This window comes from Pseudomonas asuensis (genome assembly GCF_014646755.1).
GTDB lineage: Bacteria > Pseudomonadota > Gammaproteobacteria > Pseudomonadales > Pseudomonadaceae > Chryseomonas > Chryseomonas asuensis.
Map to the genome: position 1 here is coordinate 365,706 of NZ_BMNW01000002.1, position 56,841 is coordinate 422,546.

The following is a 56,841-nucleotide window of genomic DNA, read 5'->3' on the forward strand; positions in this document are numbered from 1 at the left end:
TGCCCAGCGGCTGCCGCTTTGCCAGCCGTTGCCCTTTTGCCATTCGGGCCTGCCACGAAGATCGTCCGCCGCTGCGCGCGATAACGCCGGGACATCTTGCCGCCTGCATCCGTGCGCCGCTTGAGCAGCACGTGGGAGCCCTCGCATGAATACGCCTGAGCGCCCCATTCTGGAAGGCATCCACCTGAGTAAACATTTCGCCTCCCCGGCAGGCTTTCTCCAACGCAAGAGAGCGCCTGTTCAGGCGGTTAACGATGTGTCGCTTTCGATTAAACGGGGCGAAACACTGGCTCTGGTAGGCGAATCCGGCTCCGGTAAATCAACCCTGGGAAGGCTACTGCTCAATCTACTGGCACCTACCGCAGGGGATGTCATTTATGAAGGGCGAAACCTGGGCAATTTGCCGGCGGACAAATTACGTCAGACGCGACGGGAATTGCAGATCATCTTTCAGGACCCTTTTGCCTCGCTCAATCCACGCATGACTGTTGCGTCCATTGTGGGTGAGCCCATCTGGCTGCATACCCATAGCAGTCGCTCCGATCGCGAGGCTCGTGTAGCTGAGCTGTTGCATACCGTTGGCTTGGCGCCTGAGCATGCTAATCGCTATCCCCATGAGTTTTCGGGCGGACAACGCCAACGTATCGGTATTGCTCGCGCATTGGCATCTGATCCACGACTGATTCTTGGAGACGAGCCGGTCTCGGCACTGGATGTGTCGGTTCAGGCCCAGGTAGTCAACCTGCTGGAAGATCTCAAGCATCAGTTTGGGCTTACGCTACTAATCGTTGCCCATGGTCTGGCTGTGATTCGCCACATGAGTGACAGGGTTGCCGTGATGTACCTGGGCGAGATCGTAGAGCTTGCCAACGTAGATGAGCTCTTCGAAGCACCGCTTCATCCCTATACGCAAGCGCTTATGGCAGCAGTGCCCGTCAGTCATCCCGGCCTACGAAGGGCTCGCCCCATCCTGGGTGGGGATATGCCAAGTCCAGCCAGTCCGCCGTCGGGCTGTCGCTTCCACACCCGCTGTCCCCATGCACGCCCGGCATGCCAAGAGACAAAACCCGCTTTCGAGCCCATCGAAGGTGGACGGCAAGTTGCCTGCCATTTCTGGCAGGAGATCGCCAATGCTGGAGTAGGCAGCCTGATTGCACCGGCTCCCAGCCCTACCTTTTCCAAACGCCTACACCTGTTCAAAAGCCATCAGTCCCCTACTCTGGAGAGCCAGCCTTGAATCCTGTACGCCTGTTGACTGGAGCCCTGTTATTGACGGTCGGCACCACTGCACTTGCTGAAACCACGTTGCGCATCGGAATCCAAGACGATCCGGATGTGCTGGACCCTCACCGCTCACGCACCTACTCGGGGCGTTTGGTCTACACCGCTCTGTGCGACAAGCTGGTGGATGTCGCGCCAGACCTGACCTTCGTACCGCAACTGGCAACCGGCTGGTCCTGGAGCGCAGACAACAAGACGCTAACCATGACGCTACGAGATGGCGTTACCTTTCATGATGGCGAGCCCTTTGATGCCGCCGCGGTGAAATTCAATCTGGACCGTGCCCGCACCTTGCCCGATTCCCTGCGCAAGAGCGAGCTCGCCTCCATCGATCACGTAGCCGTGGTCGATCCTAAAACGGTCGCTATCACCGTCAAGCAACCGGACGCCACCCTTATCGCCCAGCTTTCTGATCGGGCGGGCATGATGCTGGCACCCAAAGCGTCACAGGGCGACGTTGGGTCTAAACCAGTTTGCTCGGGCCCTTATAAGTTCGTACAGCGCGTCCAGCAGGATCGCATCGTGCTTGAGCGGTTCGACCACTACTGGAACAAGCAGGCCTATCACTTCGACAAAGTGATTTTCCTGCCCATTCCAGACACCTCCGTTCGCCTTGCAAACCTGCGCTCTGGTGATCTGGATATCGTCGAGCGTGTTGCCCCAACTGACATCAAGAGCATAAAGGACGATCAGCGTCTCGCGGTCTATAACACCCCGGGCCTGGGGTATATGCAGCTGATGGTCAATGTTGCCAATGGCGACAAGGCCAAAAACCCCGTCGGCAGCGACAAGCGTGTTCGCAAGGCTTTCGAGTTGGCAATAGACCGGGATGCTATCAATCAGGTGGTATTTGAAGGGCTCTACGCACCGGGCAATCAACCCTTTCCACAAAACAGCCCTTATTTTGACAAAGAGCTACCGCCAACCCAGCGCGACGTGGCCAAAAGCCAGGCCCTGCTGGCGGAAGTCGGCGTAAAACCTCCCGTCAACGTCGAGCTTAAAGTGGGCAACACTCCAGTTTCGCAGCAGGTGGGCCAGATTATCCAAGCCATGACAGCCGAAGCAGGCTTTAACGTCAATCTGGTTGCCACAGAATATGCCACGCTTCTCAATGAGCAGCAGTCCGGTAACTTCCAGGTAGGTATGAGCGCCTGGTCTGGTCGTCCAGATCCTGACGGCAACATCCATCAATTCGTAACGTGCAAAGGCAATCAGAACGACGGCCACTACTGCAACCCCAAACTGGACGAGTTGCTTAACAAGGCACGTACGGTCAATGACCAAGCTCAGCGTCAGGACCTCTATCGCCAGGCAATGGCCATTGTTGCGGACGAAACACCCAACATCTACCTCTACTTCGAACCCCGACTCATTGTTGCGAATCGCAAAGTGACAGGCTACGTCCCCAGCCCGGACGGGCTGATTCGCTTGGCCAACGTATCATTCGCGCAGTGATCAAAACGGCCCGTTGCGATAATTCGTACGGGCCGGTTATTCATGAGGGTTATGCATGCTGACGTTTATCCTCCGCCGCCTGCTCAGTGCCATCCCAACACTGATTCTGGTCTCACTTTTTGTCTTCACGCTACAGAAGCTGCTACCCGGTGATCCAGTATTGGCTATGGCGGGTGAGGAACGTGATCCCGCGGTCATTGAGTATTTGAGAGAAAAGTATCGCCTTAATGACCCCGTACCTGTTCAGTACATGAACTGGATGGGCAATGTACTAAAAGGCGATTTTGGCACTTCTCTACGCACCGAGCAGCCAGTTACGACCCTGATCGTGTCAAAACTTCCGGTTACGCTGGAGCTGTCAATCTTTGCCTTGTTGATTGCATTGCTGATTGGCATTCCGACCGGAATCATTTCGGCGGTGCGCAAAGGTAGCGTTGTGGACTACAGCGCCAATATCGTCGCGCTTTCAGGCATCTCCATTCCGCATTTCTGGCTAGGCATTCTGCTTATCATGGTGTTTGCGGTAAAGCTGCGCTGGCTGCCGGCGTCCGGCTTCGTGCCGTTCAGGGAAGATCCGCTGCAAAACCTCAAAACTTTGCTATTGCCGGCGCTTGTGCTGGGTTCCGGACTGTCTGGAACCCTTATGCGCCATACCCGTAGCGCCATGCTTGAAGTGCTGCGAGCCGATTATGTGAGAACAGCGCGAGCCAAGGGACTATTTCCCAAGGCGGTAATCCTGAAACACGCGTTTCGTAACGCACTGATGCCTATCGTGACACTAACCACTCTGCTCTTCGGCGAGCTGCTCGGCGGTGCCGTCCTGACAGAGCAGGTATTCAGTATTCCAGGCTTTGGCAAGATGATTGTCGATGCTGTATTCAACCGCGACTATGCAGTGGTACAGGGCGTGGTGCTATGCGTAGCCATCGGGTTCGTGTTGATGAACCTGCTGGCCGATGTGCTCTACCGCCTGATCAACCCGCGCCTGAGGACTGCCGCATGAATGCCATTGCTACCCCGCTCCCCTCTACCCTGCAGCCTCGGCTACGTTCTCGCTTTCTCACGAAATTCATAAAGAACAAGGGCGCTGTCGTGGGCGCAGTGGTTCTGCTGCTGTTCGTCCTGGCCGCAACTCTGGCGCCCTGGCTTGCGCCTCATGATCCTCTCAAGGCGAACTTTCTGGCGGTTCGTAAAGCGCCCTCTGCGCTTTACTGGCTGGGGACGGATGAGCTAGGTCGCGACCTCTTCTCCCGACTGCTCTGGGGAGCCCGCAGCTCGCTGCTGGCCGGTGGTATGTCGGTTGCCATCGCCATGGCCATCGGCGTACCGCTTGGCCTGATGGCGGGCTACTTTGGCGGTAAGCTGGATGCCCTTGTGTCGCGCATCATGGACGCATTGCTATCCTGTCCTTTTCTAGTCTTGGCGATTGCACTCGGCGCTTTTCTGGGCCCAAGCCTCACTAACGCCATGATTGCCATCGGCTTGTCCGCCATGCCTATCTTCGCGCGGCTGACACGAGGCCAAGTACTTTCGATCAAGCACGAGGACTATCTGGAGGGAGCACGCGCCATCGGCCTGCCGGATCGCTGGATCATCCTGCGCTATGTTCTACCAAACGTGCTTTCGCCCTTAGTCGTGCAGGCCACCCTGACTATTGCCTCAGCCATTCTGGCGGAAGCCAGTCTGTCTTTCCTTGGGCTTGGCCAACAACCACCCAGCCCTTCCTGGGGATCCATGCTCAACACCGCCAAGAACTTCATGGAGCAGGCGCCCTGGATGTCTATTGCCCCAGGGATGGCGATCTATATTACGGTGCTGTGCTTTAACCTCGTGGGCGATGGTTTGCGCGATGCGCTCGACCCCAAAGATTAACCGTCAGACAAGAAGAGAGAGATTCCATGTTCGATGATCTGGACTACCGCCAGCCTTACGCCTCTGCCCGCTCGCCTGTCATGGGGCGGAACATGGTTGCAGCTTCCCAACCGCTAGCCGCGCAGGCGGGCTTGGATATGCTGCGTCGTGGCGGTAATGCCGTAGATGCGGCCATTGCCACTGCGATGGTCCTGACCGTGGTGGAACCCACAGGATGCGGTATTGGCAGCGATGCTTTTGCCATCGTCTGGGACGGCAAGACGTTACAGGGACTGAACGCCTCCGGGCGGGCGCCGTCAGGCTGGACACCCCAGCATTTTGCGGGTCAAAAGCATATGCCCGAGCGGGGCTGGAATGCAGTGACAGTTCCCGGTGCCGTGTCCGCCTGGGTGGCGCTTTCCAAACGTTACGGTAAGCTACCCTTTGCAACAGTAGCCGAACCGGCCATCCGCTATGCACGAGACGGGTATCAGATAACACCTATCATTGCTGAACTCTGGCGGCGCGGAGGTCAACTGCTGAAAGATCAGCCTGGTTTTGCCGAATGCTTTCTGGCAAATGGCGGCGCGCCCAAGGCGGGGCAGAGGATTCAGCTAAAGGATCACGCGAAAACCCTAGAGCTGATTGCTGAAACCGCCGGTGAAGCGTTTTATCGGGGTGTCCTGGCTGAAGCCATGATCGCCCATGCCAAAACCAATGGCAGCGTTATGGATCTGGATGATCTGGGAAGCCATTCAGTGGACTGGATCGAAACCTTAGCCACACCGTTTGCAGGTGCCATGGTTCATGAGCTTCCCCCTAACGGCCAAGGTATTGCAACGCTGAGCGGTCTTGGCATTCTGGAAGCCATCGGTATAGGAGATCACCCTGTCGACAGCCCGGAAACTCTCCATGTAGTACTGGAAGCAATGAAGCTGGCCCTCGCGGACCTGAATCATCACATTACGGACCAGGACCATATGCGCGTCCTGGCTCACCATCTGCTCGACCCAGCCTACCTCAAGACGCGTGCAGGTCTGATCGGTGCGACAGCGGCAGATCCTGGTCATGGCTCGCCCAAGCCCGGCGGCACAGTGTATCTGTCAACCGCAGACGAAAACGGCATGATGGTATCGTTTATCCAGTCCAACTACATGGGATTTGGCTCAGGCGTTGTTGTACCTGGTACAGGGATCAGCCTACAAAACCGTGGCGCCGGATTCTCGCTGGATGTAGAGCACGTCAACGTAGTCGCCCCTCGCAAACGCCCCTTCCATACGATTATTCCCGGCTTTGCAATGAATACAGACGGCACGCCACTGATGTCCTTCGGCCTCATGGGCGGGCCTATGCAGGCTCAGGGACACCTGCAAATGATGCTGCGTATCCTGCGCTACAAACAGAATCCGCAAGCTGCAGCCGATGCACCACGCTGGCGTGTCGAATCCGGCCGCAGAGTTGCTGTTGAGCGGACATTCGACCCGCAAACAGTGGCGGCTTTACGTGCCAAGGGGCACGATATTCAGATAGAGGCACCAAGCGGCGTATTTGCGTTTGGCGGTGCCCAAATCATTCAGAAAACAGCCGATGGTTATGTCGGCGGTTCCGATCCACGTAAAGACGGGCAAGCGGTCGCGTTCTGACTAGTCCATCTGGGAGGCTCGTTGGCAGGGCCTTCTGACTGCCTAATTGTCGCCATGTGATCACTGCGTGCCTGGGACCACGCCTTCGCGTATCAGGTCTTAGTCCTGATAGTTTTCTTCTTCAGCATAAGCGAATTAGATGAATCGTTTGGCCTCACCCAGATCACTGAACCGCTTGATACAGTTCGTACCCATTCGGACTTCATAACAGGTATCGCCGCCCATCGCATCGGGGCATTCGAATACGTAGTAGCCATTAGAGCTGCTGACAACTTTCTCTTGCATGATTGCCTTCTCCCGGAGGGTGTTGAATAGATTAGCGTTGCGCCAAGCCGTACATTTAGCCGGGCGCCCGTTTTTATAGAGACCTGAAGAATCGCAGGCAATTCGCCTGGACAGGATTCAACCTACTTGTACTCAAGCCATATGACGATGCTCACGCTTGGGATCCATGAGCGTAAAAGGCACTATCGTAGCGCCTGGCAAGTCCCTTATTTACCCGTTGCCAGGGTGAAAACGACAATCGCAGCGACCTGACAAGCTACGCTGTCTGGTGCACTTTTTGCGTCTGGACCCGCGTTATCGATTTTGGACATCCACATGACTACTGCAACAAACCCTTTACTGTCCGAGTCACCGCTTCCTTACCACCTTCCGCCGTTTGCAGATATACGGGTAGAGCACTTCGAGCCAGCCTTTGAGGCACTGCTGCTAGATCATCAGGCCAAGCTCTTCAAGATTACCCATGATCCGACTCCTGCCACGTTCAAGAACACGTTTGCCGCGTATGACGCCGCTGGAGGGCGTTTATGGCGAGTACGGCTGCTGTTTCACAACCTGTGTAGTTCCGCCAGTACGCCCGAACTACGACATGTAGAGAGACGTATGGCACCTCGCCTGGCCTCTCATGACAGCGCAGTGGCACAAGACCGTGCATTATTTGCACGACTGGACGAGGTGTACAGACAACGAGAAGCGCTGGGCCTTAACGAAGAAGAGTTGCGCCTGGCAGAACGCATCCATACCTACTTTGTCCGGGCCGGTGCAACGCTTGGTCCAGAAGCCGCAGCTCGCTATGCACAAATCATGGGGCGTCTGGCGGAATTGGGAGCACTCTTCAAGCAGAACGTGCTGGAAGACGAAGCACAGTTCATCACACTTAACGTTCCCAATGATCTGAACGGCATACCACCCTTTCTGCTAGACACGCTGCAGGCTGCAGCTCAAGAACGCGCACTACCCGGTTATATCGTGCCGCTCTCCCGCTCCGTCATCATGCCTTTCCTGACGTTTTCCCCCAACCGTCAGCTGCGCGAAAAGATCTGGCGTGCCTGGACGAGCCGCGGCACCCACCCGGAGCGGGACAATCGCCCAATCATCAAGGAAATCCTGGCGCTGCGCCTGGAGCGTGCCCAACTCATGGGGTTTGCCTCTTTCGCCGAATATGCCCTGATTGATCGCATGGCTGGTACGCCTCAAGCAGTACATGAACTGACCACCATGCTTTGGAAACCGGCACTGGCAGCTGTGGCATGCGAACGGCAGATACTGGTTGAGCTTGCCAGGCAACATAGCGAGCCGACTGATATCAAAGCATGGGACTGGCGTTACCTGAGCGAGAAAGTGCGCGCAGAACGGTTTGCCTTGAGCGATGCGCAGATCAAACCGTATTTCAGTCTGGAGCGCATGATCGAGGCAATGTTTGATTGCGCGAATCGCCTGTTTGGCGTGACATTTTCAGAACGTCAGGACCTTGCGCTCTACCATCCCGACGTACGTCTATGGGAGGTATACAGGGGCGGAAATATTATTGGCCTATTCCTGGGCGACAACTTCTCGCGACCCGGCAAGCGCAGCGGCGCCTGGATGAGCGCTTATCAGATGCAGACTCGTAATGACGGCGTTCGCTGTCCTATTGTCATTAACAATAATAACTTTGCCAAATCGAACAGAGGCCCTGTATTGCTAGGGCTTGACGACGTACGAACGCTGTTCCATGAATTTGGCCATGGCCTGCATGGACTGCTCTCGAATGTTACCTACCAGACGGTAAGTGGCCTCTCCGTACCTCGCGACTATGTAGAGCTGCCTTCGCAACTGTTCGAGCACTGGGCCATGGTGCCCGAGATCCTTGAACGACATGCCCGACATTACGAGACCGATGAGCCTTTACCCGAAACCCTTCGGCAAAACATCGAATACGCCGCTCGGTTTAACCAGGGTTACGAGACTATTCGTCTGACCGGGGCTGCTCTGGTAGACATGGCAGTACATGAGCTGACGGATCTTCAAGACATTGATATCGAAGCCTTTGAACGGGACATACTGACTCGCCTAGAGGTCCCGCCAGAAGTCGATATCAATCATCATTTACCGCATTTTCAGCATCTGTTTACAGGAGATGGTTATTCGGCCGGATATTACGTTTACCAATGGGCACAAGTGCTGGAAGCCGAAGCTTTTGCCGTGTTTGAGGCAAGTGGAGATCCTTTTAACCCAGAGCTTGCGGAGCGGCTGTACCGTAACGTGTATAGCGTTGGCAACAGCCGTGATCCCAACAGGGCCTTCGCCGAGTTTCTTGGCCGGCTACCTACACCCAAAGCGTTGCTGAAAGCTAAAGGATGGAACGCTTGAGTTAATCCAAAGCGACAGGTTCTATTTAAAAACTGTCGTCTCTTTTTTCGCTCAATTTTTGCTCGTTTACAGGCAATATCATTGTGCTACAGCACCAAAACAGAGCATTAATAAGCGACACAGATCACATTCTATGCTCTAATTTTTATTAAATTATATTGATTTTCATTTACATAAGAAGCTAATCTGAATTGGCTTTGCGACGTTAATAAACGTATACATATAGTGCCACCATAATTATTCATTTATAAAAGCTAAGGCCATTTTTATTAATGGCACATGGCTAAGTATTACTCTCAAAATACCGTGAGAGAGCCCGGCGAGGCATATATCCCGAAAATAAATCGGGCTATTGCAAAATTGATTAATCAATTGCCGAGGTTCCATTCGTGAATAACCCACTGCATTCATATGCTGCCATTACTGCATACCCTTCCGCTCGCCTACAGGATGATCAGGCGACTTCGCATCTTTTCAATGAAAAGAACGCGCAAGCCTATGAAAGCCTTATGGCTCAAGGGGCTGAATGTATCAAGAAAACGTTGCTCGGTATCGAGAAGCCCTATACCGGCATCTTGCCGCATGAACTAAAGCGGCAATTTGACGAAGTCAATTTGGATGAAAAACTGGGCAACTTCAATGAAGTATTGGAAGAACTAAAAGCACTTTATTTGAAAGATGCCGTGTACTTTCACCACCCACATTATGTTGCTCACCTTAATTGCCCTATTGTTATTCCGGCTATTCTTGCAGAGTTGGTACTTTCCTCGGTTAATTCCTCACTGGATACATGGGATCAAAGTGCCGGTGGCACTTACATTGAGCAGAAGTTAATTGACTGGACGGCTGAACGTATTGGTCTAGGCAGTGAAGCAGACGGCGTTTTCACCAGTGGGGGAACGCAATCCAACCTGATGGCAATGCTGCTGGCCCGTGATCATGTGTGCAACCGTCAGGCAGGTCACTTAAGCAACAAGACACAAGGCCTGCCAGCCGACTTCAAGCGCCTGCGTATTCTCACCTCGGAAGTTAGCCACTTTAGCGTGCAAAAGTCTGCTGCCATTCTTGGCCTGGGTTATGACGCCGTTATTCCTGTCCGCAGCGACGCACGCAAGAAAATGGATCTGGCAGACCTTCAGCGTGTACTCGACGAGTGTGAGGCGCAAGGACTGATCCCCATGGCAGTAGTCGCAACGGCCGGTACGACAGACTTCGGCAGTATTGATCCGCTGGAAGATATCTCGGCAATCTGCCGTGAAAAGAACCTCTGGATGCACGTGGACGCGGCCTACGGGGGCGGACTGCTGATTTCTCCCAAATACCGCAATCACCTGGCCGGCATCGAACATGCCGACTCAGTCACCATTGACTACCACAAGTCATTCTTCCAACCCGTCAGCTGCAGTGCATTCCTGGTGCGTGATCGCCATGAGCTAGGGCATGTTACCTGCCATGCGGATTACCTGAACCCTAAGAGCCAAACTCAGGAAGGCACGCCGAATCTCGTCAATAAAAGCATTCAGACCACACGCCGCTTTGATGCGCTCAAGCTCTGGATGACCCTGCGCACCATGGGCGCCAATGCGCTTGGCAGCCTGTTCGACCACGTGATTGACCTGACCCGCGCGACGTATCCGCTGATCGAGCGCGACCCCCGTTTCGATATCGCCCATGTTCCCGAGTTAAGCACTTTGGTCTTCCGCTACATCCCTGAGGCGGCGCTGACAGCTGAGCAGATCGACGCTACCAACGTCGCTATCCGCAAAGCGCTGTCGCGCAGCGGACGCGCCGTTGTGGCGGGTACCAAGGTGAGTGGTCGGCAGTATCTCAAGTTTACCCTGCTCAACCCCATGACCACCCTGGATGACCTGCAAGGCATTCTCGAAGCGATCAAGCACGAAGGTGCCCGTTACGTCATTCAACAATCTGCCCTAGCGACTTGCTGATCCGGAGAACTCACCATGACGGCTTCGACCTATGATTTCATCGCGATTGGTGTTGGTCCCTTCAATCTGGGACTGGCCTGCCTGACAGCCCCCATTGACGACCTCAACGGGCTGTTCCTCGACAAGAACGAGTGCTTCGATTGGCATCCAGGCATGATGCTGGAATCTGCAACCTTGCAGACGCCTTTCCTGGCCGACCTGGTTACCTTGGCCGACCCCACCAGCCCGTTCAGCTTTTTGAATTATCTAAAATCCACCGGGCGCATTTACGCCTTTTACATCAAGGAAGACTTCTTCCTGATGCGCCGCGAGTACAACCAGTATTGCCAGTGGGTCATCGACCGCCTGCCCAATATTGAATTTAATCGCTATGTCGAGCGCATCGACCATGATCCGGTGACCGGGCTTTACACGGTGAACTGTACGTGTACCAAGACCGGCCAACGCTTGGCGTATCAGGCGCGCCGCCTGGTGCTGGGAACCGGTACCTCGCCCTATATTCCAGACTGTTGCCAGGAGGCCAGTAGTCATCTGTCCCATACCTCCACGTATCTGACCGACAAGCAGGCGCTGCAAGCAAAGAGCACCATTACCCTCATTGGCAGCGGACAGAGCGCGGCGGAGATCTACTACGATCTGCTGCAGGACATCGATACACGAGATTACACGCTGAACTGGATCACCCGTTCGCCCCGCTTCTTTCCGCTGGAGTACAGCAAGCTGACGCTGGAGATGACCTCCCCCGAGTACATTGACTACTTCCATCAGCTTCCTACGCACAAACGCGACGCGCTGATGCAGAGCCAGAAAGGGCTGTACAAGGGCATCAACAGCGCCCTGATCAACGACGTTTACGATCTGCTTTACAACAAGAGCTTGTCCGGCCCGGTCAAGACCAACTTATTTACCAACACTGAGCTTCAGGGTTGTGACTACGATGAACGTACCAGCACGTTTACGTTGAAACTGTTTCAGGAGGAGCAGGAGAGTTGTTATACCCTGCTTACTAAAGGGCTGGTATTATCTACAGGTTATTGCTATAGAACGCCCCCCTTCCTTCTGGGGCTGCGCTCGCGCCTGCGTTTCGATGAGCGAGGCCGCTTTGCGGTCAATCGTAATTACACGATCGATACTGAAGGACAGGAAATCTTTGTCCAGAATGCCGAGCTTCATACCCACGGTCTGGTAACGCCAGACCTTGGTATGGCGTGCTACCGCAACGCCTATATCATTCGCGAGATGCTGGGTCGTGAGCATTACCCGGTTGAGCGCAAGATTGCCTTTCAGCAGTTTACTGCCCCCGCCTCTACGCTACTTCAGCCGGAGCCGGCCAAGACATGAATCTGCGCACCTCGCTGATCGCCATGACGGCCCTGGCTGTCATCAGCGATACCATGCTGATTCCGTTCTATCCGCAGTACTTTGCCAGTCGTTTTGGCGAAACGCGACCGGAGCATGTGGGGGCCTATCTGGCAGCCATCTGCTTTACCGTTATGCTCGCGTTGCCCGTCTGGGCACGCGTGGCACGACGGGTACACCCGGTCCGGCTGCTCATCTGGACACAGCTCGCCGCCGGGCTCCTATGCCTGTACTGCTACTGGGCATCAACGCTTTTGGAATTCTGGCTCGTCTCGCTGGGCATGATCGTATTCAAGGGCAGCTATCTGCTCATGTACCCCTATGTAATGAGCATGGAGGATGCGAAAAACCATACCCAGACCATTGGCACTCTGTCAGTCGTGGTGCATTTTGGCGCCATTCTTGGCGCCGTAGTGGGTGGATTGGTGCTGCAAGTGCTGGAGCCACGCGATGTGTTTGTGGTGATGGCACTTGGCGACTTCCTGCAAATGACGATCTGCGGACGCTTGCTGCGGCAGTTGCCGCCCCAGGCCAAGCCAGCCAGAGCGCTGGAACAGCGCACTGGCTGCGTCTGGCCAATCTACCGGCTGTGCCTGCTGATGTTGTTGTTTTACTTCAGCGGCTATCTGGTAAAGCCATTTTTCACTGTGTACTGGGAACAGGCCGCGAAAGTAGATCACACGGCATTGACCGGGATGGTTTATGCCATTCCCGGCGGCATGGCCCTGCTCGGCCTGTGGCTGAACCGCCGCACCGGCAGTCGGCAACAGGCACTACCGGGTGCAATGCTCCTCGGCGTGGTCGGCCTGCTACTTCAATCCGGCGGCTATCCCGTGCTGATTGTCATGGGCCAGTGCCTGTATGGCTGGTCCATGTTCCAGGTCACTGTACGGCTCGATGCGCTGCTCTTCGAATTAAGCACGCCCGAGGCTTATGCCGCCGACTACAGCAAGATCAACTTCTTCCAACAATTAGGTGTGGTGGGCTCGTCGTTCGCGGCAGGCTCACTGGTTAGCACGTTTGGATTAGCGATTCCATTTGTGGTTGGTGCCGCCGGCTTTGCACTAACAGCCCTCGCCTACCCACTACTGGTGCATACAACCCAGCCCACTACCTTACCTGCTATCGACAAGGGGGTCTGATATGACTGCCATTGCGCTACAACAACCCATCGATACCCGCCTGTGCTTTAGCAAGCCACAGCCTGAAATCGGGTATTTCAGCCTACGCCCGCTTAATCTGCCAGACGATACGGCGCTGCTGCATGACTGGCTGACCCGCGACTATGCCCGGTTCTGGGGAATGCAGAATGCTACGTTGGCCGAGGTAGAAACCTTCTATAAAGACCTTATGGCATCGTCCTACGCCGATGCCTACCTAGGCCTGCATGATGGCAAGCCAGCGTTCCTGGTTGAGTGTTATATGCCACTGCATGACCCGGTGGGCCAACACTATGACGTGAAGCCCGGCGATCGCGGCATGCACTTTCTCGTCGCCCCCTGCAACAAGCCTGTTTCCGGTTTTACCCTCGCTGTGATGCGCACCATCATGGAATTCATTTTTAGCGATCCCTTTGCCCGCCGCGTGGTCGTCGAGCCGGACGTCCGCAACGACAAAATCCATGTGCTCAACAAGCGCGTCGGCTTCGAGTACGACCGCATCATTCAACTGGGCGAAAAAACTGCCCACCTCGCTTTCTGCACCCGCGAACACTACGCCGCCAGCCTTGAAATGGAGAACCGCCCATGAACCAGATGATTACCGCCCTGCCCGCTGCTACGCCCGGACACGCTGCACTGCATCTCACACCTGAACGCTGGAATAAGGTCAATCGGCTGCTTGTACGTAAAGCGCTGGCGGAATTCGCTCATGAAAAGCTCATTGAGCCGGTGCTGACTACATCCGGAAATGGCTGGGATCACTATCGCCTGGACAACGGACATACGACGCTGGAATACCGCTTTCGCGCTCGCAAGCTCGCGCTGGATCATTGGCTGATCGACACCGCCTCCATCGAGAAGACCAGGGATGGCCAGGCCGTACCGCTGGATGCGCTAGAGTTCATTATTGAATTCAAGGAGCACCTTGGTATTCAGGAAAGCATGATGCCGGTGTACCTGGACGAGATCAGTAGCACCTTATATGGCAGCGCCTACAAGCATGCTAAGCCGGGGCTAACCGCCGAAGAGCTCACCCGTGCCGATTTTCAGGCTGTAGAAACAGGCATGATGGAAGGCCACCCCGGGTTCGTCGCAAATAACGGTCGTATGGGCTTTGACGCCAATGATTACCGGGCCTATGCACCGGAAGCCGCCTCGCCCATCCAGCTGATCTGGCTGGCTGTGCGTAAGACCAAGGCAACCTTCTCGTCACTGTCAGACCTGACCTATGAGCAGCTTCTAGAAGAGGAGCTTGGCACAGCGACAATTACCGATTTCACGGCCCAGCTTACCGAGCAAGGCCTGGATCCGGACGATTATCTCTTCATGCCTGCCCACCCGTGGCAGTGGTTCAACAAGCTTTCCATGGCGTTCTCAGCAGACGTTGCCAATCGGAATATTGTCTGCCTGGGTTACGGAGAGGACAGCTATCTTGCACAGCAATCCATTCGCACCTTCTTCAACACCAGCCACCCTGAAAAGCGCTACGTGAAGACAGCCCTGTCCATTCTTAACATGGGCTTCATGCGGGGTCTGTCGCCCTACTACATGCTGGCGACTCCAGCCATTAACGAATGGCTGAAAGCGCTAATTGACAATGATCCATTCCTGACGGAAAACGGCTTCAGCATCCTGCGCGAAGTCGCCGCGGTAGGCTATCGAAACCACTATTATGAAACAGCGCTGGTTAACGATACGCCCTATAAGAAAATGCTCTCTGCCCTCTGGCGCGAAAGCCCGGTCCCTCAGTTAAAATCGGGGCAGCGCCTGATGACGATGGCCTCGCTGCTGCATCTGGACGCACAGGGCGAATCGCTTCTCACCGCGCTGATTGCCTCCTCCGGTGTTGACACGGACACGTGGCTACGCCGTTATCTCAATGCTTATCTCACCCCGCTGCTGCACTGCTTCTATGCTCATGATCTGGTTTACATGCCCCATGGCGAAAACCTGATCCTGGTGCTGGACAACAACGTACCGTCCCGGGCAATCATGAAGGATATCGCGGAAGAAATTGCCGTATTGAATCCTGATGCCGAACTACCGGAAAAGATCAAGCGCCTGGCCGTCTCGGTGCCTGAGGAGCTTAAGATTCTGTCGCTCTTCACCGATGTGTTCGATTGTTTCTTCCGTTATATGAGCGCCATCCTGGTCGAGAAAGCCGACTACACCGAAGACCGTTTCTGGTCACTGGTAGCCGAGTGCGTCAGCACGTATCAGCAGAGCCAGCCTCAGTATGCCGAGAAGTTTGCCCGGTATGACCTGTTCGCACCTGAGTTCATCCGCTCCTGCCTGAACCGGCTGCAACTGGGTAATAACCAGCAAATGGTCAACTTGGCAGATCCGGCCGGAAACTTGAAGCTTGCCGGAACACTGATCAACCCCATCGCACCCTTCAAGCGATAACGTAAGCAATACCTGATCCGGCTGCAGTCAGCCGGATCGCTCACACAGGATCAATTGAGTACCAGGCTCTGTACGAAAAGCCTTCGAGCGAAGGTCAAGCGAGGCAAAAATTGGTAAGGAAGCGCTCGGCGCTACGCCAGGCTGTAATGCCTTCAGCTCCATAGAAGTACAAGCAGCTGCATTGTCAGTGTCAGGCTTAAAACGGCCCACCCCTCGCCTTTAAAGTGTGTTGTGTTAATTGGATCAAGTAAGTTCTTGCAGTGCGCTCGTCTTTCACTAAGACGGAGTGCCATAAAATCTGAGAAAATGGGCGATTGCGCTTGAAGCGTCTCTCATATGGGCTGGCAAGGCTATGAACAGTGTTATTGAAAAGCCTGAAGCTTTGCTTGAAGGCCATTGGCTTGTCTTGATTGAAGATGACCCGCTTCTACAAAGTATCCTGTCGGGCTTCGTAGAGGAATTAGGCGGTCGTGTCAGCACTTTCGAGACCGCTGACGATGCACTGGTCCACATGCTGAGCGCTGGTGAAAAGCCCTCCCTGATAGTGACCGATCATTTGGTTCCCGGGCAGATTAAAGGTGCTGAACTGGCAACTATGGTGGGCACGCGCTGGCCAGGCATGTCGGTTATCGTTACCACTGGACATGATCTGGAAAGCATTCCTCAACTTCTCGACGGCATGCTTTATCTACAGAAGCCGTGGGATCTTGGCGAGATGAAAAAAGCCATTATTCAGATGCTGAAAAAGGCACCCATCAGCCTTTGACGCTCGCCCTTATGCTCCCTGTAGTGAATGATATAATCTGCTGCCTTATCACTCGTCTTGACCGTTCATAGCGGACAGCAGGCCTTGCGCCCCTCAGGCTACTTAGCCAGAAGATCAGACTTCCCTACAGGTCATGGCCTCCACCTCGGCAGCCGAAATGCCCGCACCAGTGTAGACAAGCCACTGGGCATCCAGTTATTGGCCTGACTCGCGAGCTAAAAGGCTCTTCCAGCATCATGTCGTCCGCTAAACCGTAGGGGTCGGTAGCAGGCCACTTCGCATACCAGACAACCTCTAAAGTCCTGAGCGTTAGCGTTTCATATCGCCACAGGCCACATGCTCTTATTACTCTAATAACCCGTGCGCCTGCCTTTTTCTGCCCGTTGCGAATCCCTTTTCCAGGAGCGTGATCATGACTCAGGCAGCACCCGTTTCCGTCGACAGTCGCACACTACGAAAAGTCATTACCGCCGCCTCTATTGGTAATTTCGTCGAGTGGTTCGACTTTGCCGTCTATGGCTTTCTCGCAACGATTATTGCCGAGCAGTTCTTCCCTAGTGGCGATGCGAAAGTGGCCCTGCTCAAGACTTTTGCCGTGTTCGCAGTGGCTTTTGCCTTTCGACCGCTGGGTGGCATTGTCTTTGGCATGCTGGGTGATCGCATCGGCCGCAAGAAAATACTCGCCCTGACGATTCTGATGATGGCAGGTGCAACAACGCTGATCGGTCTGCTACCTACCTATGCGGCTATCGGTGTAGTGGCTCCGCTCCTGTTAACCCTTATCCGATGCGTTCAAGGGTTTTCGGCTGGAGGCGAGTATGCGGGCGCCTGCGCGTATGTCATGGAACATGCGCCCCACAGTAAGCGCGCGACCTATGGAAGCTTTATCCCGGTCTCGACATTTTCGGCCTTTGCCTGCGCGGCCGTATTGGCCTATGCCCTGGATGCGACACTTACCAAAGAGGCCATGGCCAACTGGGGCTGGCGTATCCCCTTTCTTATTGCAGCACCACTGGGCATCGTTGGGCTGTACTTGAGAATACGGCTAGGAGAGACACCGGCCTTTCAATCTATAGAAGCGGATAACGAGGTCACACACGCCCCATTGCGCGAAACGTTAAAATCCCATGGTGGCACTATTTGTCGGCTGGGCGCGTTCATCTCCGTCACCGCGCTGTCCTTCTACATGTTCACAACGTACTTTGCGACCTACCTTCAAGTAGCAGGCGGGCTTGACCGGGCTTCGGCGCTCCTGGTTACTGTGATTGCCCTGTTATTTGCCGCCGTACTCTGCCCTTTTGCCGGGCGTTTTTCAGACCTGGTTGGACGCAAAGCCACGATTTTCACGACCTGCACGCTACTAATCATTGTGGTCTATCCCTCATTCTGGATGGCAAGCTCAGGCAACATGATGCTTTCGGTTATGGGCGTGCTGCTCCTGGCCATTGGCGCTGTACTGTCTGGCGTGGTAACCGCTGCGCTGTTATCTGAAGTCTTTCCTACCCGAACGCGCTATACCGCATCGGCTATTACTTACAACATGGCTTACACAATCTTTGGCGGCACCGCACCTCTCGTAGCTACTTACTTGATTGGGCAGACAGGCAGTAACCTGGCGCCAGCCTTCTATCTCATCGCGATATCAGTGCTGGGCCTGATTGGCGGAATGCTGCTACCGGAGACATCAAAGGTGGCATTGGACAAGGTTACCGTCCAGGCACCCAAGGCAAAGCCAGCTCCCTTGACGGGCATAACGACATAATGGGGTTAAATCGCAGCCTGTCTCTAGCCTGAACGTTTGTCAGCCTTTGTAACCTTCGGGGAACAGGACGTCTCGCTGAGGAGTCACCTTTAGATACCGATTGGTTCTATATGGAGATGACACACGATGAAAGCCCTGCATGAACCGTTAATGGCCACACGTAAGTCCCAGCAGTCACTGGATGAGCCCAACGTACAGGGAACTGAACGTACCCTGTCACTGGTAGGCGGTGGTTTACTCCTGGCAGGCGGTCTGCGCCGCGGCGGCATTCTGGGGTTGGCACAAATGGCATTAGGTGCGCTGGTCACAGCGCGTGGCGTTACCGGTCGTTGCAAGGCCAAGGCAGCACTTACGCCTACACCCTACGAATCGCTCTTGCAGGAAGAGTACGGCTGGACCAACGCCGAAGCGATTGCGCGCACAATTACCATCGGCAAACCTCGTTCAGAAGTGTATGACTTCGTTCGGAGCATCGAGAATCTACCCCTGTTCATGCGGCGCCTGGAGCGTGTCCAGCAAATGGACGCCACTCACTATCATTGGGTCGCGGTAGGACCTCAGAACCGGACAGTGGAATGGAATGCCTTTATCGAGGAGGACCTCCCTCAGGAACGCATTGTCTGGAGTACTGAATCCACAGCCTATCTTCAGCATAAGGCGACCCTTACATTCAAGGACGCTCCCAATGGCATGGGAACCGAGCTGCAAGTAGTGTTGGCGTGTGAGCCTCCTGCTGGCCGCGTGGGCTACGCTGCTGCCAGCCTGATCAGCCAATTCTCGGGACGCGAATTGAATCTGGACCTGCGTCGCCTGAAACAATTGCTGGAAACCGGCGAGATTACCAATAACCTGATGAGAACAGGTATGGCCGAGCGCGTACCAGCCAGTCAAGTATCAGACGTGATGCCGCTGGAAGGCGAAGTCATTAGCGAGCCGCGTACTGTGGCGCCGCGTACCGATGGGACTCAAGCTGGAGGTGCCTACTAATGCGCGCACTTACTTGGCAAGCCCCTAATGTTCTGCAAGTAGAAACCGTACCGGATCCGGAAATCGTCAATCCAAGAGACGTTATTCTCCGTGTCACCATGTCTTCAGTCTGCGGCTCCGACCTTCACCTGTTAGGCGGTTATGTGCCCGCCATGAAGCCGGGTGACATTATTGGCCATGAGTTCATGGGTGAGATTGTCGAAGTGGGCTCGGGTATTACCAACTTCAAGAAAGGCGACCGCGTTGTCACCATCTCTATTATAGGATGTGGTAATTGCGAGCATTGCCAGCGCAGTGATTTTTCCTGCTGCGACAACTCCAACCCAAATCCGGAAGCAACGGATTTAGCCTATGGCCAGCCCTGCTGCGGCATTATTGGCTACAGCCACGCCTTTGGCGGGTATGCCGGAAGCCATGCAACCTACATTCGCGTCCCCTTTGCTGACGTCAACCTGTTCAAGGTCCCGGACGGCGTAACCAACGAGCAGGCGGTTTTTGTCTCGGATGCTGCCCCAACGGGTTATTTTGCGGCGGATAATGCGGATATCCAGCGAGGCGATACCGTTGCGGTCTGGGGTTGCGGTGGTGTTGGCCAGATGGCTATCCGTATTGCGTATTTGATGGGCGCCGAGCGAGTTATTGCCATTGACCGTTTTGCGTCCCGCCTTGAGTTGGCCGAGAAAAAAGCCGGTGCAATCACCATCAACTATGAAACAACCAACGTTCACGAAGCGCTGCTGGAACTGACCGGGGGACGCGGCCCGGATCGCTGCATTGACTGCGTTGGAATGGAAGCTCATGGTACTGAGCTGGATTACGTATACGACAAGACCAAGCAGATGATGCACCTTCACACAGAGCGCGGGACAGTCCTTCGGCAGGCAATCAGGGCGTGCCGTAAAGGCGGTACGGTGTCGGTTGTAGGGGTATATGGCGGTCTGCTGGACAAATTCCCCATGGGCGCCATTGTCAACAAAGCGCTTACTGTGCGCTCCGGTCAGCAGCCAGGGCAGCGGTATGCCAACAAGCTGTTCGAGCATATTCAGAAAGGTGAGCTTGACCCTTCCTACCTGCTGACGCACCCGATGAGCCTGGAAGACTCACCACGCGGCTATGCGATGTTCAAGGAGAAAACCGAGGACTGCATGCGCGCAGTATTCATGCCGTAACCAAGGAGTCGTGCGTGAGCGACGATAAGGACCGCCAACCACCAGACCCTTCCAAGCTGACCCAGTCAAAAGAGCGCTGGGTCAGTGAAGGTCGTTACCTGACTGGCCGTATTTCAAGGCCTTCAGAAGAGCGCTTGCCGCCCGGCCAGCATTTGGTCAAAAACTGGCCGATTCTTGATTTAGGCGTGAGGCCGGCAGTATCCAAGGAGCGCTGGCAGCTCAATGTTATTGGCGCTGTGAAAAACCCGCAGAGCTGGAACTGGGACACCTTCATGGCACAGCCCCAATCCCGGCTCGTTAGCGACATTCACTGTGTAACCAGCTGGTCCCGCTACGACAATCAATGGCAGGGTGTTACAACCCAGGATCTACTAGATAGCGTGCAACCGCACCCAGATGCTCGCTTTGTACTGCTCTACTCCAATGATGGGTATACCACCAACCTGACGCTGGATGATTTTGCAGCACAAGGTGCCTTGCTTGCTCACTCCTGGGAGGGTAACCCCCTTTCAACTGAGCACGGCGGACCCGTACGCCTGATTGTGCCTCACCTGTACTTCTGGAAAAGCGCCAAGTGGATTCGACGAATCCAGTTTCGGGTCAGCGATGTACCGGGTTACTGGGAGGAACGTGGTTATCACAACCGCGGTGACCCCTGGCAGGAAGAGCGCTACTCAGAGGACGAGTGATGCCCGTAGCATCGCTCGCCTTTCCCATCAGGGAAAATTAGCGTGTAGTGCTTTTTCCAGATCGTCCGGCTTGAATGGCTTTGCCAGGACGGGTCGATTCTTCCACTCGTCCGGCAGCCCATAAGCGCCGTAGCCCGTGGAAAACATAAAGGGAATATCGCGCGCTGCCAGCTGTTCGGCAATCGGAAAGATTTCACGCCCGCCTACATTCACATCCAGAATGGCCAGATCAAAGCTTCCGGAACTGGCCAATCGCATGCCTTCATCAAAATCAGCGGCGCTGCCCGCTACGTCATAGCCAAACTCATCCAGGATATCTTCAAGCAGCATGGCGATGAGTGTTTCGTCTTCGACGAGCAGGACACGCTTACGGGTAGTGGTCAAACGAAGCTTCCTTTGGGCCTGGCCTGCAGGCACAACAGCGGGATGGATAAATGGCATTCGAGCCCGGCCGGCACGAATGTAGTTACGACACGCCCTTTCAGTTCGCGTGTAATGCTGCGATCAATCAGGCGAGAGCCAAAGCCTTTGACTTGGGGAACCTCGACAGTCGGACCTTCGCGCTCTAACCAGTTGAGCTCCAGACAATGATGCCCTGTGTGCTCATCTTTACCGACATACCATGTCAGCTGCAAGCGTCCTTCCGGAACGGAGAGTGCGCCGTATTTAGCGGCATTGGTGATGAGTTCGTGAAAGACCATGGCCAGCGCCAATGCTTCACGGGGTTCAAGCGCATGATCATTGCCAGAGAACTCGATGCGACTTGCCTTTCCCTGTTCGGTATAGGGCGCGACCTCCTGTTCGATAACGGCTCTAAGCCGCGTACCCTGCCACTGCGCCTGAGTGAGCAAGTCGTGCGCCTTACTCAATGCAAGCAAGCGGGCATCGAACATTTCGCGAAACCGGGACTCAGCATTTGCGCTACGCAGGCTATAGGTCGCAATGGACTGTACCGTCATCAAGGTGTTTTTCACCCTGTGATTGAGCTCATTGATAAGTGCACGCTGCTGGGCTTCTGCCGTCTTATGCCGACTGATGTCCACGCACATGTTGACGGCCCCGGTGATCTCACCGTCCTCGTTACGCAAGGGTGAAGGATATGCCGCAAACGGAATACGCGAACCATCCTGTCGCAGAATGTACCCCTCTCCGCCCTGTACGGCCTGACCATCGTCAAGCACAGTGGCCATAAAGCATTCATCATGGGGCAACTCGCGACCATCTGGCCACTGCATTTTCCAGGAGCCACACCACCGGGCCTCCCCCAGCCTGGGTCGATGCCCCCAAAGTGCCACCGCGGCCTCGTTGTAAAAGGTCAGGTAGCCTTTCGCGTCGGTAGTGTAGACCGCGACGGCAAGCCCATCGAGCAGCTCGCTCAAATGCCGCTCGCTCTCACGCACAGCCTGCTCGTCCTTTACCCGCTGGGTAATGTTGTGGGTCACAGCAAGGTGAGCTCTACGACCATCAGGTAGCCGCAAGGGTACGGCATGGGTTTCCAGGTTTACACGTGTACCGGCCAGCCCAATGACATCATAGGTCCAGCTAAGCTGCTCACCTTTGCACACACGTAAATGATTGGTAATCCATACGTCTCGGTGCTCTGGGGCAATAAGATTGAAGATACAAGCCCCTCGAACCCTCTCAAGGCTTTCTGCCTGGATCATGGAAAGACCAGCATCATTCATCTGCATCAGCAAGCCGTCTTCAGTTACAACCTTGATACATTCTGGGGTCGCATCAACGACGGCCTGAAGAAAGGCTTGGCTTTCCTGAAGTTTGCGCTCGCTTTCCTTGCGCTCGGTAATGTCCTGGAAACAATTGATGGCGCCTTTGATCTGCCCTTCGTCATCAAAAATCGGCGAGATATTAACCAGGGTCCAGCGCTGCTGGCCTAGCAGGTTTTGCACGAGCAACTCACGATCGCGCACGGGTAAACCGGAGCGCAACACACTGGCCATGGGCGACTCTTCCGGCAGCATTGCTCGCCCATCCGCATGGAAAATCCGTTCGATGCCAATGTAATACGTCTCGCCGGGAATCAGCTCTCTTCCCCAGAACTCTGCCGCCTTGCGGTTATAACGAACAATGGCTCCTGTTGCGTCACATACGAACGCAGCGGCAGGCAGAAGCTCGAATACCATGTCGTTCAACAGGTCAGAAGACAGAGGCGGAGCCGAAATACGATTAAGAGTAGAGGCTTCCTGCGTGCAGTTCATAATCTTGAGTGTGCCCAACAAGCCGGCCATAAAACGGGCCAACATTCTACAATCTTACGTCTTCGGCGCGTCATGCGTATCACGATAAACGGTACTTAATCGACTAAATGATTGTCGTCTCGTCGGAACAAACGAACCGATTGGCCTTAGCTGCTTCAAAAATGGCGTAATGATGTTGGGGCAGCTATGCAACCTAAGCAATTTTCTCTAGCAGATTGGCATCGCATACTCATCGGTGAAGCGCCTTGGACGTTCTTGATTGAAGTATTCATTCGAGCAGGCCTGACTTACGCACTCATCATGCTGGCGATGCGCTTCCTCGGGCGACGCGTCGCTTCACAGTACACACTGTTCGAACTCTCAGTAGTAGTGACCCTGGCTGGAGCAATTGGCGTGCCGCTCCAGGCTCAGGAACGCGGTATGCTTCCGCCTCTGATTATTATGGCGGCGGTAATTCTCTTCCAGCGGACAGTCGCCAGATTGAGCATGAACCACCACAAGGTGAACGTCGCCGTGGCCGGTGAGGTGCTTAATGTTATTAACAATGGACGGCTTCAACTGGATATCTTGCGTAAGACCGTCCTTTCTCGTGAAAAAATCTTCGCCCTTCTGCGCATGCGTAACATCCAGCATCTCGGTCAGTTAAGCCGAGTTTACATTGAGCCTTCTGGCTCAATTTCAGTGGTCCTCACCGACTGCCCCTGCCCTGGCCTTCCTATTATTCCTGAGATTGATCAGGAGCTGCGTGAGGCTATAGCGAGCCGAACTCATTACTCCTGTATCAGCTGTGGCCATACGGTCAAAAGTGAGGAAGAACCAAGGCAAGCATGCGAATACTGTAAGGCGAAACGCTGGATACCCGCTGCTGAAGAGCTGGAGGATTGACATGCTTAATGTAGCCTCCTGGGATTGGCAGCGTATTCTTCTGGGCGATACCCAATGGCTCTTCATGATTGAGGTATTGCTGCGCACAGGGGTCATTTATCTGCTACTGCTGATGATGATGCGCCTGATGGGCCGCCGTGTAGCAGCACAGCTTAGTATCTCAGAGCTGGCCGTCATGCTTACCCTGGGTGCAGCCATTGGTGTTCCACTGCAAACGCCTGAGAAAGGCATTTTGCCGGCCGCTGTACTTCTTCTGACTGCCTTGATTTTTCAGCGAGGCTTATCGTTTCTTTCATTCAAGAAACGAGCCGTTGAGGTTATTACCCATGGTGATGCCACCATTTTGGTCAAAGACGGCCGTTTGGTATTGGATAACATGGCCAAGGCACGCTTGTCGCCAGAGCGCGTCCACTCAGAATTGAGAGCGCAGAATATTCAGCATCTTGGAGAAGTCCGTCGCGTTTATCTTGAGTCTTCAGGACACTTCAGCCTGATCAAATACCGGACGCCGCACTATGGGCTATGGCTGCTTCCTACACCAGATGAGGAAATGAGCAAGCGTATCCAGGTTAATAATCACTATGCCTGCTCACGCTGTGGTCACGTAACCCAATGCAATCCTGCGCCAAAAGATCAGGAGTGCGATTGCTGCGGCAATAAAGAGTGGTTGCCTGCCGTTAAGCGACTCGGCGTCAAGATGCATGAAGAAGATGAGAAAAAACCTGAATAGTTAACACGCGATGCGTAGCAATGGTCGCTTATTACGAACTTTCAGCCAGCGCGATCATTCTACTTCATATAGCCATCGGCCCCATCGGGGCGCGATTTTCTCTATGCTTGAGCGGGTTAACCGATCATGAAAGATTACGAACAAATATTTGATCAGCCCGAGACGATTTCAGATGTCAGCGAACCTGTGGATCTGGATTGCGTCATTGTTGGCGCAGGCCCTGCCGGATTAACAGCCGCCACTTATCTGGCTCGCTTCCATCGACAGACCCTGGTCATCGACGATGGTGCCAGCCGCGCGGCTCTGATTCCGCTCTCGCATAACTACCCTGGTTTTCCTCCTGGAATTTCCGGTGAAGGCTTATTGGAGCGTTTGCGCGAACAGGCAAAAACCTATGGTGCCCGCTTCGAACAGGCACATGTAGATGATATTCAGCAGCGACCACAAGGTTTCGAAGTATTTTTTAACGGGCGCAGCGTTATAACTCGCCGCGTATTGCTAGCGACCGGTATTGAAGATGAATTGCCCGACATGCCGGGTGTATACGATGCCATCGCAGCTACTTCGATTCGCTTGTGCTCGATTTGTGACGGCTACGAAGTGAATGGCGACAACGTAGCGGTATATGGCGAAGCCGAATGCGCCATTTCACACGCGGTGTTCCTACGAACGTTTACTGATCGGGTCACCGTTGTCGTACACGGTAAGCCCTCAGCCTGTGAAGAAGCCCTGGCACTAGCAGAGCATTATGACATTCAGTTGATCAGCGACCGCGTAGAAGGAATCAGGCTGCTAGAAAACCAGCAAGTTGAGCTTAAAACGTGTAAGGGTGAAACCTATCTGTTCGATATCGTTTACCCCTCGTTAGGCTCTCGGGTTCGTTCAGAATTGGCAAAGCGGCTGGGTGCCGAGACAGATGAATCAGGCATGCTGATCGTAGATGAACATTTGCGCACCTCGATCCCGGGACTTTATGCGGCAGGCGATGTGGTCAAATCACTCAAGCAAATCAGTGTTGCCACAGGACATGCGGCCATGAGTTCGACCGCAATTCACAACAGCCTTGAGATCAACCCCTGGACGAGTAAGTCTCCTGCCGTCGCGCCCTGACTGGTCAGCATAAAAAAGGCCAACTTAAAGTTGGCCTTTTAGACTCTTTATAGAGCGCTTACTTCTTGGCTGTTTCACCGGCTTCGGAGCGTGCCATGAAGGCCATGGTCACTTCCGGGAGGTGATCCTTGACCCACTCAGCCATGGCAATTTCCTGTGGCAGGATCTGCTCACATACACGCTTGGTTTCCAGATCACCTGCAGCCTCAGCCGCAGAGATCAGCACGGTGTACATGGCAATTTCGACATTCTCGAAAACATAACTGGCCATGGAGCCCTTGACCACTTCGTCAGTCATGAACATGCCGCCCATGGCCTGTCCCATGGCCATGAACTTACCGGTAAAGTCTTTCATGGTGGATGGGCTGGTACCCAGACGCGTTAAGCAACTTTCGATTAGTTGAAGCTGAGACTGCGTTTCTTCAATATGCTGCTGAATACGGGCGGAGAGCTTGGGATAATTCTCAAGACGTTCCAACTGACCCTTTAGCATTTTATCCGCTTGCTGCTCCATGCCATGAGCGTCTTTAAGCCAGTCGATCAGATGTTCTTGACGAGTAGTCATGTCTCTTCACCTTTTAGTCAGGGTAGAAGTTGATTAAGCGAAGCGAACTGTTCAGTTGAGACTGTTAAATCTCAACTCATCAACGCCTATAGCCACTTAAACTTTTACAACTCTTGTATTAAGTAACGAGCGGCTTTTTGAGTTCGTCGCTGTCCACCTTTAGTTAGTCAACCGGGTCTTTGGCAAAGTTCTAGCCAACCATCACTTAGTGTCACGCTGGAAAGCACATCGATTCTACGGATCTACTCTGAAAAACCTATTCCAGAGCCTACCAAGCAGATCTCACCCGACCTCATACTCATCGAGACGGCTTAAATTTATACAAATTTTATACAGTGAACACTAAAGACTTATTTAGTCACAGGCAGACTTACCATCCACAAGAAAAGTTTTTGAAAAGCTTATCCGTTGGTCAGTTATTTTTTTAAGGAAGGAATGCTGTGACGACCTTAGAGTCCATTCCCAAGTGCCACTATAGGCATAACCGTGAACAACACTGATGAGGTGTTAAAAGGAATTACCCTCTCCCAAAGCGTTTAAACCTGGGGGGTATAATGGATACATTTGCTGGACTTCTGGATTTGAAGGGCACGCCGCTAGACAAGCAGCGGTTTACTTGGCGTGAAATGGCCACTCGGCCTATCAGCAAGCTGGATGATGATGCCACAACCCGCATCCGCATCATTCTCATGAACGGCATTGAAACCGAGGCACTTCGCCTTAAGCACATTGGCGCTCGATTCCATAAAGAGTTGCAACCTCATCTGGCTCATATTCGCCGCGTAGAGCAGCATCAGGCGACGGCTATCAACTGGCTGATCTCAGGTGATCACTCCCCGCTGGAAACCACTATTGCCTACGAGCAGGTGGCTATTGAAGTCACAGCAGCCGTTGCCCAAAACGAGCCTGACCCTTACCAGGCACAGTCGTACCGCTTTGGCCTTTTAGAAGACTTTGATCACCTGTATCGCTATTCGGCCATGTACGACCGACTCGAAGGCAAAGACCCCAATAATATCCTGCAGGGATATACCGATATTATTCCGGGCCGCGCCACTAGTCAGCATCACCGCAATCCCAGCGATGATGTGCGTGACAGCTACGACAAGAGCACCGCCCAGCTGATTACCAAAATCCATGCGGCGATGATCACCAGCTCTGAATACCAGACGCACGACTATTACATGAATATCGGCAACACGTTTGCCGACCCGGTTGCGCGCGCACTGTATGCGGAAATCGCATCGGTTGAAGAGCAGCATGTGACTCAATACGAGTCTCTCATGGATGCCAGCGAAACCTTCATGGAAAAGTGGCTGATTCATGAAGCCATGGAAGTCTACGCCTATGCCAGCTGTGCCGAACAGGAAGAAAACCCGCGCATCAAGGCCTTGTGGGAGCGCTTCCTGGATTACGAATTGGGTCATCTGGAATTTGCCTGCGACCTATTCAAGAAGTACGAGCGTCGTGATCCGGCGGAAGTGCTGGTTGGCGAGCTGCCCAAAATGCGTCCCTTGAAGCGCAACCGTGATTTTGTACGCGAGACTCTTTCCAAAGAGGTCGATCTGCGTGCCCATGGCATCCATTACGTACCAAAAGAGCAGGAAGACAGGGCTTCTCAGGATTACCGCAACCACCTGAACTCAGAAGGTATCCCTTCGGACATGGCCTCGGCTGGCTATATCTGGACACCCGGAACCGAACTCTTCCGTAAACCTTGAGGACTTGCCATGACTACTTCTGCACCCATGGGTATGAATCGCACCGGCACACAGATGTCCCCCGAGGACACCAAGAGACAAATTGAGGCCACTGAGCAGTTCCGTCACGACATTCCTCCAGGTGACGCCTCACGCATTACCGAAGAACGCATCAAATTCATCCGTGAGCATGAAGCCATTAACGAGCAGGTTGGCTCCGTTCCCCCACCCGGCTCAGTGAAAGGCGTTCTGAAAACGGGTCTGGATAAAATGATGGGCAAAAACCCTGAGCTGCTTATTGATAAGCTGGGCGAGCGCCTGGCCTACGAGCGCACCGGGGTTCGTCTGTATGAGGCCTTCATTGCCAAAGTCGCCGCAGCACCAGATGCCCGCCCTGAGCTTCTGGAAACACTCAGGACTATCCAGCAGCAGGAAGCCGAACACATGCAACTGCTGCGTGAGTCCATCGAAACACTGGGCGCAGATCCTACCGCTATGACGCCCTGTGCTCACGTTTCTGGCACCATGGCTCAGGGGATTATCCAGGTACTAACCGATCCCAGAACCAACATGGCGCAATGCCTCAATGCCATGTTGACCATCGAGCTGACAGACAATGCGGCATGGGAGCTGTTGATCGAGCTGGCTCGTCAGGCCAACCACCCCAACATTGCCTCCAGCTTCGAAGTGCCTATGCGCCATGAGGAAGAGCACTTGGTCAAGATCAAGGCCATGTTGCGCGACGAACTCAAAGTTCAGCTCAGCTGATTGCATGTTGCATGAAAAAGGCCCGCATAATGCGGGCCTTTGCTTACTCTCAGGAATAAGGCGTTACTGGCAGAGCACGCTTGTGATGCGACCCGCTGTAGTATTTGAAAATGACCTGATAGGCATTGTCGCTAACCTTTTTGCCTTCGAGAAAGTCATCAATCTCGGCATAGCTGATACCAAATGCCTCTTCGTCCGGCTTACCAGGAGATAGCGACTCCAGATCGGCCGTAGGAACCTTGTGAACCAGATTATCCGGCGCACCCAGATGCTCACAGAGCATGCGTACACGACGCTTGTTCAAGCCATGTAGTGGCGTCAGGTCACAGGCACCATCACCAAACTTGGTGTAGAACCCCATTAGTGCTTCAGCGCCATGGTCGGTCCCAATGACCAGCCCTTTGCGCGCTCCGGCCACCGCATACTGCGCAATCATCCGCTGACGCGCCTTGACGTTGCCCATGACGAAATCCTGCTGCCCTTCATCACGAAAGGCCAGCTTGCTCTCCTGTAAACCTTGCAGCATGCCATCGGTAGCCGGTTTGATATTTACGGTTAGCACTTCGTCTGGCTGGATGAATTCCAATGCTCGCTGGGCGTCCTCTTCGTCTTTCTGCACCCCATACGGCAGGCGCATGGCAATAAAGCGTGCGTTGTGGCCCTCGCTACGGGCCTGCTCAACCGCCAATTGGGCAAGGCGGCCAGCGGTTGAGGAATCCACACCACCGCTGATACCCAACACATAGGTCTCCATGCCGGTTTTTATCAAATAATCCTTGAGAAACCTGATACGCAACTCGGCCTCGCGCTGGGCATCGAATTCGGTTTGTATTTCGAGCGCCTTGATAATGTCACGCTGAATGGATTCGTAATCGTCTGACATGCGCTTAGCCTCTCTCTCCGCGTAGTAATCGTGCATGGAATAATGGAATGTTCGTCAAACTGTAGACGGCAGCTGCCAGTTGCACATCTTCCCGACCACCAAAGAACCGTTCGGTCCGGGAGAAAATGACCAGCTCGCCCTGATAACGAAAGCCCCAGCCAAAGCATACGGTGCCAGCGGGTATTCCATCTACTCCATCCGGGCCTGCAAGCCCCGTGTTAGAGATGGCGACCGCTGCATCACTGTCATGTAATGCCCCGATCGCCATCTCACGTGCAACCTCTTCACTCGTCAGGTTGAACGTATCAATAGTGTACTCGTGCACCCCCAGCAGGCGTTGCTTAGCAGCAGGAGAATAAACAACATAACCGGCATCAAGACACGATCCGCTGCCTGGGATTTCCGACAGCAAATGAATCACCCGACCTGCTGTACAGGACTCGGCCGTAACCAGCAGCATGTCGTACTCTTTCAAATAATCGAGAACCGGTTGGATATCTGACCTCATGGATACTCCCACGAAACGAAGTGCGCTTTTGCGTTATGAAAGGCAGCCGTCGTGCAAGTTCGATTCGAAGGCTCATACGTAGCATCACAAAGGCTTCAAATCGTCAGGAATATCTACATCACGATAAATTCCGGGGTCATTGCACGCTATCCAGCGTAGCTCACCCTGCCTAAACAGGACGCGCCCACCACGATCTCCCGTAAGCGCACACAATGCCTCAAAGTAACGGCGGCCAAACGCCACCGGATTACCGGCCACCGGGTTGCCAGCCACTGGGTTGCCAGCCACTGGATTGCAAGGCTTTTGTGGGTAGCTATCGCGTTGAGGCGAGAACGGTACGGCAATGACCTCCTCTGTCACTGCTTCTGCTATCCGGCGGAACGTCTCTGGCTGTACAAATGGCATATCACCCAGGGCGATTAACCAGCCCCGGTGATGAGGTTCGGCAGCAATGGCTTGTGCCAATGTGTCACCCATACCGTGTGTTGGTACGACCAGTACATCAAAGCCTTCATTCCTGGCCAGCGCTGCTACGCCTGGATTATCGGGACGGGTAACAACAACCCGTCGCTGACCGATTCCTTTCAGGTTAAGCAAGATCTGCTGTAGTACCACCGCGGCTTGGCCCGCCTCGGTTTGATAACCTGCCAGCAGCTTGTCGGCACCTCCCTGAGCGCGAAAACGACTGCTCTGCCCAGCGGCCATCACGATTACACAGAGCGTATCCGCCATATCAGGCCACTTGATTGACGGCAGGCTTAGCCTGTTTCTTTTGCATCAAGGCGACACCGTTTTTCACGGACACTATCTCAGCAAGCAGCGAAATAGCGATTTCAGCCGGTGTGTGGCTACCGATGTGCAGGCCGATAGGGCCATGCAAACGGTCGATTTCCTCCTCGCTCAAGTCAAATAAAGCCAAGCGCTCTCGGCGCTTGCGGCTATTGCCCATCGAGCCTAACGCACCCACATAGAACGCCGAGGATTTAAGCGCAGTCAGAAGCGCCATGTCGTCCAGACGCGGATCATGGGTTAACGCCACAATCGCTGTTCGCTCATCAGGCACGATGGACAGCACCGCATCGTCAGGCATGCCCGGAACGAAACGTGCTTTTGAGGTTTCCCAGCCATGATTGAATTCTTGCCGCGGATCGCAAATCAGCACATCGAAATCCAGCATATGGGCCATTTCGGACACATAGCGGGACAGCTGCCCAGCACCAATCAACAACAGACGCCAGCGTGGGCCGTAGACAACGCGCAAAGTCTGTCCATCCAGGTGTAACGCCTCGTCTGCCTGCGCCGAAAACAGCTTTACAGTACCCGTGCCTAATTCGAGCTGCCTGGCCACAAGCTCATGATTATCACAGCGGCTTAGCATGTCAGCGATCCATTGTGGATTGCCAACAGGCTCCTGTACCAGACGCAGCGTCCCTCCACACGGAAGCCCAAAGCGTGCCGCCTCTTCCTGCGTTACGCCATACGTGATGAGTTCGATACCTTGCTCAGGAATTCGGCCCTCGTTCATCCGCGCAATCAGATCATCTTCGATGCAACCGCCAGAAACCGAGCCGGCAACGCGGCCATCCTCCCGCAGGGCCAGCATTGCGCCCGGTGGACGCGGTGAGCTTCCCCATGTCTGCACCACCGTAAACAGCACAACGCGATGTCCTTCTTGCCGCCAAGCCAAGGCGCTACGCAATACGCTCGAATCCACACTATCCATTCAGTTCACTCGATCGATAAGCCAGGAGGCTAAACGCTACCAGTGTATAGCAGGCGCGTTTTGCCTCGACAGTCACGGATAGAACCTCTGAACAGCATCTGGTTCCCCGTCTGTCATGGCGCTTTGGAACCTCATGCGCAGCGGCGAACTCAAAACTAAAATGCCCACACTCAGAGGTAACCGGTATGCCACGCTCAATTTGGAAAGGCGCTGTCAGTTTCGGCCTGGTCAATATTCCGGTTTCCCTGGTGTCCGCTACCTCCAGCCATGGAATCGATTTTGACTGGCTGGACAAACGCAGCATGGACCCGGTGGGCTACAAGCGTGTTAACAAGAATACGGGCAAGGAGGTCTCCCGGGAAAACATCGTCAAAGGTATCGAACACGAAAAAGGCGAGTATGTCGTGCTCAGCGACGAGGAGATTCACAACGCCCTGCCGGAGGCCACCCAGACGGTCGACATTCTGGCATTTGTCGAAGCCAGCGAGATTTCCATCCTGCATTTCGAAAAGCCCTACTTTCTGACCCCTGAAAAGCACAGCGAGAAGGTGTATATCCTCCTGCGGGAAACACTCAGACGCACCGGCAAAGTAGGCGTCGCTAACGTTGTCATGCATACCAAGCAACACCTTGCCGTCATTATGCCGTTGGGCGATACGCTTGTGCTCAACACCTTGCGCTGGGCTAACGAAGTTCGCTCTGCCGAAGAAGTAGGCCTGGACGATTTGGATGCCAAGGTTTCCAAGCGCGAGATCGAAATGGCCGAACGCCTCGTAGAGGACATGACTGAATCCTGGGACCCGGAGCAGTATCACGACACCTTCGAAGAGAACGTCATGAAGCTGGTTGAGCGCAAGGTGCGTGAAGGCAAACTTGAAACGCTCGAAGCTCCAGAACAGGAAGAGCCCAAGCGCACCGCTGATGTCATTGACCTTACGGAACTGCTCAAGCGGAGCCTGAGCGGAAAACACAAGTCGGTCGAAAGTGAGGGTAAGAAAACTGACGCAGCACAAGCCAAGCCCAAGCGCGCCAGCGCTACTCGGCGAGCGCCAGGCTCGGCCTCAACCAAGGCCCGTAAGGCTGCTAAATAAGGAGCCCGGTCATGGCAAACCCGCTAAGCGAGTACACTCGCAAGCGAAACTTCAAGGTTACTGCAGAGCCTGAAGGTGGCTCAGCCCATGGCCGCACATCGCCCGAGACGCTGCAATTCGTCATCCAGAAGCATGACGCGCGTCGGCTTCATTACGACTTTCGCCTGGAGCTGGACGGCACCTTGAAAAGTTGGGCAGTCCCCAAGGGGCCAAGCTACGATCCCAAAGAAAAACGTCTCGCCGTTCATGTTGAAGACCATCCTATTGAATACGGCACCTTTGAAGGCAGCATTCCAGAAGGTGAATATGGTGGTGGTGACGTTATTGTCTGGGACCGTGGCGTTTGGATTCCCCATGGCGATGCTGCTAAAGACTATGCCGCCGGCAAGCTCAAATTCGAGCTACAGGGTGAAAAGCTCAACGGCAGCTGGACCTTGGTGCGTACGCGCCTGCATGGTAATGGCAATAAGGAGCAGTGGCTGCTGATCAAGGAAAAGGACGACACAGCCCGCCCGCATGACACCTATGACGTGACAGACGCGCTGCCTGACAGTGTGTTAAGCGAGAAGACGCTACCGCAATTGGGCAAGGCACGCGCTAAACCTGACAAACCGGTTAATGCCGCGAAAACCAAACAAACACGCACGCCAAAACTCAAAACAGCAAAGCCTTCACCCAAGCCGTCCGCGCTACCCGATATGATCGAAGCTGAACTGGCTACGCTGGTTGATGCACCTCCAGCAGGCGATTGGCTGTATGAAATCAAATTTGATGGCTATCGCCTGCTGACGCGGATTGACGAGGGCAAGGTCAGCTTTATTACACGCAACGGCAAGGATTGGACTCATCGTTTGCCGGAGCAAGCCAAGGCTATTTCAGCACTTAGTCTGGAGAATGGCTGGCTGGATGGCGAAATCATTGTATTGGATGAAAAAGGGGTTTCTGACTTCCAGGCCCTGCAAAACGCCTTTGATAGCGGTCGAAACACCACCATTCTCTACTATCTGTTCGACATGCCGTTCTGCAATGGTATGGACCTGCGTGCTTACCCTCTTGAGGAGCGCCGCCGAGCGTTAAAGGCTGTACTAGATAAAATCGATTCGGAGGTCATCCGCTACTCAGAGGCATTTGATGTGCCTGCTGATAGGATTCTTGAAAGCGCCTGCAGCATTGGTCTGGAAGGAGTGATTGGTAAGCGTGCCGGCAGTCCATATCAGTCCAAGCGCAGCAATGACTGGATCAAACTTAAATGTAAGCGTCGACAGGAATTTGTAATTGGCGGTTACACCTCCCCTCAGGGGGCTAGAAGCCATTTCGGTGCACTTCTGATCGGCCTGCATGATGAAAAGGGATCGCTGCGCTTTGCGGGCAAAATCGGGACGGGGTTTTCGCGGGAAAGCCTGGCTGCCCTTCATGAACAAATGCAGCCTTATGTGACTGAAAAGCCTGCGTTTACCAACCTTCCACGCGGCGCTCAGGCCCGTGGCGTCACTTGGCTCAAGCCAGAACTGTTGTGTGAGGTGGCATTCGCATCCATCACCAATGATGGAGTCGTGCGCCAAGGTGTTTTCTATGGCTTGCGGCAAGACAAGTCCGCTCATGATATCGAACTTGAACACGCGCAAACCGTACCAGACAAAGACTCTGCTATCGTGCCCAAGAAAGCATCGCCGCAGAAGGCAAAGGATGGTATTGAAATCGCGGGAGTACGTATCAGCCACCCTGAGCGCGTTATAGACCCTCATTCTAAAACCACTAAACGCGGCATTGCAGAGTATTATGAGCGTATCGCTCCCTGGATATTGCCACACCTGAAAAACCGGCCGGTTGCCTTGGTTCGTACCCCTGAAGGTATCAAAGGCGAGCAGATTTTTCAGAAGCATAAGCAGACTCTGGCTATTCCACATATCCGCGAGTTGGATGCAAGCCTTGATCCAGGCCATGCGCCTCTTATGGTGATTGATAATCTGGAAGCGCTTCTGGGCGCTGCTCAGATGGGCACAGTAGAACTGCATACCTGGAACGCCAAAGCTGATCACATCGATAAACCGGACCGAATGATCTTTGATCTGGACCCTGATCCAAAACTGCCGTGGAAAAGCATGCTGGAGGCTACTGAGCTCTTACTGACCCTGTTGGACGAGCTGGGCTTCAAAGCGTTTATCAAAACCAGTGGTGGCAAGGGCCTACATATTGTTGTCCCACTGGAGCGTAGGCACGACTGGGACAACGTGAAAGATGTTGCACAGGCCATTGCCCAGCATATGGCCAGCGTTATTCCAGAGCGTTTCTCCGCCAAGATGGGAGCGCAGAATAGAGTCGGCAAGGTATTTATTGACTACCTGCGTAACCGTGAAGGCGCTACTACGGTTTCGGCTTATTCTCTGCGGGCTCGTCCGGGATTGGGTGTCTCAGTGCCAATTGATCGGAGCGAGCTAAAAACCCTTAAGCAAGGTGACCAGTGGACCGTTGAGACGCTGTTCGAGCGGCTGGATGATCCGTGGGCAGGTTACAACACTGTGCGGCAGCGGATCACCGCTGCACAGCGGAAAAAGCTAGGTATGGAGTAAATGGTTCGCCTGTACTGTTGACGTGCCTCAAAAGCGCCCAATATCAGTTCGGCATTATGCGAGGGATACCCTCGCAAGAGGAACAGCGATATGACGACGCTAAACACCCGTACGTTAGAGGAAAAAAGCGCTTCGGCGCAGGAATGGGCCGCCTGGCCCAGATTTGCTGGAATCCAGGAGGTAGACGCTAATCAATTAGTGCCTCCAGGTCGACGCGCCGTTATCATCGCGCCGCACTCGGATGACGAAATACTGGGCTGCGGCGGGCTTCTTGCCCAACTGGCCGAGCTGGGCCGCAAGGTTTTGCTGATTAGTGTAACCCGGGGCGAATACAAGCAGGGCTTCGGTAACCAACCGGTTTTTCATGTCCCTACCCTGCCTGAAAGCCGCGAGGCCAGTCGACGGCTGTGCCTGGAGTGCGTAGATATCTGTCGGCTGGACTTTTCTGACGGCGTTGTAAGCAATGAAGAGCAGCGACTTAGCGAGCAATTGGCCGCGCTGATCAAATCGACCGACACGGTCTTCACTGCCTGGCGAGAAGATGGTCACTCCGATCATGAAGCCACAGGCCGAGCAGCAAGCTTTGCCTGTGTTGTAACAGGCGCACGCTGTATTGAAGTACCTCTCTGGGCATGGCAGTGGTTGCGCCCGGGGGATAATCGCTTTCCCTGGGAGCGAGCCCGGCGGCTACCGCTGGATGAGTCCAGTCTGGCGGTCAAGCGCTATGCCGTCGAAGCATTCAATACGGCTACCGGCCCGGCACCTGAGCCCATTCTGCCCCAGCATGTGCTGTCTCGCCTGTTTCGCCCTTGGGAAATTTTCTTGGTTTGAGTGCTATCGGTTTCGGTCAAGCAGCTGCATGCGAGGCAACGCGAAATGCCAGCGGATTGCGGCAAGTCGAATCAAAAGCACAACCAGCATGGCTGTACCAGTAACCAGCTCTGGCGCAAGCTCCAGGCGATTCAGCCCAAGGTAGGTCAGCGAGCCGAGAATGCAGGGCGTGGCGTAGATTTCCTTGTGGAAGATCAATGGAATGTCATTACAGATGATATCCCGGATCACACCACCGGCTACACCGGTCATGACTCCCATAATAACGGCTGTACTCAGCGGCACCTGCTGGCGCAAGGTAACCTCGGTGCCAATCACGGTAAAGACAGCCAAACCAAACGCATCGGCAATCAAGAGCGCCTTTTCCGGTATCGGCCGAGTCAGTCGTACCCACAGTACCGTACCCAAGGTGGCAAAGACCACCACGGCAATATAGGTATCATCCCGTATCCAACTCACTGGATGTAGTCCCAGGATTACGTCGCGCAGGGTTCCGCCTCCTAACGCTGTTACCAGGGCTACAACCAGAACACCAAAGAGGTCCATTGCCTTACGTCCGGCCATAAGGGCTCCGGTAATGGCAAAAACGGCGACGCCAAACAGATCGCACAGATAAAACAGCGAAACCATCGAGGGCTCCATCAGGGACTAAAGAAATCGCCAGGGGTTGTTCCGAACTGAGTTCGAAACGCAGCGATAAAGGCTGAGGGCGAATCATAGCCGCAACTCAACGCAACAGTGGTCACACTCTCCCCCCGCTCAAGCAAGGTCAGTGCGCTTAGCAGCCGCAGCTTTTGTCGCCACGCCCTGAACGTAAGACCGGTCTCTCGCTGAAAGTGTCGGCTCAGGGTTTTTTCTGAAGCACCCAGTAACAGGGCCCACTCGGCCAGGGTACGTTGATCATCCGGCGTTTCCTGCAAGTACCCACACAAGCGGCGCAGCCGTGCGTCCGCAGGTAATGGCAAAGACAGCTCCATATGAGGAGCAATTGCCAGCTGATCAAGCAGTACACCGACCAGGCGCCCTTCACTGCCCGCCTCATCATATTCGACGGGAAACGTTGTAAAAGCTCGGATCAGCTCGCGCAATAACAAGCTGACACTGAGCACGCGACACTCAGCGCCTTGGTCAGACAATAGGTTGGGCTCAAGATAAAGACTACGCATCTCAGCTTCGGCTGAGGAGCGTACTTCATGCTCCAGCCCTGCTGGAATCCATACGGCCCGCTGGGGCGGCGCCACAAAACTACCCGCGCGCGTATGAACCGAGAGCACCCCTTTGATGGCATAAGAAAGCTGAGCCCAAGGATGACTATGCCAAGGCGTCCAAGACCCACGCGCCAACGACTCGGCGCGCGCATATACCGGTCGAGGCAGTACCTTGAGCGAGGGAATCTGCCTGCGCAACTCAGCGGATTGTCCGTTAGGCGACATTGAAAGCCTTTTTGGCGTTAGTCGGAATGCTCAAGCCACATTAAACTGCAAAGCCAGACTCAACAACTGTTCGAGAGATGTGAATGGCTCGTCCACGCTTTTTACCTGACAATTTCACGCTGTACCTGATCGCAACCGTGGCATTGGCCAGCATTTTTCCTTGTAGCGGAACGGCAGCGGGCGTACTCAACGTCATAACCAACGTTGCCATTGGCCTGCTCTTCTTCCTCCATGGCGCCAAGTTGTCCCGTGAGGCCATCGTTGCGGGTGTTACTCACTGGCGTCTGCATCTTCTTATTTTCTGCTGCACTTTCCTATTGTTCCCCCTGCTAGGCTGGGCACTTAAACCCTTGCTTTCGCCTCTCGTCACACCTGAGCTGTACATGGGTGTGTTGTATATGTGCGCTCTGCCTGCAACCGTACAGTCGTCTATTGCCTTTGTTTCCATGGGCCGCGGCAATATTCCGGCTGCGGTATGCAGCGCCTCGGCCTCCAGCCTGATCGGTGTGTTCCTGACGCCACTTCTGGTCAGCTTATTACTCGACACCCAAAGCAGTGGCGATACCAATGGCATGTCGACCATCGATGCCATTACCAAAATATTCCTGCAACTTCTGGTTCCCTTCGTTGCTGGCCAAATCTTGCGCCGTTGGATTGGTGGCTGGGTTGACAAGCATAAGTCCAGCCTCAAGTTTGTAGATCAAGGCTCCATTCTGCTGGTGGTCTATACGGCTTTCAGTGCGGCCATTCTTGAAGGCCTCTGGTCATCCATTCCGCTGATGGCTTTACTGGGCCTGGCGGTAGTCTGCTCGGTTATCCTTACGCTGGCGCTGCTGATCACGCGCTATGCAGCGCGGCTCCTAGGCTTTAACAAAGAGGATGAAATTGCAGTGGTGTTCTGCGGCTCCAAGAAAAGCCTGGCTACGGGCGTCCCAATGGCCAAGGTCTTGTTTGCCGGCAGCAGCATGGGGGCTATCCTGCTACCCATCATGCTGTTCCATCAGATCCAGTTGATGGTGTGCGCGGTGCTGGCCCAACGTTATGGGCGGCGCGAAGATACGAACGTCAGCGAAGCTAAAGCAACCAACGTGCATTAATAGGGTTTAGCTAAAATAAAAAGGCCGGTGTAAACCGGCCTTTTTTATGTATTACGTAAATCAGTCTTCACGTACCGGGGAGCGCATGGTGACCCACTCCTCCGCAGCCGTCGGATGGATTCCGATCGTGTCATCAAAGCAGCTTTTGGTGGCACCAGCCTTGAGCGCAATGGCCAGGCACTGGATCTGCTCAGGTGCATCAGGACCTACCATATGGCAGCCCAGTACCTTGTCAGTCTCGGCGTCAACAACCAGCTTCATGAGTGTACGTTCTGTCTCATTGGTCAGGCTGAGCTTGGTAGGCCTGAATGTAGTCTGGAAGATCTTGAGCTTGTAACCCTTCTCGCGTGCCAGCTCTTCGCTCAATCCTACCGATCCGACATTGGGCAAACTGTAGACTGCACTGGCAATAAGGTTGTAGTCAAGCGGCTTGTAACTCTCGGGCTTGTACAGGCTACGGGCCAATGTCATGGCTTCGGCCAGGGCAACCGGGGTTAACTGCACACGGCCAATTATATCGCCAATCGCATAAACCGAAGGCTCTGTAGTCTGGAAGGTCTCATCAACTTTTATAAAGCCACGCTCGTCGAGTTCAACACCGACATTTTCCAGGCCTAGGTTATCGAACATGGGACGACGGCCTGTTGCATAAAATACGCAGTCGGTTTCCTGAACACGCCCGTCGTTAAGGGTTACCTTCAGGCTCCCATCGCTCTGCTTATCAATACGGGCAATTTCCGTATTGAATTGCAGGTCATGGCCTCGCTTGAGCATCTGGTCTCGCAGATGAGTCCGTACGCAGTCATCGAATCCACGCAGGAAGAGGTCCTTGCGGTACATGAGGGTCGCCTTTACGCCCAAACCATGAAAGATCGACGCAAATTCAATAGCGATATACCCGCCACCCACGATAATCATCCGCTCAGGCAGCTTGTCCAGATAGAACGCCTCGTTGGACGTAATGATATGCTCGCGACCGGGCAGATCCGGCACTGAAGGCCAGCCACCTGTAGCCACCAGAATGCGCTCAGTGGTATAGCGCTTGCCAGTTACTTCAACAGTGTGCGCATCAATAATTCGAGCATGGTCTTCAAGCAGCGTCACGCCACTGTTGATAAGCAGTGCGCGGTAAATGCTGTTCAGTCGGCGAATCTCATGGTCTTTGTTGGCAAGCAGGTTCTGCCAATCAAATCCCTGCTCTTCAACTTTCCAGCCATAGCTACGCGACTGACGAAACTCGTCGTGAAACGAAGCTCCATAGACGAAGTATTTTTTCGGCATGCAGCCGACGTTTACGCAGGTACCGCCCAGGTAACGGCTTTCCGCTACAGCCACGCGTGCACCAAAATCGGCGGAAAAACGCGCTGCACGAACACCGCCCGAACCCGCACCGATGATAAAAAGGTCAAAATCGTATGTCATGACGAATCCTGATCGGCTCAACTGCACACCAGCTTAACGCACCTGTGCTGCCACTGACGAAAATACTGTTGCCTTAAACGACAGAAGCCACCCGAAGGTGGCTCCTGTCAAACACAAGGTACAGAGGAAATCAGAGTTCCTTGTACACGTTCTCAAAGCAGAAGTTGGTGGCTTCAACGAAGCCTTCCGCGCTACCGCAGTCAAAACGCTGACCCTTGAATTTGTAAGCCAGAACGCAACCGTCCTGAGCTTGCTTCATCAGTGCGTCAGTGATCTGGATTTCACCGCCCTTGCCTGGCTCGGTCTGCTCGATCAGATCGAAAATATCGGGCGTCAGGATGTAACGGCCAATGATCGCCAGGTTGGAAGGAGCATCTTCCGGCTTTGGCTTTTCAACCATGTGGCTTACGCGGTAGATGTCTTCACGGATCATCTCGCCTGCGATCACGCCATACTTGTGCGTTTCGTTCGCTGGCACTTCCTGAATGGCTACGATGGAGCAGCGGAACTGGTTGTACAGCTTGACCATCTGCTTCAGAACGCCGTCGCCTTCGAGGTTCAGGCACAGGTCGTCCGCCAGGACTACTGCGAACGGCTCGTCACCGATCAGAGGACGGCCTGTCAGAATGGCATGGCCCAAACCTTTCATCTCGATCTGACGGGTGTAAGAGAAGGAACACTCGTCGATCAGGCGGCGAATCCCGGTCAGGTATTTTTCCTTGGCGGTATTCTTGATCTGGCTTTCCAGCTCGTAGCTGATGTCGAAATGGTCTTCCAAAGAGCGCTTGCCACGCCCGGTGACCATAGCAATTTGCTTGAGCCCTGCGTCGAGCGCCTCTTCAACGGCATACTGGACAAGGGGCTTGTTCACGATAGGCAGCATTTCCTTCGGCATCGCTTTGGTTGCTGGAAGAAAGCGAGTGCCGTAGCCGGCGGCCGGGAACAGACATTTGGTGATCATGGGCGTCCTTTGATCTGTGGGAGCGATACTATGGCAGTCTAAACAGCCGTTCATCGGGTTACAATGCTCAGCATGAGGCTCTCAGTGACCGATTAAATGGACGTCTAAAAGCGCTCGACCCTGAGCGTTGGGAGATCCGACCACGAAAGCGCACAGCGGTTCGATCATAACGCGCTTTTCCGCAAACGAGATATGATGAGTAGTGAACTCGTTGGCACCACCACCGTCGAAGACAAGCTGCTTCAGATGGCTAGACAAGGGATCAAACGATCTATTATGAAAAAATGGATTCCTCTTTTCGCTACCGCACTGCTGGTAGGCTGCGCCAGTAAATCTCCTCAACTTACTCAGGATGAGCAACATTTGCTTATCCAAAATGACCTCCTCCAGGCCAAGATATTGGTGGTGTCCGGCGGGGAGGATGATCTGAAACTTGCCGACGCCTTACTCAATCGTGCATCGATATATGCTGACAAAGCTAAAGGCACTGGGGAGATCGAATTCTACAAAGCGCTTGTGATGATCAAGCAGGGGCCGCAAGCGGATGATGTCTTGCCTTTGCTGGAAGCATCCGCCGGGAAGGAGTATCCGCTAGCCTATGCGATGCTCTATCAGATTTACTCCAAGCCCTATCTGGTTGCTGAAGTAGATCCTATTCGGGCTGAGACCTATAAGAACAGCTACAGTGATCTTGACGTTGCCAAGAGCGGTTATCCCTCTTTCGAGAAAGCACTGACCTTGGTCGAACGTCTCAGCAGTGACAAACCTGCCGATGCAGCTGCCATGAGTCACTAACGGCGTTCAACCCGGTTAGTTGTACTTCCCGGCGTCCGCTCGATTTCGATTCCGCCAGGGTATTCTGTGCTCTGGCGAATCGTGCCTCGCTGCTCATAGCGCCCACTTGACTGAGAGCGGTATTCCCGAACCGTTCCACGCGGGACTGCCTGCCCTCCATATATATCGTACTGCTGACTACGCTGCTGCGTCTCAATACTCCCGGATGCACCAGGGCTTACGTAGGTACGCGGGATAGCACGTGAGGCCGAATCGTCAGCCATGCTTATAGGGGCTATCAGTATTAACACCAGTCCAAGTGCGCATGACCCTGCCTTGATTGCTCTCATTTCTGTCTTCCTCTGTGCTCTTCAAGATGAGACCTCTCCTGCCCGACCTGTCACTGACCATTGGTCTTATGTGCTCTTTTAGTCATGTATAAATCTCTAACCAAGCCTTTATCTCAGGTCTTATAACCTATGCATTCAAAGGCTAAAAAAGAGAAATTGCGAGAGGCTTTCCAGTCAGGCTATGGCTAGGCCACTTTGCTGAAGAAGTAAAAACCCACGTATGTGAGTTCCAGCGAAAAGCGCGTGAATAAGGTGCAAATTTAGAGATGGGCGATGCTGGCTAGAGAGAAATTTCGCAAGGAGCCTGCTAAGACCATAAAGGTGAGCAGCCCCTGAAAATTCTAGCGGCCTACTGAGCGCAGGCCGCTAGCGGAAGAACATCACTACATGGAACGAGAGGCGCGTTGCGGCTCCTGGCGCTCAGAAGAAACCATATGATCGGCCTCTTCATTGACACGATTAGCTGCTTGATCAGCCAGCTCCTGTCCCATTTCAGTCGCCTTGGAATAGCCCTGCTCAGCTTTCATCTTCACTTTGTCGGTGAGTCGATCACTGGTTTTGCCCAACAGACGATTCTCGCGCTCAGTAGCTGGCAGTGTCGCACCTAACAACGCGCCTACTGCTATACCGATTGCACCAAGGGCCAATGGCTGCTCTTCCAGCATGTACTGGAAACCGCTTTTTGCCTTAGTCGTCTGATTACGCAGTGTTTCAGACGCATTCTGTGCTTTTTCACTCACAGATTGGCGAGCGGAATTCATGGAGTCAGACGCATTACTGCGCATATCCGCGGCTTTGTCCTTAAGGCCCTGGGCCTGCATCCGCATGCTGTCTGTTTTGTCATGCACAGCACTAGACATGCTGGCAGTCTTGTCATGCAAAGCATCGCTCATGCTGGACGATTTGTCCCGTAGGGCATCGGTCATACCGCCAGTAGAAGACATACTGCCACTGGTGTAAGACTGGTTACGATTCTGGCCCATCATCATCCACATAAGCCCAACAGATGTGAGCAGTGTGGGCACAGGATTAGCCTTGATGGTCGAACCTAGATTATTAATAAACTCGCCGCCGTTACCTTTAGCGTAGGTCATTGCCTTATCCAGCAATTCGCCGGGGGAAAGGCGACTCTCCAAGGCGTTGACGATATCGTTGATACTGTCACGCTGCTGATCGATTTCGCGCTCCAGAGTCGCTGGATCTTTTTGCGACTCAAGGTCAATTCGGCTATGGGTATCGGTGCTCATGCTACTTTCCCCTTCACGGCTTCTTTATCTTTTTGCATGCTATTGATGGTGCGCTCTGGTTTGAACGCAGCTGGGTCAAGCTTCTTCTTGCCTGCCGAGACCATGATCATCCCTACAACGCAGACCACGCCGCCCACTATCAGGGCAGCCAGCCAAGGCGCTACAACATTGCTCAGGCCTAGAACAGCTGAGAGCAGTAGCATGATGAAGCCACCTAACAGAACGATACCGCCAGAGGCCATGCCAATCGTAGCGGCCTTGGTAGTATTCAGAGCCTCGGTAATTTCAGCCTTGGCTAGCGCCAGTTCCTTGGTAAACAAGGAAGGCACTTCGCGAGTCAGCTGACGAACCAGGCCTGCAATCGATGTTGAGTTCGAGTCGATGGCAGCTTCTTCTTGATACGTGGCATCACGTAGATTCGGTTGCTCTTTCATGATTACAGACCTCCGTTAGTATCCTTCTTGGTGTTACCTAGCGCCGTGGTTGATGCACGATCAGGATCAAGCGCTGGAGAACCATAAGAAGGGGTATCGCCCAAGTCGGATGTAGGCACTGGACGGACAACTGAAGTGGTAGCAGTAGTGTCGCCTTTTGATACGTGGGAGGTACTGCCTTGATAGGTACTTTCTTTTTCAGCAATGACAGGCGTACTGGTCTGCGAAGCTGGGTCTATGGTGCGAGTACCATCTGCGCCTTCAAAGGCGCCCATACCGGCGTGGTTAACGGAAGAAGTTGTTCCCATGGCCGCGCTGGACCCCATGACGTGGCATGAAGCTTCTTTATCGCTCTCGTTCAAAGTCGAGGGCGTGCCGGTAGTTTCACCGGTTGCACCCGCTCGAGCAGTATAGGAAGAGCCGGAGGACAGCTCCGAATCCATCCCTGCGCCTGACGTAGACATGCCCGAATCAGTGCTAGTGGATTTACGGCTGCTCGCCTTGGCAAAACGGGACAGGCCAAAGCCGATAGCAATGCTGCTGGTAAGGAAAAGCGCTGGGTTTTCGCGAGCCAGTCGGCCTGCTTCCTGAATTAACTCATCAGCACTCTTGCCTCGTAGCGTGTCAGCCAGGCCAGCCATACTTTGAGCAATGTCGGAGACATAACCTGAGAGACCAGCACGATCCTGGTCGCTTAACTCAGATGCTGCCGCCTTAAAACTATTGGCAACGGTTTCGATCTCATTGGCGGCTTTGTCGCTGTAGCGATCAATCTGACCTTTACCTTGCACCATCGCATTGTCCGCCACGTTCCTGGCCTTGTCTTTCAAGGCTTCGGCCTGCTCTTGGGCAGACGGCATGCTCCGTTGCTGGCTTTCTCGAGTATTACTCTCGTAGGGTGATGTCATAGCTTGGTCCCACCATTTTTACGTTTTTCCGCACAAGAGCGGTCGGTAAGCGCAGCGGTGACTTAAAACACACAAAACTGCGCGTTAATAAGGTGACTTCAGCGGCATGGAGGAGTTCGTTTCGATTTTGTCAAGTAGCCATATTCACGATAACCGGCATCGGAATCGGCCATTTCCAGAGGACTTCCACCGAGGCGGTACGAAAAAAACGATTACCTGAAGTTTTTGCATCAATCCCCGGGGACGCAATTGCACACAGCTCTGGTCAGCCTCCGGCAAAGTGCGGAAAATGAGACATTCTCAACCTGTACAAGGACGTTTAATGCTTACCTCTCGTCTACAAATTGCCGCTATCTGCCTGCTTAACCGTGCCGGCGAATTGCTTGTTGTACGCAAACGGCATACGCAGCGTTTCATGCTGCCTGGCGGCAAAATTGAAATGGGAGAAAGCAGTCTTGAGGCGCTGATACGAGAGCTCAAGGAAGAGTTAAGCCTTTCGCTAGACCCCAAGGCCTGCGAGCAGCTCGGCCTCTTTCTAGCACCTGCTGCAAACGAGCCAGATACCGTCATTGAAGCAGAGCTTTTCATGGCTGAACTGGATAACCCCACACTGACCGTCGCGGCAGAGCTTGAGACTCTAGCCTGGCTGCCGCTAAAGCCGCCATACGAAATTGCTCTGGCGCCTTTGCTCTCTGAGCACGTTTTGCCTCTTTTGAATCAAAGAGCAGAACATCTTTCTAAGTATTCATAAACGTAGCCAGAGTCTACGCCGTGTCGTTCCTGCAAAGGAGAATCCCATGAGCGCAACGCCTATCCATATCGATATCTGGAGCGATTACGTCTGTCCGTTCTGTTATCTGGAGCTGCCGCTGCTTGATCAATTAAAGGCGCATTATGGCGAAAGGCTCATTGTTACCTGGCATGCCTTTGAATTAAGGCCAGACCCGGTTCCAACGCTTATCCCGGATAGTCACTACCTGCGCAGCACGTGGGCACGCGCGGTGTACCCCATGGCAGAGGAGCGTGGATTAACGCTTCGACTTCCGCCCGTCCAGCCCCGAAGTCGCAGAGCCCTGGAGGCCGTTGAGCACGCTCGGCAAGTCGGGCAATTTGAAGCGATGCATCGTGGGCTTTTCAAGGCTTTTTTTGAAGAGGGTCGTGACATTGGTCGTGATGACATCCTGCTGGATATTGCAAATCTGCAAGGGATAGACACGGTCGAACTTGAGGCGGCGCTTGAGGAAAATCGCTACACCCAGCCAGTACTCGATGATGAAAGACTGGCACAAGCGCTTGGAATCACAGCAGTACCAACGCTGTTGCTCCGTGCACAGGACGAGCCCTACGAAGATGCCATCCAGCTCAGCGGCGCAGTTGATTATGAGCGCCTGACATCTGCTATCGAGACGCTCATGGCTCAACGCTGAGCGCTCTAGCGCTGGGCTGCTGGTGAGGTTTCCGGAAAGAGCACGTCCGTGAATCCAAACCGTGAAAAATCGGTAATGCGGGAAGGATAGAGTCGACCGATCAAGTGATCGTACTCGTGCTGCACAACGCGCGCATGAAAGCCCTCAGCGACCCGATCAATCGTTTCGCCTTGAGGGTCTACCGCCTCGTAACGGATGCGAGCATAACGATCAACAACCCCGCGCAGCCCCGGAATGGAAAGACAGCCTTCCCACCCCTCCTCCACATCCTGCGACAGCGGTGTGATGACTGGATTGATTACAGCGGTTCGAGGCACTGCCGGCGCTTCAGGGTAACGCTCACTGCTATCGAAGCCGATCACGAATACCTGCAGATCCACACCGATTTGCGGAGCGGCCAACCCAACACCACCGGCATGTTCCATAGTCTCGAACATATCCGCGACCAGAGCCTCCAACTCCTGACTACCGATCATGGATGCCGGCACAGGCTTGGCAATACGCAGTAAACGCTCATCACCCATTCTCACCAGTTCACGAATCATCTCTGCCTCCGTTAGCCCCTAGGAAAGGCGAATATCAGTCATCCGCCTCAGGTAGTTCGATCCTGTCGTCATATATAACGATCAGTCCTTGCTTGTATAAACCGCCAATAGCCTTTTTGAACGTGCCCTTGCTGACACCAAATAGCTTGCTGATCAATTCAGGGGAGCTCTTGTCGCTTACCTCCAGAACGCCATTCCGCACCTTGGCTAGTCCAAGTATCTGCTGGCCCAGCGCATCGACCGCCTGACGCCCCAACGGCTGCAATGAAAGACTGATCTTGCCATCAGGCCGTACTTCCTTGATAAAGCCTTTTTCCTGCATGCCACTGCGCAGAAATTTGAAGACTTCATTGTGGTGAATAAGCCCCCAATGCTTCCCCTCAATGATGGCCTTAAAGCCCATAGGAGTCTGTTCAGCGACTAACAGATCGACTGCCTGGCCACTCTTGTAGGGTGCCGGCGTAGTATCCAGGTAGCGATCCAGCCGGGCTGTTGCAGTAATTCGGTGTGTACGCTGATCAATATAGACATACACCACGCAGTAATCCCCTACCTGCAGAGGACGCTTCTCCTCTGAGTGAGGTAGCAGCAGATCCTTGGGTAAGCCCCAATCCAGAAAAATCCCGATATGGTTGATTTCTACCACCTTCAGGCTGGCAAACTGACCCACCTGGACTTTGGGTTTCTGAGTCGTGGCAATGAGCCGGTCTTCGCTGTCGAGATAAACGAATACGTTGATCCAATCACCCGCCTCGGTAGGCTCATCCTTCGGGATATAACGGTTCGGAAGCAGGATTTCACCGTCCTGCTCTGCGTCCAGATATAAGCCGAAATCTGTCCGCTTGATAATCTGCAGACTGTTAAAACGCCCAATCAAAGCCATGCTAATACCTCATTAATAAGCCGCTATCATACCTGACATATTCTGCTCAACCGATAAACCATGAAATGCCTAGGCAAAAGGGCTAGACAAAATCTTCGAAAGCGTTACAGTTCCTACACTGTGTTGCACGTGTACCGTTTATCGGCGAGGCTATGGCCACGCTTAGCAGTGGTGACTCTTTGCACTCAGTCGCAGCCTGGGCAGTTCCAGTGCTGTCTAAAATCTTTGTTCAGGGAGCAATCCATGTCTACTCGCCAGACCGGTACCGTCAAGTGGTTCAACGATGAAAAAGGCTTCGGCTTCATCACTCCGCAGAGCGGTCCGGACGTCTTCGTACACTACCGTGCCATTCAGAGCGCTGGCTTCAAGAGCCTAAAGGAAGGTCAAGCTGTTTCCTTCCTGGTAGTGCAAGGCCAGAAAGGCCTGCAGGCTGATGAGGTTCAGGTGGTTTAATCACCCTGACTTATCGAAAAAGCCCCGCTGTAAAGCTGGGCTTTTTTTATGCCTGATGAAAAAGGATGGCCTATGCTCCGTGGATTAGCACTTGTTCTGCTTCTGACCCTATCAGGGTGCGCTGTGTTTCCCAGTGATCAGGTTGCCAGTACCCCTGTTCCCATCACCGCACTGCACTCGGTGCGCCCTGGACTGCATGTGGAATTCAACTTCTACCGTGGCAAGCCGGGTGATGCAGACGCACGATCGATACCCGTCGCCCGTGAGGGCCTTAAGCCGACGCTAATCGAGGCACTGGATGCCTCAGGCCTGTTCAGCCATTACAGCCTGGCACCTGACCGTGCAGAACCAGGCGACTATATACTCAAACTAAAACTATACAATCACAGTCCCATGGTGGCCTCTGTGGCCAGTGGCATGGTTACCGGCGCAACGCTATTTATCGTGCCTGGGGTAGCGAAGGATAACTTCACATTAACAGGCGAATTGCTCGATCCTGCACTGCGGCCCGTTGCGCAGCATCGTAACGTGGATTCCATCAAGACCTGGATGGGTATCTGGTTCCTACCGTTCATGGGGCACACAACTGGCGAGGCTATCAACGATACCTTTACCCGCCAGATCAATGAACTGTTGAGAATACTGGTAGCCGAGCAGCCAGCGCTCCAAGTACCCGGATGACCGTTGGCCGAAAACATTGAACGGGGCTGTATAAGTTTAGTCACACCTTATGAGCCATTCATAACCACGCAATGCGAGGTGAGCCATGACTGAACAAACACGAAATGCCGAAAACGAAAAAAGAGACGAATCGGAAAAGCCACGCCGTACCGAGCATGCACAGGTGGATTCGGAGCGTAACCCTCCCTCCCCTAATAGCCCTGACCGTATGAAAGACGGCACGGGATACAACTAAGAAAGGGCGCGTAAGCGCCCTTCTTTATTCGGGATTATCCCTTACTCAAGTCCTACCTTCAGCACTTCACCTTCTGACGAATCCGTCAACACATACAGGTAGCCGTCTGGCCCCTGGCGGACGTCCCGAATACGTGCTCCTTTCTGCTCTAACAGACGCTCCTCATGCACAACCTTATCGCCCTCTAGTTGCAGGCGAATCAAGTTTTCCTGTGCAAGCGCACCAATGAACACACTCTTTTTCCACGCGGGGAAACGGTCTGCCGAATAAAAGGCCATACCACTAATACCCGGTGATTTTTCCCAAACATATAAGGGCTGCTCAGTACCCTGTACGTCCTTGCCCTTTGCTTCAGGAATCGGTGCATAGGAATAATTGATGCCGTGGGTTGCGATAGGCCAGCCATAGTTCTTACCCGCTAACGGAATGTTGACCTCGTCTCCCCCGCGGGGTCCATGCTCATTAGTCCAGACCTGCCCCGTCCAGGGATTTAACGCTGCGCCTTGCTGGTTGCGATGCCCATAGGACCAGATCTCCGGTCGAGCGCCAGACGTGCCTATGAAGGGATTATCGTTTGGAATGGTGCCGTCGGCATTGATACGAACAAGCTTGCCTTGAAGCTTATCGAGTTCTTGTGCGGTCATGCGCTGGTTATTCTCGCCAAGCGCAATAAAGAGATGCCCCTCTCGATCAAATACTAGCCGCGAGCCAAAGTGTGCGCCGGTAGAAAGCTTAGGCTCTTGCCGGAAAATCACGGTAAAACCTTCTACACGAGTCATATCTGTAGAGAGTTTGCCTCGCCCAACAGCAGTACCAGCCTTGTCGCCGTCCCCACCGCCCTCTGAGTAACTTAGATAAACGAAGCGATCCTCAGTAAAGGAAGGCGATAACGCTACATCCATCAAGCCACCCTGACTTCGGTTATAAACGTCAGGCAAGCCTGCAAGAGGATCGGACAATGAACCGTCTAACTTAAGCACACGTAGGCGGCCTGGCCGTTCAGTGACCAGCATGCTCTGCGCATCAGGCAAGAACGTCAGAGCCCAGGGATGGTCAAGCCCCTTGCTGACTACCTCAACGCTAATAGTGCCTTTCTCGCTTGGATACGTAGTGACCTCTGCCTGCGCAACAACTGTACCGCCTAACAATAGCGCCCCTGCGGCTAACGCCCACTTAAACATAGTGTTCCCCCCTTTAATCGGAGAGTTGACTGTAGCGCTTTAGCCCCATTAAAAAGGCCTACTCACATAGACAGTTACAATAAGCAGCTCTAACGCGCACACTTGGCGCGAAGTAGGCTTTATCACCCCGAAGCTTAGTGGCTGGTATTACAGGCGATAGGGATAGGAGGATGGAGAGGGATATAACCAAGTGGAACACACTGACAATGAAAACTCATTCCAACTCCTGCATTGGACGTTGCCGTTACCGAGCCGGCTGTACGCCACGACAAAGACAATCGTTCAATGCAAAGAATCTGGAATGGATTAGCGACGACGTGCGCGGCGACGCTGCTCTTCTGCCAAGCGTTCCCGCTCGCGACTGCGCACAGGAATAGGCTGAAGACGTGGCTGATCAGCCAGGCCTAGCGCCTCGATCAATTTGGACGCCAGTTCTTGAATACGTTCTTTCATCACCGATCTCCTGAGATCTACTACCCGTATTACAAAGACTACAAGCTTGCCGGAAAATTGCCTGAGCAAGTTTTTCAAATTATCTATCGGCAAGCTCACAATAATATTGAGCTAATTTTGCCGTATTCAATTCCAGAACTATTGTTTCAGGCGTAACACTATATTTCGCTTAACCCAAGCGGCCTGTGCACTGCATTGCAAACAGACAAGAATGCAACCAGAGATCCTTTTGAAAGGACTAACGCATATTGCTCTGGAAGAGGCAGCACTTCATGCGCATTCCGCTCTCCCCCTGGCTTGTTCTGTTCGCAATTGCTTTGAGCATCGGAGCCTGCACCCGTGTCGGCTTTGCCTATAAGCATCTCAATACGCTTATACCGTGGTCGATAAGCGATTACCTCGACATGAACTCCGAACAGCGCCGATGGTTCGATGATCGATTGGCTGAGCATTTACGTTGGCATTGCAGTCACGAACTGCCCCGCTATCTGGATTGGATGGATGGCATCAAAACTATGGTTCGTGACCAGCAGGTTTCACCGCTCACCATCAAGACCCGCATGGATGAACTCAAGGAGGCCGTCGATACGTTAGCCGTTGAGATTACCCCGACCAGTACCGACCTTCTAAGAAAACTGTCCGACCAACAAGTAGCAGAGCTAAAGGAAGAGCTGGATCGTGACATCAAGGATCGCCGTAAAAAGTACCTTGACCCCTCTCGCGGCGAGCAGATTCGAGAGCGAGCGGCTCGAATGGAGGAGCGGGTAAACTTTTGGACCGGCCCACTTAACCAGGCTCAGAAAGACAGGATCATGCAATGGTCGGTACAGCTAGGCGACCAAAACCAGGCTTGGGTCGGAAACCGAATCCAGTGGCAGCGCGAATTACTCGATGCCTTGCAACATCGTGCTGAACCAGACTTCCCACAACGGGTTAAACAGCTGCTGCAGGACCGGGAAAGCCTGTGGGCGCCTGCTTATCGGGAAAGCTTTTCCAAGACTCAGGATGCAGCCGTTTCGCTTATCAATGATCTGTATACAACCACAAGCGAAACTCAACGAAATCAGATTATCAGTCGATTAGCGGATATCCAGAAAGACCTTGCACCTCAACGATGTGATAAAGCGAAAAATTAGGATGATCAGTGGAACTGTTAAGTAACTTCCTGAGGTCTTTATTATAAGTTTGTAATATTGATCAAAATTTAACCGACGAATGACCTTTTCCAATTCGGTCAGATCGATATCATTCCCCTGAGCCTGCTTTATGCGCCTGAGGGCCTGGCTCCTCCTGTCATAACAAGAACGTAGTGTGCTCCGCATAACCGGACTTTTTACATTTAACTACCTGATCAACCACGGACGAACGTTGACGTCAGGCATTGCTTTGGCCTCTGGCTGTTTGCCTGCTAATGCAGGCTGCTGAGCAATCGCCGCTCCTGTTTAACCTAGGGGAGTGAAACCCATGCCAAACCTTTCATGGCTTGCTTTTTTTGTGGCAGCCTTTACCACTGGCGCTGCCACAGCCCAGACGCTTTTACAGCGTGACCTGGGTGGCTTTGATATGACACTGGGTACTACCCAGACGCGTACCATGGCCCAAGGACTGGTTAAGCCTTCCAACGGCGCAGTAAACGGTGGCCTAGACTTTACCCATGATACTGGCCTGTATTTTGGCCAGTGGACCGCTAACAGCGGTTCATCCGCTGACAACCTGTCCATTGAGATGGACACTTATGCTGGCTACAAACACCGCTTTGCCAGTAGTGGATATGGCTATGAATTCGGGCTGATCAACTACGACCATGTTACACAGGACGTAGACCCCAGCCGGGAGATTTATTCAGGAGTCAGTATATTTGGCAGTCGCTTTGGAGCAGCTTTTGCCAATAACCCTGATCGTAGCAACACTTCTCTTTATGCAGACCTTGGCACCACTCCGGTTCTTGGAATGGGGCTTTCGATGCGTTACGGAAATTACATGCTGAATTCGCCCGTTACGCTGGCAAGTGGCGATATGGTCCGCTCGTATAACGACTGGTCGGTAAACCTGACCCGTAAGTGGGCAGATACCCAATTCAATTTCTCGTATACAGGAACCAGCCTGCGTGGCCAGGATTGCTCATCCTACTCTGGACACAATGCCTATTGCGATAACGCCCTACTGCTCAGGGCATCGCATCCACTTTTTTAAGAATGGGTATCCAGCCGCCCGGCAGTCATGTGACCGCCGGGCGCAACACCTCTAAACACTCGTTTTGAAAACACTGCTCAATTGATGGAATTGCTCTGAGAGCCCCTTCAATCGCTGGCTTTCCACCTCAAGCCCTTCCGCTTCTGAAGCATTTTGCTCAGTGATGACTCGCACAGAACCAAGATGCTTACTGACCTCCGAAGTCACTTCGACCTGATGACAGGACGTGGCGACCACCAGAGCATTGATATCGTTAATGGCACGGATATCATCAGAGATCAACTGCAACGACTCGGCACTCCGGTGCACATCACCAGCACAGCGAATGGCCCGCTCTCGGCTTTCCTGCATAGCTTCTACTGCATTCTTGCTGCCCATCTGCAGTGAGCTGATGATGCTCTCGATCTCAGAGGTCGACGCTGCTGTTTTCTGCGCCAATGCCCTGACCTCATCTGCCACTACAGCAAACCCTCGGCCTTGTTCACCCGCACGCGCCGCTTCAATGGCTGCGTTAAGCGCCAGAAGATTGGTTTGTTCAGCAATCGTCTTGATGACGTCCAGTACTCGTCCGATCTGTTGCGAATGGGCTGCCAACGCACGCATCTCTTCATCGGTTCCTTCAAGATGCTCAGCCAGCAGGCTGAACTCTTTTCGCATGGCGCTCAGATCCGCACTGCCTTTATAAGCGCGTTCAGTGGCTTGACCGGCTACCTGAGCAGCCTGTTGCGCCTGTTCTGCAGCCTCGCTGATCGTAGCGCCCATCTGATCGATAGCAGACGACACCCTGGCAATCTGCTCATGCTGAATCCGCGAGCCCTCTCGCATATGCGAGGTAGCCTTAGCCATACTTTCGCCTGAGATGGCTAATCCATGACTGTTGGAAACGACACTTCCTACCGTGTGGTCAAGCGAATCAAGAAAGCCATTAAACCGGTCTGTCAGCTCATTTTTCAAGGAAATGCGATAGCCAAGATCAACAGCCTGACCCTGGCGCGTCAGGTGGTTAACCGCTAATAGCAGGGACTCACTCACTATCGCCTGTTTATGGGTGTGAAGAGACAGGTAGATAAGAATGGCGCTTTCCAGCACTACGTAAAACGCGTGCAGGAAGATAACGCCCCAGCTTTCACCGTGGTGAACAACCTGTATATCCCACCCTGCCAACTGAACTGCGTAAAACCCCACGTGGTGGACAGCAATAACGCCAGCCCCGACAAGAATGGGCAGCCAGTCACGGTAATACACTAGAAACGCCAGTAGAACAAAGACGCCAAAGTGCATTTCCTCCATGCCTTGCAACAAATGGATCTGTAATGCTGCAAAGCCCATAAAGGCTACAGCAACAGTGCATCGCATGAGCCGTGAACCTGGCGCTGCAACATAAAGAGCAGTAGGAATAACTGACAGGGCTCCGCCCACCAGAAGCGCTTCTATCCAGCTTCCGCCCCAAAACGTCAGGCAGAGTGAATAAGCAAACATCACCCAAACCACCGCCAACATAAGCTTGTCGGCTTTGCGGTAATAGGCACTTAATGAGTAAACGGACTCGGACACAGGCATGCCTCCCCGAGAAAGCGTGGCTTAATTGGTTGATACAGTATTGCTATGAGAGGTATCGCCTGTTACGCCGCTTTATTAAGGGAAAGTCTGGTTGGACTTATCTAATCACGACAAATGGCGAAACAGTGAGCAGGCTACTCATAAACCTTGCTCATGCGTGTATCCAGAGAGGATTCGCCCCGAATCAGGATCAGGCGAGCCTTCTGTTCCTCCTCCGGCTCCAGAGGTAACAAGCACTTGAACTTGCCGGCTACCCAGGCAGCAATGGGTAGTCCCTCCTTGAATAGCACCCGATTGCCTATCACAGCAGGGACCTTGGCTCCAGGCAGTAGTGTGCCTACAAGGTTGAGAGGGTCGACCGCGGCAAGACGAATATAGCGTTCAGCCGCCGGGCGGGCTCGCACTGCGCGTAACAAGGTAACCGCTTCCGGCAAGGCAAACTGCTCCCCGGAAAGCCCTGCTATGAAACGGCCTCCTCGTATTTCTCCTCGCGCTTCGAGGCGATGATAGATGCGCAGCAAATCACGCCAGGATGGCAGGGCATCTGCCTCACGCTCAAGCAGGCGCCAGCTGATCACGCCATAACGTCGTAGCAGCACCCAAGCAATGTGCTCTACGACCTTATCATCCCATTGGGGTTGTCTGGATACCCGAGGTGATACCTCCTCTACAGGCCGACGAATCAATGCCCAGCGCCCTGCATCATCCATTCCGCCATATAAAGGCACCCTGCTACGTCGGCTGCTTGTGTGGCTGCCTCGCTTGGCAGCGGGTAACAACAGCGCCCTTAATCCAGCAAAGCTGTCTGCGTTAACCATTCCAACATTAACCAGCTCGCCCAGCGCGTGCTCCAGTTCGGTACGCAGCAAACGGGCCTTACTCATCAGCTCATCAAAAAACAATGCGCCATGATGGGATAATGCCTCTACAACCTTTTGGGCTCTTGGCGAGAGTTCTGGCTCGGCTAAAGAAACCGAAAGCGCACTCCAGGTAGCCAATTCATGTCTAGGCAATAGGACAATGGGGGAAGCGCGTACGAAGCCGCCTGATGCCTTGTTCAGGGTATCCAGACGCGCCCATACGATACGCCCGCTGCGGCATAGATCATCCAGCCAGTGAAAACCATAATCCGGCAGACGAGCAGGCAGCACCTCGCTCTCCCAACCTGCCGCAGCCACGTGATACCCCTCAAGCTGAGTCAGTATTGCTGACAACGCCTCAATTCCTCTAGCCTGAGTATCGGGTGTGAGATGTTGCCACTCGAACAGAAATCGCATGAAGTCCGCAGGACTGACCGGCTCGATTTCACGGCGCAGTTGATTGACGGTATAGCGATGGATACGTGCCAACAGATGACGCTCACACCACTCCTCACCAGCGCCTCCCGGCGTAAAACACCCCCGCAAGACATAACCTTGCCGTTCAAGCGCAAGGAGCGACAGCATGATATCTGACTCCGGCAGCCCCATCTGCTGGCTCAGCGCATCCACAGTCACAGGACCGAACCCCGTCAACCGGGCCCGAACAAGCTCCACCAGAGCGTCTTCTGCCGAGCCGGCGTCATTGAGTTCGTCAAGCCATACATTGTCGGGCTCACAGGTTATTGAGGGATAAACCTGCTTTAGTAACCCCACCCGCTCCGTAGGAACCCAGAAAATCCGCTGCGAGGTGCTGACACGGTATACCCTTCCCGCCTTGATCAGCTTGGTTAGAAGAGGCTTCCAACTTTTTTCGGCAGCCACCTCTGTTTCCGTCATGCATGAAAGCCCCATTAACGCCTCGTGCAGCTCATCGGCGTCCCGTGCCTGAGGCCAAGCCTCCTCTCGTACCGAATCGATCGCCTTGATATCCAATGCACCCAGATCATCGCCAGAGACAGAGTCAGCCCAGCGACGGTTCATGACGGCCAGCGTGCG

Annotated in this window: 55 protein-coding genes and 1 pseudogene (2 of these 56 running past the window's edge); 34 read left to right on the top strand and 22 right to left on the bottom strand. The window is 53.8% G+C overall.

From position 1 onward, the window contains the following. The 6 genes in view from IEX86_RS05475 to IEX86_RS05500 are tightly spaced (at most 55 nt apart) and all read left to right on the top strand, a layout consistent with a single transcriptional unit that may run on beyond the window. Positions 1-149 carry the 3' end of an ABC transporter ATP-binding protein gene (locus tag IEX86_RS05475; RefSeq protein WP_188865106.1) on the top strand. It extends 847 nt beyond the left edge of the window, so the window shows 149 of its 996 coding nt (coding positions 848-996); the start codon falls outside the window, past its left edge; its stop codon occupies positions 147-149. Next, complete coding sequence (locus IEX86_RS05480; RefSeq protein WP_188865107.1) at positions 146-1,237, top strand: ABC transporter ATP-binding protein; 1,092 nt, start codon at positions 146-148, stop codon at positions 1,235-1,237. The genes IEX86_RS05475 and IEX86_RS05480 overlap by 4 nt, the downstream gene beginning before the upstream one ends. Then, on the top strand, positions 1,234-2,736 hold the full coding sequence (locus IEX86_RS05485) for an ABC transporter substrate-binding protein (RefSeq protein WP_188865108.1): 1,503 nt from the start codon (positions 1,234-1,236) through the stop codon (positions 2,734-2,736). Before IEX86_RS05480 ends, IEX86_RS05485 begins: the two co-directional genes overlap by 4 nt. A 55-nt stretch (positions 2,737-2,791) precedes the next feature. Then, positions 2,792-3,739 (top strand): ABC transporter permease, encoded by a 948-nt coding sequence (locus IEX86_RS05490; RefSeq protein WP_188865109.1) that lies wholly within the window; start codon positions 2,792-2,794, stop codon positions 3,737-3,739. Beyond that, a complete protein-coding gene (locus IEX86_RS05495) occupies positions 3,736-4,608 on the top strand; it encodes an ABC transporter permease (RefSeq protein ID WP_188865110.1) in 873 nt (290 codons plus the stop codon). The genes IEX86_RS05490 and IEX86_RS05495 overlap by 4 nt, the downstream gene beginning before the upstream one ends. Positions 4,609-4,634: 26 nt before the next feature. After that, the gene (locus IEX86_RS05500; RefSeq protein WP_188865111.1) at positions 4,635-6,230 is read left to right on the top strand and encodes a gamma-glutamyltransferase family protein; all 1,596 of its coding nucleotides are present in this window, start codon (positions 4,635-4,637) and stop codon (positions 6,228-6,230) included. A 135-nt stretch (positions 6,231-6,365) separates the two neighbouring features. Here IEX86_RS05500 and IEX86_RS05505 read toward each other — a convergent pair whose 3' ends face one another. Next, positions 6,366-6,515: a hypothetical protein gene (locus tag IEX86_RS05505; protein WP_188865112.1), complete on the bottom strand. Its 150-nt coding sequence runs from the start codon at positions 6,513-6,515 to the stop codon at positions 6,366-6,368. A gap of 315 nt (positions 6,516-6,830) precedes the next feature. On the opposite strand from IEX86_RS05505, the gene IEX86_RS05510 reads away from it, so the two are divergent. From IEX86_RS05510 to IEX86_RS05560, 11 genes are all read left to right on the top strand, one after another. Continuing rightward, positions 6,831-8,864, top strand: coding sequence for a M3 family metallopeptidase (locus IEX86_RS05510; protein WP_188865113.1), 2,034 nt, complete (start codon positions 6,831-6,833; stop codon positions 8,862-8,864). Positions 8,865-9,283: 419 nt separating this feature from the next. After that, on the top strand, positions 9,284-10,810 hold the full coding sequence (locus IEX86_RS05515) for a pyridoxal phosphate-dependent decarboxylase family protein (RefSeq protein ID WP_373290404.1): 1,527 nt from the start codon (positions 9,284-9,286) through the stop codon (positions 10,808-10,810). Positions 10,811-10,825: 15 nt separating this feature from the next. Beyond that, a complete protein-coding gene (locus IEX86_RS05520; RefSeq protein WP_188865115.1) occupies positions 10,826-12,151 on the top strand; it encodes a lysine N(6)-hydroxylase/L-ornithine N(5)-oxygenase family protein in 1,326 nt (441 codons plus the stop codon). Next, on the top strand, positions 12,148-13,311 hold the full coding sequence (locus IEX86_RS05525) for an MFS transporter (RefSeq protein ID WP_188865116.1): 1,164 nt from the start codon (positions 12,148-12,150) through the stop codon (positions 13,309-13,311). Before IEX86_RS05520 ends, IEX86_RS05525 begins: the two co-directional genes overlap by 4 nt. A 1-nt stretch (position 13,312) precedes the next feature. After that, a complete protein-coding gene (locus IEX86_RS05530; protein ID WP_188865117.1) occupies positions 13,313-13,918 on the top strand; it encodes a GNAT family N-acetyltransferase in 606 nt (201 codons plus the stop codon). After that, complete coding sequence (locus IEX86_RS05535; protein WP_188865118.1) at positions 13,915-15,735, top strand: IucA/IucC family protein; 1,821 nt, start codon at positions 13,915-13,917, stop codon at positions 15,733-15,735. Before IEX86_RS05530 ends, IEX86_RS05535 begins: the two co-directional genes overlap by 4 nt. A gap of 352 nt (positions 15,736-16,087) precedes the next feature. Next, the gene (locus tag IEX86_RS05540) at positions 16,088-16,501 is read left to right on the top strand and encodes a response regulator (protein ID WP_188865119.1); all 414 of its coding nucleotides are present in this window, start codon (positions 16,088-16,090) and stop codon (positions 16,499-16,501) included. A gap of 412 nt (positions 16,502-16,913) precedes the next feature. Further along, positions 16,914-18,263 (top strand): MFS transporter, encoded by a 1,350-nt coding sequence (locus IEX86_RS05545; RefSeq protein WP_188865120.1) that lies wholly within the window; start codon positions 16,914-16,916, stop codon positions 18,261-18,263. A 126-nt stretch (positions 18,264-18,389) separates the two neighbouring features. Further along, positions 18,390-19,250, top strand: coding sequence for an SRPBCC family protein (locus IEX86_RS05550; protein WP_188865121.1), 861 nt, complete (start codon positions 18,390-18,392; stop codon positions 19,248-19,250). Beyond that, positions 19,250-20,419, top strand: a complete 1,170-nt coding sequence (locus IEX86_RS05555) for a zinc-dependent alcohol dehydrogenase (RefSeq protein WP_188865122.1) — start codon at positions 19,250-19,252, stop codon at positions 20,417-20,419. Before IEX86_RS05550 ends, IEX86_RS05555 begins: the two co-directional genes overlap by 1 nt. A gap of 14 nt (positions 20,420-20,433) precedes the next feature. Then, a complete protein-coding gene (locus tag IEX86_RS05560; RefSeq protein ID WP_188865123.1) occupies positions 20,434-21,108 on the top strand; it encodes a sulfite oxidase-like oxidoreductase in 675 nt (224 codons plus the stop codon). A 27-nt stretch (positions 21,109-21,135) separates the two neighbouring features. Here the strand turns inward: IEX86_RS05560 and IEX86_RS05565 are convergent, their stop codons facing one another. Then, on the bottom strand, positions 21,136-21,492 hold the full coding sequence (locus IEX86_RS05565; RefSeq protein ID WP_188865124.1) for a response regulator: 357 nt from the start codon (positions 21,490-21,492) through the stop codon (positions 21,136-21,138). Next, the gene (locus IEX86_RS05570) at positions 21,489-23,369 is read right to left on the bottom strand and encodes a PAS domain-containing sensor histidine kinase (protein ID WP_188865125.1); all 1,881 of its coding nucleotides are present in this window, start codon (positions 23,367-23,369) and stop codon (positions 21,489-21,491) included. The genes IEX86_RS05565 and IEX86_RS05570 overlap by 4 nt, the downstream gene beginning before the upstream one ends. Positions 23,370-23,510: 141 nt before the next feature. On the opposite strand from IEX86_RS05570, the gene IEX86_RS05575 reads away from it, so the two are divergent. The 3 genes from IEX86_RS05575 (at position 23,511) to IEX86_RS05585 (ending at position 26,049) form a co-directional block, all read left to right on the top strand. Further along, positions 23,511-24,209, top strand: a complete 699-nt coding sequence (locus IEX86_RS05575; protein WP_188865126.1) for a DUF421 domain-containing protein — start codon at positions 23,511-23,513, stop codon at positions 24,207-24,209. Between the two features lies 1 nt (position 24,210). Further along, positions 24,211-24,939: a DUF421 domain-containing protein gene (locus tag IEX86_RS05580; RefSeq protein ID WP_188865127.1), complete on the top strand. Its 729-nt coding sequence runs from the start codon at positions 24,211-24,213 to the stop codon at positions 24,937-24,939. A 126-nt stretch (positions 24,940-25,065) separates the two neighbouring features. Further along, entirely contained in the window at positions 25,066-26,049 is a 984-nt protein-coding gene (locus tag IEX86_RS05585; protein WP_188865128.1) for an NAD(P)/FAD-dependent oxidoreductase, read from the top strand. Between the two features lie 58 nt (positions 26,050-26,107). Here the strand turns inward: IEX86_RS05585 and IEX86_RS05590 are convergent, their stop codons facing one another. Further along, positions 26,108-26,614, bottom strand: coding sequence for a ferritin-like domain-containing protein (locus IEX86_RS05590; protein ID WP_188865129.1), 507 nt, complete (start codon positions 26,612-26,614; stop codon positions 26,108-26,110). 554 nt (positions 26,615-27,168) lie between these two features. On the opposite strand from IEX86_RS05590, the gene IEX86_RS05595 reads away from it, so the two are divergent. Beyond that, positions 27,169-28,335 (top strand): hypothetical protein, encoded by a 1,167-nt coding sequence (locus IEX86_RS05595; protein ID WP_188865130.1) that lies wholly within the window; start codon positions 27,169-27,171, stop codon positions 28,333-28,335. Between the two features lie 9 nt (positions 28,336-28,344). Further along, positions 28,345-29,082 carry a ferritin-like domain-containing protein gene (locus IEX86_RS05600; RefSeq protein WP_188865131.1) on the top strand — a complete coding sequence of 246 codons (738 nt, stop codon included), beginning with the start codon at positions 28,345-28,347 and terminating at the stop codon, positions 29,080-29,082. Positions 29,083-29,131: 49 nt separating this feature from the next. Here the strand turns inward: IEX86_RS05600 and nadE are convergent, their stop codons facing one another. The 4 genes from nadE to IEX86_RS05620 form a co-directional block, all read right to left on the bottom strand. Further along, on the bottom strand, positions 29,132-29,965 hold the full coding sequence (gene nadE, locus IEX86_RS05605) for an NAD(+) synthase (RefSeq protein ID WP_188865132.1): 834 nt from the start codon (positions 29,963-29,965) through the stop codon (positions 29,132-29,134). Positions 29,966-29,969: 4 nt separating this feature from the next. Next, on the bottom strand, positions 29,970-30,473 hold the full coding sequence (locus IEX86_RS05610; RefSeq protein WP_188865133.1) for a CinA family protein: 504 nt from the start codon (positions 30,471-30,473) through the stop codon (positions 29,970-29,972). Positions 30,474-30,557: 84 nt separating this feature from the next. Further along, complete coding sequence (locus tag IEX86_RS05615) at positions 30,558-31,205, bottom strand: nucleotidyltransferase family protein (protein ID WP_188865134.1); 648 nt, start codon at positions 31,203-31,205, stop codon at positions 30,558-30,560. A 1-nt stretch (position 31,206) separates the two neighbouring features. Then, positions 31,207-32,196, bottom strand: a complete 990-nt coding sequence (locus IEX86_RS05620) for an XdhC family protein (protein ID WP_188865135.1) — start codon at positions 32,194-32,196, stop codon at positions 31,207-31,209. Between the two features lie 185 nt (positions 32,197-32,381). On the opposite strand from IEX86_RS05620, the gene ku reads away from it, so the two are divergent. From ku to IEX86_RS05635, 3 genes are all read left to right on the top strand, one after another. Continuing rightward, positions 32,382-33,287 (top strand): non-homologous end joining protein Ku, encoded by a 906-nt coding sequence (ku, locus tag IEX86_RS05625; protein WP_188865136.1) that lies wholly within the window; start codon positions 32,382-32,384, stop codon positions 33,285-33,287. 11 nt (positions 33,288-33,298) lie between these two features. Next, entirely contained in the window at positions 33,299-35,857 is a 2,559-nt protein-coding gene (ligD, locus tag IEX86_RS05630) for a DNA ligase D (RefSeq protein WP_188865137.1), read from the top strand. A 90-nt stretch (positions 35,858-35,947) separates the two neighbouring features. Then, positions 35,948-36,688, top strand: a complete 741-nt coding sequence (locus IEX86_RS05635) for a PIG-L deacetylase family protein (protein WP_188865138.1) — start codon at positions 35,948-35,950, stop codon at positions 36,686-36,688. A gap of 3 nt (positions 36,689-36,691) precedes the next feature. Here the strand turns inward: IEX86_RS05635 and IEX86_RS05640 are convergent, their stop codons facing one another. Together IEX86_RS05640 and IEX86_RS05645 are read right to left on the bottom strand one after the other, a co-directional pair. Then, the gene (locus IEX86_RS05640) at positions 36,692-37,318 is read right to left on the bottom strand and encodes a trimeric intracellular cation channel family protein (protein ID WP_188865139.1); all 627 of its coding nucleotides are present in this window, start codon (positions 37,316-37,318) and stop codon (positions 36,692-36,694) included. Positions 37,319-37,329: 11 nt separating this feature from the next. Next, positions 37,330-38,121: an AraC family transcriptional regulator gene (locus IEX86_RS05645; protein WP_188865140.1), complete on the bottom strand. Its 792-nt coding sequence runs from the start codon at positions 38,119-38,121 to the stop codon at positions 37,330-37,332. An 83-nt stretch (positions 38,122-38,204) separates the two neighbouring features. Here IEX86_RS05645 and IEX86_RS05650 point away from each other — a divergent pair, with 83 nt between their 5' ends. Beyond that, positions 38,205-39,218: a bile acid:sodium symporter family protein gene (locus IEX86_RS05650; RefSeq protein ID WP_188865141.1), complete on the top strand. Its 1,014-nt coding sequence runs from the start codon at positions 38,205-38,207 to the stop codon at positions 39,216-39,218. A gap of 60 nt (positions 39,219-39,278) precedes the next feature. On the opposite strand, the gene gorA is transcribed toward IEX86_RS05650, so the two are convergent. Both gorA and galU read right to left on the bottom strand, forming a co-directional pair. After that, on the bottom strand, positions 39,279-40,640 hold the full coding sequence (gorA, locus tag IEX86_RS05655) for a glutathione-disulfide reductase (protein ID WP_188865142.1): 1,362 nt from the start codon (positions 40,638-40,640) through the stop codon (positions 39,279-39,281). 130 nt (positions 40,641-40,770) lie between these two features. Continuing rightward, the gene (gene galU / locus IEX86_RS05660; protein WP_188865143.1) at positions 40,771-41,601 is read right to left on the bottom strand and encodes a UTP--glucose-1-phosphate uridylyltransferase GalU; all 831 of its coding nucleotides are present in this window, start codon (positions 41,599-41,601) and stop codon (positions 40,771-40,773) included. A gap of 195 nt (positions 41,602-41,796) precedes the next feature. Between galU and IEX86_RS05665 the strand changes: the two genes are divergently transcribed. Further along, entirely contained in the window at positions 41,797-42,396 is a 600-nt protein-coding gene (locus IEX86_RS05665) for a putative periplasmic lipoprotein (protein ID WP_188865144.1), read from the top strand. Here IEX86_RS05665 and IEX86_RS05670 read toward each other — a convergent pair. From IEX86_RS05670 to IEX86_RS05685, 4 genes are all read right to left on the bottom strand, one after another. Further along, positions 42,393-42,725, bottom strand: a complete 333-nt coding sequence (locus IEX86_RS05670; protein ID WP_188865145.1) for a hypothetical protein — start codon at positions 42,723-42,725, stop codon at positions 42,393-42,395. The two genes, IEX86_RS05665 and IEX86_RS05670, sit on opposite strands and share 4 nt — an antisense overlap. 383 nt (positions 42,726-43,108) lie before the next feature. Then, on the bottom strand, positions 43,109-43,972 hold the full coding sequence (locus tag IEX86_RS05675; protein WP_188865146.1) for a DUF3618 domain-containing protein: 864 nt from the start codon (positions 43,970-43,972) through the stop codon (positions 43,109-43,111). Further along, the gene (locus IEX86_RS05680; RefSeq protein ID WP_188865147.1) at positions 43,969-44,406 is read right to left on the bottom strand and encodes a phage holin family protein; all 438 of its coding nucleotides are present in this window, start codon (positions 44,404-44,406) and stop codon (positions 43,969-43,971) included. The genes IEX86_RS05675 and IEX86_RS05680 overlap by 4 nt, the downstream gene beginning before the upstream one ends. A 2-nt stretch (positions 44,407-44,408) precedes the next feature. Beyond that, complete coding sequence (locus IEX86_RS05685) at positions 44,409-45,314, bottom strand: hypothetical protein (protein WP_188865148.1); 906 nt, start codon at positions 45,312-45,314, stop codon at positions 44,409-44,411. A gap of 322 nt (positions 45,315-45,636) precedes the next feature. Between IEX86_RS05685 and IEX86_RS05690 the strand changes: the two genes are divergently transcribed. Both IEX86_RS05690 and IEX86_RS05695 read left to right on the top strand, forming a co-directional pair. Then, positions 45,637-46,065 carry an NUDIX hydrolase gene (locus IEX86_RS05690; RefSeq protein WP_188865149.1) on the top strand — a complete coding sequence of 143 codons (429 nt, stop codon included), beginning with the start codon at positions 45,637-45,639 and terminating at the stop codon, positions 46,063-46,065. Between the two features lie 46 nt (positions 46,066-46,111). Further along, a complete protein-coding gene (locus tag IEX86_RS05695) occupies positions 46,112-46,741 on the top strand; it encodes a DsbA family oxidoreductase (RefSeq protein WP_188865150.1) in 630 nt (209 codons plus the stop codon). A gap of 5 nt (positions 46,742-46,746) precedes the next feature. Here the strand turns inward: IEX86_RS05695 and def are convergent, their stop codons facing one another. Then, positions 46,747-47,286 (bottom strand): peptide deformylase, encoded by a 540-nt coding sequence (gene def, locus IEX86_RS05700; RefSeq protein WP_188865151.1) that lies wholly within the window; start codon positions 47,284-47,286, stop codon positions 46,747-46,749. A gap of 34 nt (positions 47,287-47,320) precedes the next feature. Beyond that, complete coding sequence (locus IEX86_RS05705; protein WP_188865152.1) at positions 47,321-48,169, bottom strand: CvfB family protein; 849 nt, start codon at positions 48,167-48,169, stop codon at positions 47,321-47,323. 243 nt (positions 48,170-48,412) lie between these two features. Between IEX86_RS05705 and IEX86_RS05710 the strand changes: the two genes are divergently transcribed. The 3 genes from IEX86_RS05710 to IEX86_RS05720 all read left to right on the top strand — a co-directional run bounded on the left by IEX86_RS05710 (position 48,413) and on the right by IEX86_RS05720 (position 49,538). Continuing rightward, on the top strand, positions 48,413-48,622 hold the full coding sequence (locus IEX86_RS05710) for a cold-shock protein (RefSeq protein ID WP_188865153.1): 210 nt from the start codon (positions 48,413-48,415) through the stop codon (positions 48,620-48,622). A 72-nt stretch (positions 48,623-48,694) separates the two neighbouring features. Next, positions 48,695-49,303 (top strand): hypothetical protein, encoded by a 609-nt coding sequence (locus IEX86_RS05715; protein WP_188865154.1) that lies wholly within the window; start codon positions 48,695-48,697, stop codon positions 49,301-49,303. A gap of 85 nt (positions 49,304-49,388) precedes the next feature. Beyond that, a complete protein-coding gene (locus IEX86_RS05720) occupies positions 49,389-49,538 on the top strand; it encodes a hypothetical protein (protein WP_188865155.1) in 150 nt (49 codons plus the stop codon). Positions 49,539-49,579: 41 nt separating this feature from the next. On the opposite strand, the gene IEX86_RS05725 is transcribed toward IEX86_RS05720, so the two are convergent. After that, positions 49,580-50,719: a PQQ-dependent sugar dehydrogenase gene (locus IEX86_RS05725; protein ID WP_188865156.1), complete on the bottom strand. Its 1,140-nt coding sequence runs from the start codon at positions 50,717-50,719 to the stop codon at positions 49,580-49,582. 306 nt (positions 50,720-51,025) lie between these two features. Next, positions 51,026-51,172: a PA1414 family protein gene (locus tag IEX86_RS05730; RefSeq protein WP_010798068.1), complete on the bottom strand. Its 147-nt coding sequence runs from the start codon at positions 51,170-51,172 to the stop codon at positions 51,026-51,028. Between the two features lie 272 nt (positions 51,173-51,444). Between IEX86_RS05730 and IEX86_RS05735 the strand changes: the two genes are divergently transcribed. Further along, positions 51,445-52,308, top strand: a complete 864-nt coding sequence (locus IEX86_RS05735; RefSeq protein ID WP_188865157.1) for a DUF6279 family lipoprotein — start codon at positions 51,445-51,447, stop codon at positions 52,306-52,308. Between the two features lie 328 nt (positions 52,309-52,636). Beyond that, positions 52,637-53,365 carry a TorF family putative porin gene (locus IEX86_RS05740; protein ID WP_188865158.1) on the top strand — a complete coding sequence of 243 codons (729 nt, stop codon included), beginning with the start codon at positions 52,637-52,639 and terminating at the stop codon, positions 53,363-53,365. Positions 53,366-53,416: 51 nt separating this feature from the next. Here IEX86_RS05740 and IEX86_RS25615 read toward each other — a convergent pair. After that, positions 53,417-53,941: pseudogene (locus IEX86_RS25615) on the bottom strand (methyl-accepting chemotaxis protein); the annotation flags it as partial. Between the two features lie 1,118 nt (positions 53,942-55,059). Beyond that, a protein-coding gene (locus IEX86_RS05750) for a DEAD/DEAH box helicase (protein WP_188865340.1) crosses the window boundary here: on the bottom strand, positions 55,060-56,841 show its final stretch. Its footprint extends 2,571 nt past the window's final position; only the last 1,782 of its 4,353 coding nucleotides appear in the window; its start codon lies beyond the right edge, outside the window; its stop codon occupies positions 55,060-55,062.

What these genes read in the sequence shown, in the direction of transcription:
- IEX86_RS05480 (WP_188865107.1), top strand. Translation starts at nt 146, where the DNA reads ATGAATACGCCTGAGCGCCCCATTCTGGAAGGCATCCACCTGAGTAAA.
- IEX86_RS05490 (WP_188865109.1), top strand. Translation starts at nt 2,792, where the DNA reads ATGCTGACGTTTATCCTCCGCCGCCTGCTCAGTGCCATCCCAACACTG.
- IEX86_RS05495 (WP_188865110.1), top strand. Translation starts at nt 3,736, where the DNA reads ATGAATGCCATTGCTACCCCGCTCCCCTCTACCCTGCAGCCTCGGCTA.
- IEX86_RS05500 (WP_188865111.1), top strand. Translation starts at nt 4,635, where the DNA reads ATGTTCGATGATCTGGACTACCGCCAGCCTTACGCCTCTGCCCGCTCG.
- IEX86_RS05505 (WP_188865112.1), bottom strand. Translation starts at nt 6,515, where the DNA reads ATGCAAGAGAAAGTTGTCAGCAGCTCTAATGGCTACTACGTATTCGAA.
- IEX86_RS05510 (WP_188865113.1), top strand. Translation starts at nt 6,831, where the DNA reads ATGACTACTGCAACAAACCCTTTACTGTCCGAGTCACCGCTTCCTTAC.
- IEX86_RS05520 (WP_188865115.1), top strand. Translation starts at nt 10,826, where the DNA reads ATGACGGCTTCGACCTATGATTTCATCGCGATTGGTGTTGGTCCCTTC.
- IEX86_RS05525 (WP_188865116.1), top strand. Translation starts at nt 12,148, where the DNA reads ATGAATCTGCGCACCTCGCTGATCGCCATGACGGCCCTGGCTGTCATC.
- IEX86_RS05530 (WP_188865117.1), top strand. Translation starts at nt 13,313, where the DNA reads ATGACTGCCATTGCGCTACAACAACCCATCGATACCCGCCTGTGCTTT.
- IEX86_RS05535 (WP_188865118.1), top strand. Translation starts at nt 13,915, where the DNA reads ATGAACCAGATGATTACCGCCCTGCCCGCTGCTACGCCCGGACACGCT.
- IEX86_RS05540 (WP_188865119.1), top strand. Translation starts at nt 16,088, where the DNA reads ATGAACAGTGTTATTGAAAAGCCTGAAGCTTTGCTTGAAGGCCATTGG.
- IEX86_RS05545 (WP_188865120.1), top strand. Translation starts at nt 16,914, where the DNA reads ATGACTCAGGCAGCACCCGTTTCCGTCGACAGTCGCACACTACGAAAA.
- IEX86_RS05550 (WP_188865121.1), top strand. Translation starts at nt 18,390, where the DNA reads ATGAAAGCCCTGCATGAACCGTTAATGGCCACACGTAAGTCCCAGCAG.
- IEX86_RS05555 (WP_188865122.1), top strand. Translation starts at nt 19,250, where the DNA reads ATGCGCGCACTTACTTGGCAAGCCCCTAATGTTCTGCAAGTAGAAACC.
- IEX86_RS05570 (WP_188865125.1), bottom strand. Translation starts at nt 23,369, where the DNA reads ATGTTGGCCCGTTTTATGGCCGGCTTGTTGGGCACACTCAAGATTATG.
- IEX86_RS05575 (WP_188865126.1), top strand. Translation starts at nt 23,511, where the DNA reads ATGCAACCTAAGCAATTTTCTCTAGCAGATTGGCATCGCATACTCATC.
- IEX86_RS05580 (WP_188865127.1), top strand. Translation starts at nt 24,211, where the DNA reads ATGCTTAATGTAGCCTCCTGGGATTGGCAGCGTATTCTTCTGGGCGAT.
- IEX86_RS05585 (WP_188865128.1), top strand. Translation starts at nt 25,066, where the DNA reads ATGAAAGATTACGAACAAATATTTGATCAGCCCGAGACGATTTCAGAT.
- IEX86_RS05590 (WP_188865129.1), bottom strand. Translation starts at nt 26,614, where the DNA reads ATGACTACTCGTCAAGAACATCTGATCGACTGGCTTAAAGACGCTCAT.
- IEX86_RS05595 (WP_188865130.1), top strand. Translation starts at nt 27,169, where the DNA reads ATGGATACATTTGCTGGACTTCTGGATTTGAAGGGCACGCCGCTAGAC.
- IEX86_RS05600 (WP_188865131.1), top strand. Translation starts at nt 28,345, where the DNA reads ATGACTACTTCTGCACCCATGGGTATGAATCGCACCGGCACACAGATG.
- nadE (WP_188865132.1), bottom strand. Translation starts at nt 29,965, where the DNA reads ATGTCAGACGATTACGAATCCATTCAGCGTGACATTATCAAGGCGCTC.
- IEX86_RS05610 (WP_188865133.1), bottom strand. Translation starts at nt 30,473, where the DNA reads ATGAGGTCAGATATCCAACCGGTTCTCGATTATTTGAAAGAGTACGAC.
- IEX86_RS05615 (WP_188865134.1), bottom strand. Translation starts at nt 31,205, where the DNA reads ATGGCGGATACGCTCTGTGTAATCGTGATGGCCGCTGGGCAGAGCAGT.
- IEX86_RS05620 (WP_188865135.1), bottom strand. Translation starts at nt 32,196, where the DNA reads ATGGATAGTGTGGATTCGAGCGTATTGCGTAGCGCCTTGGCTTGGCGG.
- ku (WP_188865136.1), top strand. Translation starts at nt 32,382, where the DNA reads ATGCCACGCTCAATTTGGAAAGGCGCTGTCAGTTTCGGCCTGGTCAAT.
- ligD (WP_188865137.1), top strand. Translation starts at nt 33,299, where the DNA reads ATGGCAAACCCGCTAAGCGAGTACACTCGCAAGCGAAACTTCAAGGTT.
- IEX86_RS05635 (WP_188865138.1), top strand. Translation starts at nt 35,948, where the DNA reads ATGACGACGCTAAACACCCGTACGTTAGAGGAAAAAAGCGCTTCGGCG.
- IEX86_RS05640 (WP_188865139.1), bottom strand. Translation starts at nt 37,318, where the DNA reads ATGGTTTCGCTGTTTTATCTGTGCGATCTGTTTGGCGTCGCCGTTTTT.
- IEX86_RS05645 (WP_188865140.1), bottom strand. Translation starts at nt 38,121, where the DNA reads ATGTCGCCTAACGGACAATCCGCTGAGTTGCGCAGGCAGATTCCCTCG.
- IEX86_RS05650 (WP_188865141.1), top strand. Translation starts at nt 38,205, where the DNA reads ATGGCTCGTCCACGCTTTTTACCTGACAATTTCACGCTGTACCTGATC.
- gorA (WP_188865142.1), bottom strand. Translation starts at nt 40,640, where the DNA reads ATGACATACGATTTTGACCTTTTTATCATCGGTGCGGGTTCGGGCGGT.
- galU (WP_188865143.1), bottom strand. Translation starts at nt 41,601, where the DNA reads ATGATCACCAAATGTCTGTTCCCGGCCGCCGGCTACGGCACTCGCTTT.
- IEX86_RS05665 (WP_188865144.1), top strand. Translation starts at nt 41,797, where the DNA reads ATGAGTAGTGAACTCGTTGGCACCACCACCGTCGAAGACAAGCTGCTT.
- IEX86_RS05670 (WP_188865145.1), bottom strand. Translation starts at nt 42,725, where the DNA reads ATGAGAGCAATCAAGGCAGGGTCATGCGCACTTGGACTGGTGTTAATA.
- IEX86_RS05675 (WP_188865146.1), bottom strand. Translation starts at nt 43,972, where the DNA reads ATGAGCACCGATACCCATAGCCGAATTGACCTTGAGTCGCAAAAAGAT.
- IEX86_RS05680 (WP_188865147.1), bottom strand. Translation starts at nt 44,406, where the DNA reads ATGAAAGAGCAACCGAATCTACGTGATGCCACGTATCAAGAAGAAGCT.
- IEX86_RS05685 (WP_188865148.1), bottom strand. Translation starts at nt 45,314, where the DNA reads ATGACATCACCCTACGAGAGTAATACTCGAGAAAGCCAGCAACGGAGC.
- IEX86_RS05690 (WP_188865149.1), top strand. Translation starts at nt 45,637, where the DNA reads ATGCTTACCTCTCGTCTACAAATTGCCGCTATCTGCCTGCTTAACCGT.
- IEX86_RS05695 (WP_188865150.1), top strand. Translation starts at nt 46,112, where the DNA reads ATGAGCGCAACGCCTATCCATATCGATATCTGGAGCGATTACGTCTGT.
- def (WP_188865151.1), bottom strand. Translation starts at nt 47,286, where the DNA reads ATGATTCGTGAACTGGTGAGAATGGGTGATGAGCGTTTACTGCGTATT.
- IEX86_RS05705 (WP_188865152.1), bottom strand. Translation starts at nt 48,169, where the DNA reads ATGGCTTTGATTGGGCGTTTTAACAGTCTGCAGATTATCAAGCGGACA.
- IEX86_RS05710 (WP_188865153.1), top strand. Translation starts at nt 48,413, where the DNA reads ATGTCTACTCGCCAGACCGGTACCGTCAAGTGGTTCAACGATGAAAAA.
- IEX86_RS05715 (WP_188865154.1), top strand. Translation starts at nt 48,695, where the DNA reads ATGCTCCGTGGATTAGCACTTGTTCTGCTTCTGACCCTATCAGGGTGC.
- IEX86_RS05720 (WP_188865155.1), top strand. Translation starts at nt 49,389, where the DNA reads ATGACTGAACAAACACGAAATGCCGAAAACGAAAAAAGAGACGAATCG.
- IEX86_RS05725 (WP_188865156.1), bottom strand. Translation starts at nt 50,719, where the DNA reads ATGTTTAAGTGGGCGTTAGCCGCAGGGGCGCTATTGTTAGGCGGTACA.
- IEX86_RS05730 (WP_010798068.1), bottom strand. Translation starts at nt 51,172, where the DNA reads ATGAAAGAACGTATTCAAGAACTGGCGTCCAAATTGATCGAGGCGCTA.
- IEX86_RS05735 (WP_188865157.1), top strand. Translation starts at nt 51,445, where the DNA reads ATGCGCATTCCGCTCTCCCCCTGGCTTGTTCTGTTCGCAATTGCTTTG.
- IEX86_RS05740 (WP_188865158.1), top strand. Translation starts at nt 52,637, where the DNA reads ATGCCAAACCTTTCATGGCTTGCTTTTTTTGTGGCAGCCTTTACCACT.